The sequence below is a fragment of the Paracoccus homiensis genome, assembly GCF_900111675.1.
Classification (GTDB): Bacteria; Pseudomonadota; Alphaproteobacteria; order Rhodobacterales; family Rhodobacteraceae; genus Paracoccus; species Paracoccus homiensis.
The window spans coordinates 1-56060 of the sequence record NZ_FOHO01000004.1 but is presented as its reverse complement, the minus strand read 5'-3'; the positions used below and the strand labels follow the sequence as shown (position 1 = coordinate 56060).

Below are 56060 nucleotides of genomic sequence, written 5' to 3'. Positions count from 1 at the left end.
GAAGTGCATGCGGGCATCGGTGGCGGATCCTCGACCATGCCGCAGAAATCGAACCCCGTCGCGGCCGAGGCTCTGGTCAGTCTCGCGCGGCTGAATGCGGGTGCGGTCGGCACCATCCATCAGGCGATGATCCATGCGCAGGAACGCGACGGCACCGCGCTTGCGCTGGAATGGCAGACCCTGCCCCAGATGCTGATCCGGACCGGTGCGGCGCTGCGGCTTGCGCAGGATCTGACGCACAACCTGACACCGAACCCGCAGGCTATTGCCGACAGTTTTGCCCGTGATCGCGGCGCGATGCTGGCCGAGGCCGCGGGATTTTACCTGACCCGCCACATCCCGCGCGACAAAGCTCTGCGCATCGTGGCGCAGGCCTTGGCGCGGGTTGCCGCAGAGGGCGACACAACCCTTGCGCAGGCACTGCACGATCTGCAGCCGGGGCATGACTGGGCGCAGATCCTGAGCCCCGCGGCGAATACGGGCGATGCGACCACGCAGGCCCGAAACCAATCATCATGGGAGGAACGCAGATGATGAAGTCACTGATGCTGGCCACGGTCGCGACCGCCGCCATCGCCACCACCGCCACCGCGCAAGAGGTCACCCTGCGCGTCCACCACTTCCTGTCCGCCGAGGCGCCGATCCAGAAAGGGGTGCTGGAGCCGTGGGAAAAGGCTGTCGAGGAACAGTCCGAGGGCCGGATCGACGTGCAGATCTATCCCTCGATGCAGCTGGGCGGCAAACCGCCGCAACTGTTCGATCAGGCCCGTGACGGGGTCGTCGATATCAGCTGGACCCTGTTCGGCTATACGCCCGGCCGCTTTCCCGTGTCCGAGGCGTTCGAACTGCCCTTCATGGCGGGGTCGGCCACGGAAACCACGATGGCGCTGCAGGACTATCAGGCGCAATACATGCAGGACGAACTGACCAGCGTGCACCCCCTGCTGATCCACGCCCCTGCCGCCTACAAGATCCACACCAAGGGCAGGCCCATCGCCGCGATGGCCGATCTGGACGGGCTGAAGATCCGCGCACCCTCGCGCACGATGACCGACGGTCTGAACGCACTTGGCGCGACCGCCGTCGGCATGCCCGTCCCCGAGGTGCCGCAGGCGCTGACCACCGGCGTCATCGACGGCGCCGTCATCCCGTGGGAGGTGTTCGGCAGCTTGCGCATCGAAAGCGTGACCCGCGATCATACCGAGTTCGGGACCGAGAATGGCGGGTTGTCGACCTCCGTCATGGCGCTGGTGATGAACCAGGCGAAATATGACGCACTGCCCGAAGATCTGCGTCAGGTGATCGATGCCAATTCCGGCGCGGCGCTGGCCGAAATCGCGGGCGCGGCCTTTGACGCGGCCGAGCAAGAGGAACGCCAGAAGGCCCTGGACGCCGGAAACAGCATCACCCTTGTCCCCGAAGGCGATCTGACCCCGTGGCGCGACGCCAGCCAGCCGGTGATCGACGCTTGGGTGCAGTCGATGACGGAGGCGGGTCATGACGGTCAGGCGATGCTGGATGACGCACGCGCCATGCTGGACAAGGCCAAGGGCCAATAACACCGAAAGAAGGGGGCACGGCATGTCCGAAGACCTGACCGAACACGCGCATCCCGTGCTCCTGCCCGGCTGGCTGGCGGCGCTGTGCCGGGGCTTTGCCGGAATCGGCGGGCTGGTCCTGTTGGCGATGATGCTGATGACGGTGATCAGTGTGACACGGCGCACCCTGCTGGGCGCACCGATCCCGGGCGATTTCGAACTGGTCGAGATCGGCAGCGCCATCGCCATCTTCTGCTTTCTGCCGTGGTGCCAATCGACCGGCGGCAACGTCCTTGTCGACTTCTTCACCCAAAGGGCCGCGCCGCGCACGAACCACCTGCTAGAGGCCGTGGGCGACCTGCTTTACCTGCTGATCGCCGCGCTTCTGATGTGGCGGATGGTCCATGGCGGGATGGAGATGCGCGAATATGGCGAACAGTCGATGGTGCTGCGAATCCCCGTCTGGTGGAGCTTTCTGATCATCATTCCGGCGATGGCGCTGCTGGTTGCGACCTGCGCAGCCACCATGATCGGCCATCTGAGAAAGGCACGCGCATGAGCGGGGTCGCCGCCGGGCTGACGGGTTTCGCGGTGCTTCTGGCGCTGATGGCCATTCGCATTCCCATCGGAGTCGCAATGCTGGGCGTGGGGATCGGTGGCTATGCGATGTGGACGGGCGCCACGCCGCTATTGGCCTTTCTGAAAACCTCGACCTATTACCAGTTTTCGACCTATTCGCTGTCGGTGATCCCGCTTTTCGTGCTGATGGGCGAATTTGCGACACAGGCGGGTATGAGCCGCGCGCTGTATCGCACGGCCGCCGCCTTTCTGGGACATCGCAAGGGCGGGCTGGCCATGGCCTCGATCGGGGGCTGCGCGGCATTCGGGGCGATCTGCGGATCATCGCTGGCGACCGCGGCCACGATGGGACAGGTCGCCCTGCCCGAAATGCGGCGCTACAATTACAGCGGCGCGCTGGCGACCGGATCGCTGGCCGCCGGGGGAACCCTTGGCATCCTGATCCCGCCGTCGGTCATTCTGGTGCTGTATGCGCTGATGGCCGAGCAAAGCATCGCCAAGATGTTCGTCGCGGCCATGGTGCCGGGGGTTCTGGCGGCGCTTGGCTATATGCTGGCGGTGGCGATCTTCGTGCGACGCAATCCCGATGACGGCCCCGCCGGTCCCCGTGCCACCTGGCCCCAGCGGCTGGCCGCCCTGCGCGAAACATGGACCCTGATCCTGATCTTCGCGCTGGTGATCGTGGGGATGTATCGCGGCTGGTTCACCCCGACCGAGGCCGCGGCTGTCGGCGCCTTTGGCACCGGGGTGCTGGCCGTCCTGCATGGCGGGATGCGACTGGCCGGGATCGCGCGATGCCTGCGCGGCACCGCCACGACCAGCGCGATGATCTTCCTGATCCTGCTGGGGGCCGAGACGTTCAACGCCTTTCTGGCACAGACGCAGACGCCGATGCTGCTGGCCAATGCGATCCAGAATTCGGGCCTGTCACCGATGCTGGTGCTGCTGGCGATGCTGGCGCTTTACCTGGTTCTGGGCTGCGTGATGGATTCGATGTCCATGCTGTTGCTGACGATCCCGATCTTCTATCCGATCATCGCGGGGCTGGATTTCGGCATGCCGCGCGAGGATACGCTGATCTGGTTCGGTATCCTTGCCGTGGTCGTGGTCGAGGTCGGGTTGATCACTCCGCCTGTCGGCATGAATGTCTTTGTCATCAACGGCATGGCGAAGGATGTTCCCATGTTGGAAAGCTTTCGCGGGGTGTTGCCCTTCCTGATCAGCGACATCATCCGCATCGCGGCGCTGATCGCCTTTCCGGTGGTCACGCTGGGGCTGGTCAGGTTGCTGGGCTGATGTGGCTGCCGGGGTCAGGCGGGCACGGGCCATAGCCGGTGAAAGTGATGCACCGGCCCCTGGCCCGCGCCGACCGTCAACTGATCGGCCCCGGCAATCGCATCGCTGATATAATCCTTGGCCCGCGCGACCGCCTGCGACAGCGGCAGACCGCGCCCCAGCCAGGTCGCCAGCGCCGACGACAGGGTGCATCCCGTGCCATGCGTATTCGCGGTCGCGATGCGCGGGGCAAGGATCCAGTGTTCCCCCGCGCCGTCCAGCAACAGATCCGGGCTGTCCTGCCCCCCCAGATGCCCCCCCTTCAGCAGCACGGCCCCCGGCCCCATCGCCAGCAGGGCCCGCGCCTGCGCAACCATCTGATCGCGACTCTTCGCTTCGGGCAGGCCCAGCAGATCGGCGGCCTCGGGCAGGTTCGGGGTGATCACCGTCGCGCGGGGCAGCAGATCGTCGCGCAAGCTGCGCACCGCCGCGTGATGCAGCAACCGGTCACCGCCCTTGGCCACCATCACCGGATCCAGAACGATCGGCGCGCTCATCCCGCGCAGCCCTTGCAGCACGGCCGCCACGATCTGGGCCGAGCCCAGCATCCCGATCTTGACCGCATCGACCCGGCAATCGTCACGCACGGCGGAAATCTGGGCACGCACCATATCTGGTGTCACCTCCTGGACCGCATGCACCCCGCGGGTGTTCTGCGCGGTCAGCGCGGTAATCGCCGTCATCGCATAACCGCCATTGGCGGAAATCGCCTTGATATCGGCCTGAATGCCCGCGCCTCCGGAACTGTCCGAGCCTGCGATCGAAAGAATATTGGCAATCTGCGTCATCTTGTCCTTTGCTGCCATTGCAAGGAAACGGGGGATGACAAACCCGAAAGGGGCTGATACCCGACGCGCCTCCCTCCGCCAGCATGATCTGGTTCAGGTTCCAAGGGTGCTTCTCAGACCGCCGATGCGGACGCCCCCGTCGCTGTGGCATGGATGGCACAGCAGCACGGCCAAGGTCAACGCGCGTTGCGTCAAGTGGGGGCGTAACGAAAAATTAGCTTTGACGATCACACCGCATGTTGACGAAGGCAGACAGGTGATGTCTAAATCTAGGGGTCATGATGCCCCTGACTCGCGTCCGGGGTGAAAAGGGAAACCGGTGGAATTCCATCGCGCCCCGCAACTGCAAGTGGTTTGAACGGCTGACTGCGCCGCCGGGGCGTTCCGGGACGGCATCGGCGTTTTCGACTGCATGTCGTGGGAACCTTTCATGACGGAGCGACGACACTGGGCATCGGGTCCGGCGGCGTGGTTCCGGGTCCGTCCGGCCCGGCCCTGTCGCAATCCGGCGCCCGCGAAAAAACAGACAGGATCATAGGGCCATGAGCATCACCGTCTATTCGAAACCCGCCTGCGTTCAGTGCACCGCCACCACCCGCGCGCTGGACGCCCGCGGTCTGGATTACAGCGTCATCGACCTGACCCAGGACGCGGACGCGATGGAGCGTGTGACCGCGCTTGGCTATCGTCAGGCCCCGGTGGTCATCGCCGGTGAAAGCCACTGGGCCGGGTTTCGTCCGGACATGATCGGTCAGCTGGCCTAAGCCGACTGCGATGACAGGGCTGGTCTATTATTCCTCGGGGTCGGGAAATACCGCGCGCTTCATCGAGGCGCTGGGTCTGCCCGCACAGCGCATCCCGGTGCGCATGGGCGAGCCGATGCCCGAACCCGACCAGCCCTATGTGATGATCTGCCCGACCTATGCCGATGGCGAGGGGCGGGGCGCCGTGCCAAAGCAGGTCATCCGCTTTCTGAACGATGAATCACGCCGCGCCGGCCTGCGGGGCGTGATCGGTGCGGGCAATCGCAATTTCGGCCAGACCTTCGGCTTGGCTGCCCGCGTCATTGCCGATAAATGCCGCGTTCCCGTGCTGTATCGATTCGAACTGGCGGGAACCCCAACCGATGTCGCCCGTGTCCGTGACGGGCTGAAAAAGCTGCAGGAACTGGAATGCTTGACAGTGTGAAGCCCGATCTCGACTATCACGCGCTGAACGCGATGCTGAACCTTTACGACGACAAGGGGCAGATCCGTTTCGACGCCGACCGTATGGCCGCGCGGCAGTATTTCCTGCAGCATGTGAACCAGAACACGGTGTTCTTCCACAGCCTCGACGAGAAGCTGGATTACCTTGTCGACGAAGGCTATTACGAACCGCAGGTTCTGGACGCCTATCCGCGCGACTTCCTGCACCGGATCTGGGCCGCGGCCTTCGCCAAGAAGTTCCGCTTTCCGACCTTTCTGGGCGCGTTCAAATATTACACCAGCTATACGCTGAAAACCCGCGACGGGCAGCGTTTCCTGGAACGTTACGAGGATCGGGTGGTCATGGTCGCGCTGGCGCTGGCGCGCGGCGATCAGGATCTTGCCATGAGCTTCATGGATGAAATCCTGTCGGGCCGGTTCCAGCCGGCGACGCCGACCTTCCTGAACGCGGGCAAGAAATCGCGCGGCGAGCTGATTTCCTGTTTCCTGCTGCGCCTTGAAGACAACATGGAATCGATCGGTCGGGCGATCAATTCGTCGCTGCAACTGTCCAAACGCGGTGGCGGCGTCGCCCTGATGTTGACCAATATCCGCGAATCCGGCGCGCCGATCAAAGGCATCGAGAACCAATCCTCGGGCGTCATTCCGATCATGAAACTGCTGGAGGACAGCTTCAGCTATGCCAACCAGCTGGGCGCACGGCAGGGCGCGGGCGCGGTCTATCTGAACGCGCATCATCCCGACATCCTGCGTTTTCTGGATACCAAGCGCGAAAACGCGGATGAGAAGATCCGCATCAAGACGCTGTCGCTTGGCGTGGTGATCCCCGATATCACCTTCGATCTGGCCAAGCGGAACGAGGATATGTACCTGTTCTCGCCCCATGACATCGAACGTGTCTATGGGGTGCCCTTCTCGGAAATCTCGGTGACCGAGAAATATGCCGAGATGGTCGATGACAAGCGCATCCGCAAGAAAAAGATCAATGCCCGCGCCTTCTTCCAGACGCTGGCCGAGATCCAGTTCGAAAGCGGCTATCCCTATATCATGTTCGAAGACACGGTGAACCGCGCCAACCCGATCGACGGGCGCATCACCATGTCGAACCTGTGTTCGGAAATCCTGCAGGTGAACGAGGCGTCGACCTTCAACGATGACCTTGGCTATGCCCATATGGGCACGGATATTTCCTGCAATCTGGGGTCGCTGAACATCGCCAAGACCATGGACGGCCCCGATTTCGGCGCCACGGTCGAGGCCGCGATCCGCGCATTGACCGCCGTGTCGGAAATGTCGGCGATCGATTCCGTGCCCTCGATCCGCAAGGGCAATGACGAGGCGCATGCCGTCGGTCTGGGTCAGATGAACCTGCACGGGTTCTTGGCGCGCGAGCATATCCATTATGGCAGCCCGGAAGGCGTCGAATTCACCAGCGTCTATTTCGCTGCGATCGCCTATCACGCGATCCGCGCATCCATGCTGCTGGCCCGTGAAAAGGGCACGACCTTCAAGGGGTTCGAGAAATCGACCTATGCCGATGGCAGCTTCTTTGACAAATATACCGAACGCGACTGGCTGCCAGCGCTGCCCGATGTCGCGCGCGTCTTTGACGGCATCACCCTGCCGACGCGCGACGACTGGACCGCGCTGAAGGCGCAGGTGATGGAACACGGGCTGTATAACCGCAATCTGCAGGCCGTGCCGCCGACCGGATCGATCAGCTATATCAACAACTCGACCAGCTCGATCCACCCGATCGTCAGCAAGATCGAGATCCGAAAGGAAGGCAAGATCGGTCGCGTCTATTATCCGGCGGCGTTCATGACGAACGAGAACCTGCATTATTATCGCGACGCCTATGAGATCGGCCCCGAGGCGATCATCGACACCTATGCCGCGGCGACCGAGCATGTCGACCAGGGCCTGTCGCTGACATTGTTCTTCCCCGCCGAGGCCACGACCCGCGACATCAACCGCGCCCAGATCTATGCGTGGAAGAAGGGGATCAAGACGATCTACTACATCCGGCTGCGTCAGGCCGCGCTGGAAGGGACCGAGGTCGAGGGCTGCGTGTCCTGCACCTTGTAAGCAAGGCCGGGGGGCTGTCGGCCCCCCGGACCCCCCGAGGATATTTTTTGCACAGAAGATGAGAGGGGTTCTTCGGCCATGAAGGATCAGGTGATGCGGCAGGTGCAGCGGGCGGTGAACTGGAACCGGCTGCAGGATGAGAAGGACCTTGAGGTCTGGAACCGGCTGACGGTGAATTTCTGGCTGCCCGAAAAGGTGCCGCTGTCCAATGACGTTCAAAGCTGGGCAACGCTGCGCCCGGAAGAACGCGAATTGACCATCCGGGTGTTCACCGGGCTGACGCTGCTGGACACGATTCAGAACACCGTGGGCGCGCCGCGCCTGATGGGCGATGCGCAGACGCCGCATGAAGAGGCGGTTCTGTCGAACATCGCCTTCATGGAAGCCGTACACGCACGGTCCTATTCCTCGATCTTCTCGACCCTGTGTCTGACGAAGGAGGTCGACGAGGCCTTCCGCTGGTCCGAGGAAAACCCGCATCTGCAGGAAAAGGCGCGCCTGATCCTGGACGAATACGATGCCGGCGCCGATCCGATGAAGCGCAAGATCGCCAGTGTGTTCCTTGAAAGCTTCCTGTTCTATTCGGGCTTCTACCTGCCGATGTACTGGTCCAGCCGGGCCAAGCTGACCAATACCGCCGACCTGATCCGCCTGATCATTCGCGACGAGGCCGTTCACGGCTATTACATCGGTTACAAATATCAGCGCGCGCTGGAAAAGCTGGATGAGGCGAAGAAGGCCGAGTTGAAGGACTTCGCCTTCGCGCTGATCTTCGATCTGTATGACATCGAGTCGAAATACACAGCCGAGCTGTATGACGGGATCGGTCTGACCGAGGATGTGAAGGCGTTTCTGCATTATAACGCCAACAAGGCGCTGCAGAATCTTGGCTATGAGGCGCTGTTCCCGCCCGCCGCTTGCGAGGTCAATCCCGCGATCATGGCTGCGCTGTCGCCCGATAGCGAGAACCATGACTTCTTCTCGGGTTCGGGGTCGTCCTATGTGATCGGCAAGGCCGTCGCGACCGAGGACGAAGACTGGGATTTCTAAGGCCCCGCAAACACCGCGTTCGCGATAGCCGAACGTGAAAACGCTGGTCAGCAAGGGGTTTCGGCGTAGATAATCGGGGCAGTCCACACAGGAGGCCGCGATGAGCTGGAACCCCGCACTGACGCCCGGATGTCCCGACGATATCGGCATCGATGCAATCGAGACGCTGATCATTCCCCGTGCCCGTGACCTTGGCGGGTTCGAGGTGAAACGCGCCCTGCCCGCCCCGAAACGGCAGATGGTGGGGCCGTTCATTTTCTTCGACCAGGCCGGGCCGGCCGAATTCCTGACCGGTCAGGGGATCGATGTCCGGCCACATCCGCATATCGGTCTTGGCACGGTCACCTATCTGTATCAGGGCGATTTCCATCATCGCGACAGCATCGGGACCGATCAGGTGATCCGTCCCGGTGCGGTCAACTGGATGGTCGCAGGCAAGGGCGTCACCCATTCCGAGCGCACGTCGGACGTGACGCGCCGGGGGCCCAGTTCGCTGTTCGGGATCCAGACATGGATGGCGCTTCCCGAGGACCGCGAAGAGATCGACCCCAGTTTCGAACATCACGGCAAGGACACCCTGCCCCGGATCGAGGCCGAGGGCGTGGATGCCCGGCTGATCCTTGGCACCGCCTATGGCGAAGCCGCCCCCGCGACGATGTTTTCCGACACCTTCTATCTGGATGTGGTCATGCAGGCGGGCGCACGGTTTCCGCTGCCCGACGATCACGAGGATCGGGGACTGTATGTCACGCAGGGTTCGGTCACCATTGCCGGGCAGGATTTCGGCGCGGGTCAGATGATGGTGTTCCGGCCGGGCGATGCGATCACCGTCGCCGCCGGCCCGACGGGCGCGCGGGTGATGGCGCTTGGCGGGGCGACGCTGAACGGCCCGCGCCACGTCTGGTGGAATTTCGTGTCGTCCAGCCGTGACCGGATCGAGGCGGCGAAAGAGGAATGGCGGGCCGCCCGCTGGGGCGATGGCATGTTAGATCTGCCCAACGGCGACCGCGATGAATTCATTCCCCTGCCCGCAAGGTGATCAGTCCAGAAAGCAATACTGCGTGACCTCTTGATAGGTCTGGCCGGGGCGCAGGATCGCGTCGGGAAACCCCGGCCGGTTCGGTGCATCGGGCCAATGCTGCGTCTCTAACGCCAGTCCTGCATGGGCGCGATAGATCCGCCCATCCAGCCCCGGCAGATCCTGAAAATGCGCCCCATCATAGATCTGCAGGCCGCAGGCAGTGGTTTGCACCTGCATGCGCAGGCCGTTCTGCCCCTCAAGCGTCGCCACCAATCGCAAGGGTCGGGGGGCGGTTGACAGGCAGAAATTGTGATCCAGCCGGGTGTCGCCCAGCAGCCGTGCCTTGCGAAAGTCGAAATCGGTGCCATCGACCGCTGAGACCTGCCCCGTGGGGATCTGATCGCTGTCCAGCGGCAGCATCCTGTCCGCGTCGATCTGCAGGCTGTGGCCACGGATATCACCGCGCCCATCAAGGTCGAAATAGCCATGATGGGTCAGGCTGCAGGGCGTCGCGGCGTCGCTGGTGGCGGACAGGTCGATCTGCAACGCCTTGTCCAGCACCGAAATCCGCGCGGTGATCGACAGTTTTCCGGGAAAGCCCATATGCCCATCGGGCAGATCCAGCGCCAGGGACAGGCTGTGCCGCGACACGTCAAGCGGGGTCCACAGCATCAGGTCGGGGCCATCGTCGCCGCCATGCAGGGTGTGGCGGCCCAGGAAATTCGGATCGGTGTGATGGGTTTGGCCGTTGATCGTGAACCGGGCATTGGCGATGCGGTTGGCGAAGCGCCCGACGATCGCGCCAAGATAGCGATGGCTGGTCAGATATCGTGTCGGATCGGTAGCGCCCAGAACCAGCGGATGATCGTAACCCTGCATTCGCAGATCCTGCACGATGGCGCCAAGTGTCAGCACCCGCGCCCGCAGCCTGCCCGCGCCTAGCCAGACCGCCTGCACCTGCCGTCCATCCGGCAATGTTCCGGCGTCCTCGATCTGTGGGTCGTTCATTCAAAGCCCCCTTCTGTTGCGCCTGTTCTGCCCAAGCGCCGCGACGGGGGAAAGGGTAAAAGGGGCCGGTTCAGGGCCCCCTTCACATGATCAGACCGCCAGCAGAACCGCCATCAGGCCGAAGCCCGCGATGAACAGCCAGGACAGCGCGCCCAGGATTAGGGGCCGCATCCCCTTCAGGCGCAGTCGGCGCAGGTCGGTTTCAAGCCCCATCGCAGCCAGCGCCATGGTCATCAGAAAGCTGGTCAGCGTCACGACCGCATGTTGCGCGGGTTGCGGCAGGCTGACGACCGAGTTCAGCAGCATGACGCCCACGAAACCAAAGGCGAACCACGGAACCGGCACTTTCGTCTCTGACCCGCTGGCGCCGCGCCGCGCCATCGCGCCAAGCATCAGGATCACCGGGGCCAGCATCATCACGCGACCCAGTTTCGCGACGGTCCCGGCATGGCCCGCCTGATCGCCAAGCGCAAAGGCCGCCCCGATCACCTGCGCCACTTCGTGGATGCTGGTACCGACCCACAGGCCGTAGACATCGGGGGTCAGGCCGATCAAGCCCGCCACGACCGGCGACAGCAGCATCGCGGCAGTACCGAACAGCGTCACGCAGGCCATGGCATAGGCCACATCCTCGTCACTGCCGCGCGTGACCGTGTTGCAGGCGATGATGGCCGACGCGCCGCAGATTGCACTGCCTGCGCCGATCAGTTCGGCCAGTTTGGCATCGACACCCATCCAGCGCCCGACGGTCTTGGCAAAGACCAGCGTTGCGACCAGCGTCGCGACGACGGCAAGGCTGACCGACCAGCCAAGCCCGGCCACCTCGGTCAGGGTGATCTGAAAGCCCAGCATGACAATGGCGCTGCGCAGGATCGGCCGCAGGGTGAAGGCGATCCCCTCATGGGTGCCGGCGGGTTTGCCGATGACGGTGCGGAACAGGATCCCCAACAGCATCGCCAGCACCAGTGGGCTTAGCGCGGCGATACCACTGGCGCGTTGCAGGCCAAAGGCGACGGCGGCGACGACAAGGCTCAGGCCCACACCCGGTGCGCGGCGGCGAAAGCTGTCGGGCAGCAAACCGTGGTGCTGCGTCATTCCCTGATCGGCCATATCGAACCCTCCTGTCATGTTGGAACAAGGGTTTGACGCAGGGCCGTCTATCTTTATACCTAATAATTCTGTACGAACCGTTCGTAGAAATCGATCAATTATCATGACCCTGGATCAGCTTCGCATCTTTCTGGCCGTCGCCCGGAACTGCCACGTGACCCGCGCGGCACGGGAATTGCGCATGACCCAATCGGCGGTGTCCGCCGCCATTCGCGCCCTGGAGGATCAGCATCAGGTGCAGCTGTTCGACCGGATCGGCCGCGGCATCGCACTGACCGAAGAGGGCCAGACCTTCATCGCCGCCGCGCGACAGGTGCTGGGCGCCGCCGAAAGCGCCGAAGGTTTGCTGGACGATCTGAACGCGACGCCGCGCGGTCGGCTGCGGGTGCAGGCAAGTCAGACGATCGGGACCTATCTTCTGCCCCCATTGCTGGTGGCGCTGCGGTCCGAATGGCCATCGTTGCAGATCACGCTGGATGCCGGAAACACCGCCAGCGTCGCCCGCGAAGTGGCCGAGGGTCATGCCGATCTGGGCTTTGTCGAAGGCGAGGTGCGCCACGATGAACTGCGGCAGCAGGTTTTCATGCGCGATGAGCTGGTCCTGCTGATGGGCGCGGATCATCCGCTGCGCGACAAGGCCCAATGGGATCGCGACGATTATCTGGCCCAGACATGGGTGCTGCGCGAGGAAGGGTCGGGCACCCGCTCCGAGGTCGAACTGCATCTGCGTGACATGGGCCTGACCGTGGCGGATCTGCAGGTGGCGCTGACCCTGCCCTCGAACGAGGCGGTGCTGTCATCGCTGGCCGGCGGGCATTCGGTGACCATGCTGTCCGCGCGGGTGGCCGACCTGACCGGCGCCGGGGTCCATCGCCGGCATGTGACCTGGACCCGCAAGCCCGAACGCGCCTTTTCCGTGCTGACCCATCCCGAACGACACCGCAGCCGCGCGGCGCGGGCGTTGATGACCAAGCTGGGCCTTTAGATGCTGCATCGGCCCGGCATACCCTGCTAGACTGTCGTAAAGACAGGACCGGACCACCGATGGATCTACCGATTTCCCACGCTGCGCTGTCGCCTGCGGACGAAGCCGCGCTGACGGAACTGTATCGCCGGGGCACGCCCGCGAACACGCTGCGTGCGTGGGAACGCGATCTGGTCTACCTGACCGCGTGGAAACAGGCCGCCTTCGGCGCGCCGCTGACCTGGCCCGAGGATCAGCGCGTCGCCCTGCGTTTTGTTCTGGATCACGCAAGCGATCTGACCGACGCGACCGGTCCCGCGCGAACCGTGGCCGAGACGCTGGTTGCGGCGGGTATCCGGCGCGGGTTTTCCTGTCCCGCGCCCGCGACGGTGGATCGCCGGATCGCCAGCTGGCGGGCCTTTCATCGGATGAAGAACCTGCCCTCGCCCTTCGAGTCGCCATTGATCCGACAGGCCCGCGCCCGCGCCCGCCGCGCCGCCGCACGGCCCCGCCATCCGAAATCCGAAAACCCGATCACGCGCGAGATCCTCGAGACGCTGCTGGCAACCTGTGATCACAGCCATCGCGGCATGCGCGACCGGGCGGCGCTGATGTTGGGCTGGGCTTCGGGCGGGCGGCGGCGGTCCGAGATCGTCGGCCTGAACCGAGACGACATCGACGACAGCCAGTTTCAGGATAAGGGGCTGTTGCGGATCAGGCTGCTGGTCACGAAAACCACCGGTATTGATCAGGCCCCGCGCCTGCCGCTGAAGGGTCGGGCGGCCCGCGCGGTGATGAACTGGATCGCGTTGGCGCGGATCACCGAAGGCCCGCTGTTCCGGCCCATCAGCCTGGCCGACCGCCCGCTGGCCCGCAGGCTAAGCGGCGACGGCTTTCGCAACATTCTGCGGCACCGGCTTGAACTGGCAGGGTTTTCGCCAGGATTTGCCAGCCCGCACGGGATACGGTCCGGTTTTCTGACGCAGGCCGCGCTGGACGGCGCGCCCCTTCCTGCCGCCATGCAGCTAAGCCTGCATCGCAGCGCCGTACAGGCGCAGCAATACTATACCGACGTCGAGATCACGGACAATCCGGCCACAAATCTTCTGGAAGATGATCCGTGATTACCTAGTTAAACAGTCGGGATTGTATATGCCTCTAAGCTGACCTATCACGAGGGGATCGGCAAAGGGGGCGACAATGGCGCATCTGCGTGGTTACAAAAGCTTTGGCACGATCCCAAGCGCATCTGGCGCCGCGATCGCCGCGCTGAAGGCACGCGCCGCCGCCTGGGATGTGCCGCTGATCGAAACCGCCGATCACCTGATCCTTTCGGTCTGGGGCTGCGAACTTCGCCTGACGGCGCATAGCGATTCCATGAGTGTCGACCTGTCCGCGCCGGAACAACGCCTGATCGGCAATCTGCGCGACAGCGCGACCGAGCTGTTCGCCGAAATCGGCCTTGCGGTCGCCTGGGATCATGTCGATGCCGGGGCGCTGGCGCCGGGTCTGTCGCTGATGCAGTTGCGCGATCTTTGCCAGGTCAGCCCCAATTTCACCCGCGTCCGCCTGGCCGGACCCGATGCGGCGCGCTTTGCCGAGGGTGGCTATCACTTTCGGCTGTTGCTGCCGCCGCAGGGACGCACGGCCATCTGGCCCCGCGTGCAGGACAACGGGCGGGTCGGCTGGCCCGAGGGAAAGGACGCGTTGCATCGCGCGGTCTATACAGTCGCGGCGCAGTCCCAAGACTGGCTGGATTTCGACATCTTTCGACACGCGGACAGCCCGACTTGCGACTGGACCGCGCAACAGATGCTGGGCCAGACGGTCGGCATCATCGGCCCCGGCGGCGGCGGATGTCCGAATGCCGACCGGATCCACCTGTTCGGCGATGAAACCGCCCTGCCCGCCATTCGCCGCATCCTGACCGAAAGCCCCGCCAGGGTCACGGCCCATCTTCGCTGTCACCCCGACGATCTTGGTGCATTGCGCCACGACCCACGGGTCAGCCTCTCGCATGACCTGCGTGGTAATCTGGCGGATAGTTCGGTCAAGGACGGCGATTTCATCTGGTTTGCCGCCAGCGCCGATGAGTCCCGCCTTGCCCGCAAGGACCTTCTTGCACGCGGGATCGCCAGGCGCGACATGCTGGTCGCGGCCTACTGGTCCTGACACGCGGCACTGCGGGGGCTTGAACAGCCGCACCGATTTGGCGATAACTCAACGCGTTCAGATCGAAGGTATCGTCATGCGAGTTCGCATCTATCAGCCTGCCCGAAACGCGATGACCTCGGGGACCGCGCGCACCAAAGGATGGGTTCTGGAATTTCCCGCCGCCGACGCGCGCGAGATCGATCCCCTGATGGGATGGACCAGCAGCGATGACACCCAGTCACAGGTGCGCCTGCGCTTTGAAAGCCGCAAACAGGCCGAGGATTACGCCCGCGAGCGTGGCCTGGACTATGTCGTGCAAGAGCCGCAGAAACGCGCCGCGAATGTGCGGCCCCGCGGCTATGGCGAAAACTTCGCGACCGACCGCCGCGCCCCCTGGACGCACTGAACGCACCCGCCCCTGGCCTGGACCGCGTAAAGGCGGGGAATTGCGCGTGATCTTCACAGACCGCCTTCGGGGCGGTCTTGTCATTTTCAGGAAGTCAGATGACCATCGACTATCTCGTCACCCATTCCGGCGGTTTCCATGCGGATGAGCTGCTGTCCTCGGTCATACTGACCCGGCTGTATCCATCCGCGCGGATCGTGCGCAGCCGCGAGGCGGCGTGGATCACCCCGTCCGAGGATCGCATCATCTATGATGTGGGCCGCGATTATCAGCCCCAGCTTGGGATTTTCGATCATCACCAGAAGACTCCGCCCCTGCGCGACGACGGTCAGCCCTATAGTTCGTTCGGACTGATCTGGCGGCACTACGGGCACGAATATCTGCAGTCGATGGGCATTCCCGACACCGATATCACCGCGATCCATTCGGGATTCGATGCGGATTTCGTGCTGCCCGTCGATCAGGTCGACAACGGCACGCTGTCGCCTTCAGGACCGCTGGCGGATCTGTCGCTGCCCCTGCTGCTGGAAAGCCTGAAACCGGTGTTCGACGACCGCGATCCGGATGCCGAGGATCGCGCCTTTGGGCAGGCGCTTGTCATCGCGCGCGCATTTGTCGAGGCCGCGATCGGACGGAAATCCGCGAAGCTGCGCGCCGAGGCCGTGGTCATGGCCGCGATCAGGGACGCGGGCGAAAGCCCCATTCTGGAACTGCCGATGGGGATGCCTTTCCGTTCGGCCATTGAAAAGGCCGGGGCCGACCACCTGCTGTTCGTGATCCACCCACGCGACAGCGACTGGACCCTGACCGGCATTCGCCGCGACCCGGAAAATTTCGCCTTGCGCGCGGATCTGCCCGCCGCCTGGGCCGGGTTGACGGATGCCGATCTGGAAAGGGCGTCAGGCGTGAAGGGCGCGAAGTTCTGTCACAATGCACGCTTCATCGCGGTCGCCTCTGACCGCGAGGCCGTGCGAAAACTGGCCGAACTGGCCGCAGAGGAAGCACGACAGGGCTAGGTCATCTTGGCTGGCTCGCGACATGATCGCGCGACGGCCCGGACGAGATATGCGACAGCGGCAAACCGACGCGTTCGGCAATTGCAACGGCAAGCCCTGCCTTCGGGATATCGGCGGCCTTGCCATCATCCATCACGACACCCGTGGCACCGATCTGATCCATGCAGGTCACCGCCAGCCCGGCCCGCACGTGCAGCCCCCCGGCCTGAGCCAGATCCTGCCGGATCAGCGCCCCCATCGCCGCCGGCTGCAACGGTGCGAACCGCAGGCGGCCCTGCCATTCATTGGGCGCGTTGGTCGAGTCGGTGACCGTGGCCCAGCCATCGATCTGCGCCTCGTACGGCAGCGGTCCCGCACCATGCCGCGTCGCATAGGCGCGGGTCACGTAATGCGCCTGCAACGCATCTATTCCCATATCCGCGCAGAGAAGGGCGATATTGCGCAACCCGGTATGCGAGCGGGTGACAAAGGGAAAGGCACCGAACGCCATATCCAGTTGCAATCCTTGCGCAGCCTCGAAGATGAAGGTGGCGCCACGCGGCAGACCGGCAACATCCGCGTCGGATCGCTGCCCGACTGCATCGGTGAACAGGTCGCAGTCCTGCAGGTATGCCCGCATCAGGCCCGTGCTTTGGGCGGCATCGGCAAGATCACGGTCGGGAAAATCGACGCCCAGTTGCCCCATCCGCCGCGGCATCCAGACATCGCGGATATATTCCAACCGCGACCGCAGATCGCCTTGCCGCAGATGCCGCGCCAACAGGCGAACGCCGTTTTCCTCGCGCTCGATCGTTTCGCCAAAGCCCAGCCCACAGCTGCCATGCCGCCCCTGATTACGGGCCATTTCCAGAATCTGGTTGATCATCGTATCCCAAGGGGTGGTGACCGGCGCATCGGGGTCGATCGTCAGCGTCGGGGCGCCGGCTGCCGCCAGATCGACGCGCTGGCCCCGCAACGCATCGATTTCAGACCGCAGCAGCATCGGATGCGCCACGAAGAACCGCGACAGATGGGTGTCGGCGCCCGCAAAGCTGCCCGATCCGATATGGTGAAAGACATGGCGCCGACCATCGGGGGTGACGACGGTATGACCCGCCTGCGCACCGCCATTGCTGCGTATCACCGTCACCGAGGCGCCGGTTCGCCCTGCGGCATGGCAAAGATGGTCGGTCATCAGACCCTTGCCCTCGTCCCCCCAACCGGCACCGATCACGGCCTGTGCTGTCCTGATCATCGTTTTCCCCTTTCCAAAGACCGGGCGGGGTCTAGGCCCCGCCCGCAGGATCACCCGAAAAGACGGCGCAGGCCGCGACGGGCCGGGACCGGGGCCATGCCCCTGATCGCCTCGGCGACGACCAGCGCGGTCGATCCCGACCAGCTTGCGGTCACGTCTTGGGGGTGTGCGCCCTCATTGATCTGGATCGCCGAGACCACGGTTTCCGCAAGCCGGTCCACATCGCCCAACTGAATCGTGCGTTCCGGCAAAAGCGCCTTCCACGACCGCAGCACCGCATCCGGTCGCGCCCTGGCATAGCCTTCGTTGGAAAGGATGATGTGGAACACCTCCCAGTTGCGCTGCGCCATGGTCAGGATCTCGTGCGAAGACAGGTCGCGCGGGGTCTCGAACCCCATGACCCGCGCGGCCTGTTCGCGGGTCAGGCCATCCAGCACCGGTTCATCGCCGATGGTGAACAGATAGCCTTTGCGACCGCGTTTTTCGAACGCGTCGGCGGCGGTCTTCGTTGCCGCGAACAGATGCGCCGACATATAGGTTTCGCCACCATTGCCGCCGCCCCCGCCTTCCAGCCACAGGTTGCGGACCTGATCGGCAAGACGGATGTCGGCCTCGAACTGGGTGACCTGCAACGGGGCCTGATCGCAGCAGGCATCGCCGACGGCCATGGCCATCACATGCGGATCGGTGACCGGCTTGCGCGCATAGATTTCGGTGGCCAGCGTGTTCAGGCCATCCTGCATCAGCTTGTGGGCCACCATCCCCATCGAGCCGGTAACATCCGCCGCCAGGATGATCGGCGTCGATTGCGGATTGTCCGCGCTGTCGCGGCTTTCACGCATGGCAATCCTTGCGGGGTTCACCGCGTCGTCAAGGCTGCGCCGGGTGAACAGCTCTGTGCGGCTTTTGCCGCTGACATTGCGTGCGGCATAGTTCTGCCAGTCGGTCGAGCTCCAACGTCCGTTGCCCATCTTCCTTCTCCTTCCTGAAATGCGCCCAGATCGGGCAGGTCATGCAACACGGTCGCCAAGGACATCGGCGGCCGTGAATGGCATCGGGTGAAACCGTGGGCGACCCCATGCCTGCTCCAGCGCGCTGCGCCACAGGGCATAGTCCTGAAACGCATCAGCGGCCGGGGGAAACACAAGCCATTCGGCAATCGGCATGGGCACGACGCGCCCCGCCAACAGATCGCCATCGGCGGGCTTTCCCAGCAACTGCCGCAGCAGATCGCGGATCAGCAGAGGGTCGATCGTTCCATCGGCGGGGACGCCGTCCGCGCCCAGTTTTGGTGCCAGCCAAAGCGTGCGTTCCGGCAAGGCCCGTGGTCGCGCTCCGAAAGGCGTCGCGTATTCCCATCCCCCCAAAAGCATCACGTCATGCGTTTCCGGATTGATCGCGACGGAAGCCGCGTCGATCGATCCGTGCATCAGACCGGACCACGCCAACCACGCGGCAAGGTTCATCAGGCCCGATCCGATCCAGGCGACGCCCTTTGCGTCGATCCTGCGCCCGCTGCGCGCAAGATAGGTGTCGACCATGAAAAGCGGCAGCGCCCCCGCGTCGCGCGGCGTGATATACAGACTGCCGCCGTCGATCAGCGTCAGCCGTTGCCCGACCTTGGGCAGAAACCGCTGCATTTCGCACTGCATTGCGGGATCCGCATAACTGAAGCTGGCGATGGTATCGGCCATGTCCTGTGCCAGATCCGCCGTCGCAGCATCGAACCGCTGCGCAAGACCATCAGCCAGGACCAGCGTTTCGCCGCTGTCGGTCGGGGTCGTTTCCAGCACGACCACCGGCTTGCGGTGCCCGTCGGCAAGCGTGAACAGCAAGGTATCGGCCCGCTGCGACCCAAGGCTTTGCAGACGGTCACGCAGAGTCACCAGATGCGAAAACACCTCGGCCGATTGGGGATCGGCGCAGAAATCGGGATGCCAACGCGCCGCAAGCTTGCGAAAATTCCGCTTTCCCGCCGTACCCTGCCCCAGAAACGCGCCGGCCTGACGCGGCTTTACGGCAAGGATCGTCGCCGCATCCAGCGCAAGAATATCCAGATCCTTCGTCATGGCGATGTCCTTTCTTGTTTCTTGCAATCTACAAATATATAGCGATCAAGCGCAGGTCAACAATTTTCTTGCACCTTGCAAGGAAATAAGCATTCGATTAATCCAAGGGCCATCCCAGTTGCGAGGCAGGATGCAGGACCAGTCTTTTCCCACACCGATCGTCACCACAGATGCCGTCGTCCTGACGCTGGAAGATGGCGTTCTGCAATTGCTGACCCTGCGCCGGGCACAGCCGCCCTTTGCGGGGGTGGCTGCCCTGCCCGGCGGCTATATCCATACGCAAGAAGATCACGACGCGGCAGGCGCGATCACGCGGATCCTGCGCGAAAAGACCGGGCTGGGCGGGTTTCACCTTGAACAACTTGCCAGTTTTTCCGGGCCGGATCGCGATCCGCGCGGCTGGTCTGTCTCGTTGGCCTATATGGCGCTGGTCCGGCGGAAGGATCTGGGCGAACTGGCCGAAGGGGTTGCCCTGACCCCGGCATATGAGGCCCGCGACCTTGCCTTCGACCATGACGACATTCTGGCCACGGCGCTGCGGCGGCTGCGCGACAAGGGCGCGTGGTCCAATCTGCCCGCCTTGCTGCTGCCAAGCGAATTCACCCTGCCCGAGATCCAGAACATCTACGAAACCGTCCGCGGAACCAAGCTGGATCAAAGCAGTTTTCGGCGCAAATTGAATGAGCTGAGGCTGGTCGAGGAAACCGGGAAAACCCGACAGGAAAGCGCGGGCCGCCCTGCAAAACTGTATCGCCTTGCCAGCGGCGCGGCCTATGCCAGCCGATTATTCGACCGCATGATCTAAGCCGTCAGGCGATCCGGCTGGGTTGGAACGATGGGATGCGGTCGGCACGGATGAAATCCATCGCCGCGACGCTTTCGCGCGGGACCGGTGATTGCTATCTGTCGCACAGCACGGGCGCAGATCGAAAGGACGGATCATGGCGGAGGTGACAATCCTGGACGGCGGGCTCAGCCGCGAACTGGTCCGCTTTGGCGCGGAACTGAAACAGCCGGAATGGTCCGCAGGTGCGCTGATGACCCATCCTCGGGCGGTGAAGGACGCGCATCAGGCGTTTTTCGACGCCGGTGCGGCGATCGCGACGACCGCGAACTATGCCGTGGTGCCATTTCACCTGGGCGCCGAGGTTTTCAAGCAGCGCGGCCTCGAACTGACCCAGCTGTCGGGAAAACTGGCGCGCGAGGCGGCGGATGCCGCCATTGCCAGGGGGCAGAATGCGCGCGTCGCGGGATGTCTGCCCCCGGCCTGCGGGTCCTACATCCCGCATGCGTTCGACCCGCAAGCCGCCAGCCAGATCTTGCAGGTGTTGGTTCAGGGGCTGTTGCCGCATGTCGATCTGTGGCTGGCCGAAACCATGAGCAGCCTGCAGGAGATGCGCGTGACGGCGCAGGCGGCGGATGGAACGGGCAAGCCGCTTTGGATCGCGTGCAGCCTGCGCGACGACAGGACCGACCTTCCACCGCAGCTTCGATCGGGCGAGGACGTGCGCGACGCCGCGAAGCTGGCCGCCGATCTGGGCGCAGGGGCCCTGCTGTTCAACTGTTCCCTGCCCGAAGTGATGGAAGATGCGCTGCACGTCGCCCGCGACACGCTTGCCGCGAAGGGTCATTCCATGCCGCTTGGCGTCTATGCCAATGGCTTCGCGCCGGAACCACGCGCCGGCGCGGCGAATGAAAGCCTGTCGGCGCTGCGCGGCGATCTTGACCCGCCAGCCTATCTGCGTTGGGCCGAAACATGGGTCGCGGCGGGGGCAAGCCTGATCGGTGGATGCTGTGGGATCGGCTCGGCGCATATCGCCCAGCTGCGGGCCCATCTTGGTGCCCCGGACTAGATCTGCGGCGATGGGCAACCACTGATCCCTCGACCGCACGCCCGTTTCGTGGTCAACTTTCAATGACATGCGCCGCAGAACGCGCAAGCCGCAAAACAAGACACGAACGAGGATCGAATATGAGCAAAGCCAAACTCGCGCCCCTTCTGGGCTTTCTTCTTGTCGCAGCCTGCGGCGTCGCGCCGGACGGACGGGTGATGGTCAAGGGCGCGGGGCCGGACGACCTGTTGAAGCTGCGCACAGGCCCTGGTCTGGACCATGAGGTGATCATGGGCCTTCCCGATGGCACGCGTCTGGTCCGCCAGACCTGTGCCCCGGTCGAGGGCAGAACATGGTGCCGGGTCTATCTGGCCGACACGCCGCGGGTGTCGGGCTATGTCTCGGCCGAGTATTTGGCGGTCATCTGATCATCGCGGCGCGGAAACAGGCCGTTGACCGCCTCAACCATGCAGGGGCGTGGGCAGGTCGGTGCCGATCACTCGGCAAACGATGCCAGCCTGTTCCGGGCGGTGACCGCCCGCCCCGTCCCCGTGGCTGCATTCGGATAATCCGCCCCCCAGATCGCTTTCCTGTCACGGTCCAGCATCCGGCGCTCTGCCTGATCCAGACCGGCGGTCATGGCCGCGACATCGCCGCCGGTCTCGCGATGCAACCGCGACCATAGCCGCAGGACCGAACTTGCGCTCCACGGCAGGGCGGCGGTCGTGATCCAGCGGCGCAGTTCCGGCGGCAGGCGGTCATACCGGTCCATCGGACGGATATTGTTGCGGCATTTCAGGGATGTGGCAAGATTTCGGGCGGCCAAGACGTCCCTCGTAAAATCTGTTTCGGATAGCCGACCGATCAGGAAACGGCAGGATTGATCGGTCGGCAAGACGCGCCGGATCTATGCGACGTTGCGATGGCCCCACTGGGGGAACGGGTCAGGCAACTGCGCCCAGACCTGCGGGGTGAAGTCCAACGCATCGACCAATGCCGCGTCCAGCGCGGCCGTGATCGCAGCCGGGTCCATTCCGGCGCCGATGAAGACCAACTCCTGACGGCGGTCCCCCCAGGGTTCGACCCAGTTCTTTTCCAGTTCCTCCATCGCCTGCGGATGATCCGGCCAGCGATCCTGCGGGACCGAAGCCCACCATCCGCCAAGCGGCTTCACGGTCGAAATCGCCCCGGCAAGGCTGAATTCGACCGCCCAGTTCGGGCGGCTGGCGATCCACAAGTGGCCCTTGGCGCGGATGACGCCGGGAAGATCACCGTTCAGAACCGCATGGATCTTTTGCGGATGGAAAGGTTTGCGCGCCCGGTAGACGAAGGACGAGATGCCGTATTCTTCGGTTTCAGGGATATGTTCCTGAAAGCCGTAAAGCTCTTTGGCCCACATCGGGTGCATATGCGCCTTGTCGAAATCGAACAGGCCGGTGTCGAAGATCGCATCGCCCGACACACGGCTGAAATCGGTCTCGATCAGCCGGGCATCGGGGTTCAGCGCGCGGACGATCTTGCGGGCCTGATCCAGCCGTACGGCCCCGGCCTCGGTCGCCTTGTTCAGCACAATCACATCGGCGAATTCCATCTGATCGGTCAGCAGGTCGACCAATGTGCGCTCGTCTTCCTCGCCAAGCGACTCGCCGCGATCGGCAATGAAGTCGTGGCTGGAAAAATCCTGCGTCAGGTTCACGGCATCGACCACGGTGACCATCGTGTCCAACCGCGCGACATCGGACAGGCTGTCGCCGTTCTCGTCGCGGAAATCGAATGTGGCGGCGACCGGCAATGGTTCGGCGATACCGGTCGATTCGATCAGCAGATAGTCAAAACGCCCTTCGCGGGCCAGGCGACCGACCTCGACCAGCAGGTCGTCGCGCAGGGTGCAGCAGATGCAGCCATTGGTCATCTCGACGAGCTTTTCGTCGGAACGCGACAGTTCGGTCCCCTCGCGAACCAGATCGGCGTCGATATTCACCTCGGACATATCATTGACGATGACCGCGACGCGGCGACCGTCGCGGTTGTTCAGCACATGGTTCAGCAGCGTCGTCTTGCCCGCGCCCAGAAAGCCGGACAGGACAGTCACGGGAAGGCGCTGGTCGCCAGCGGGGCGTGTATCTGGCATGGCATCCTCTAAATGTTATATCGTTACACTAATTACGCCCGCCGCCAACCTGTCGCAAGAGGGGGGTCGCAAAAAATGTTACACTATTACTAGCCCTGTCCCACCGACGGGCGCGGGTTCAGTGGACTTGGGCCAGCGGAAAGGTCAGGCGCATGCAGGTTCCCTGCCCGGTCGGCACCATGCGGACCATGCCGCCATGTTTCCGTGCGACCTGTTCGACGATGGCGAGGCCCAGCCCCGAGCCTTCACCATTGCGCAGCTGGGAAAAACGTCGGAACGCGGTTTCCACCAGCTCGGGGGGAATGCCGATGCCGTCATCCTGCACCTCTATGACTGCGGCATCGTCCTGCACGGATGCACGGACCGATATGGCGGTCATGTCGGACCCGCCATGACGCAGCGCATTTTCGACAAGATTGGTGATCGCCTCGCCGATCAGCACGGCATCCCCCGTCACGATCAGCGGTTGATCGACCGTGGACATGGAAAAATCCAGATCACGCGCAAGCGCGACAGGGCCGATCCTGCGGCAGATCTGTTCGATCCGCGGGTTCAGGTCGAACCGTTCGGGCGGCTTGTTCCTGTCATAGCGCAGCCGTTCCAGCGACAGCAGCTGTTCCGCCAGACGGGCCGAGGCACGGGCCGCCTGGATCAACTCTGCTTCGTGCCGCCTGCGTTGATCGGGGTCACTGACATCGGGCAAGGTTTCGGCCAGGGCCAGCAGCGCCGAGGCCGGGTTGCGCAATTGATGCGCGGCATCCGAAATGAACGCCTGATGCGCGGCGATGCTGTCCCTGACCTGCCCCAGAAGCCGGTTCAGCGTGAAGACCACCCCGCGCACCTCTTTGGGGACCGGGCGGCGAATGCTGGCCAGATCATCGGGCGAGCGTTGGCGGATGGCCTGTTGCAGATCGTTCAGCGGCCTCAGACCAAGATTGACCCCGAACCAGATCACCAGTGCCAGCGCGATCATCAGCCCGCCGATCAGCGCCGCCGCCCGCAAGGCCAGATCGCGCGCAAACGCCTGCCTGTCGCTGACGCGCTGCCAGATGGTCACGACCGTCTCGCCGGTCAGGTTGTCGATGGTGCGGGTTTCGAACATCCGCAGCACGCGCATTGGCTCGCCCCGGTAATCGGCCATGTAGTAATTGGGAATGTCGCGCGGCAACCGACGATCCGGGCGCGGCGGATAGGCGTATCCCGTGACATAGATGCCCCCCGGCCCGGTGACGTGATAGAACACCTCGCCCCCTCCGGCGTCAGAGATGAACCGCCGCGTGCTGGGCGACAACGCATCACCTTCCGAAATCGCCACATCGCGGGCAATCGCCAGCCCGGCCGCCAGCAGGCTGCGGTCGAACAGTTCCTCGGTAGTTCGCTGCGCCACGTCGATCCGCCAGATGCCCAGCAGCACCGACACGACCAGAAGCGGCGGCAGGATCACAAGGATAAGCCGCAGACGCAGCGACATCGCCTTCATGCGCCATCGACCTCGAGCATGTAGCCAAGGCCACGCGCCGTCTTGATGCGGATCCCATAGGGTTCCAGCCGTTTGCGCAGCCGCGAGACATGCGGCTCGATCGCGCTGTCCTCGGCATCCGACCCGGTTCCGTAGACATGGGTGATCAGCTGCGTCTTGGACACGATCCGCCCGCGCCGTTCCAGCAGGCATTCCAGCGTCGCGATTTCCTTGCGCGGAATGTCCAGCGGCTGTTCCTGGTTCAGCAACTGCCGGCTGGTGCGGTCGAAGATCAGCGCGCCCAGGCTGTCGCGCGCAGCAAATTCAAGGTTCTTGCGACGGGCCATGGCCCGCAGCCTTGCCTCCAACTCATCCATTTCGAACGGCTTGGTCAGATAGTCGTCCGCGCCGGCATCCAGCCCTGTCACCCGCTCGGCGGTTTCGGAACGTGCGGTCAGCAGTATCACCGGCGTGCTGTCCCCGCGACGGCGCAGCGCCCGCAACACGCCCAGCCCGTCCATCCCCGGCAGGTTGATATCCAGAACGACGATATCGGCACCCTCTTGTGACAGGAACGCATCGGCATCCGCCCCGTCATGCAACAGATCCACCGCATGGCCGCGATCCCTGAGCCGGGAGGCAATGCCATGGGCCAGGGCCTCGTTATCTTCGATGACGGCGATGCGCATGATTACTTCTTTGTCATGTTGCGCAAGTTTCGCGCAAGGTTCGGACGGCATGCTGCCGATGTTGGAGGAGGGAATCACTTCCCTTGCAAGAAAAAACATGGCGACCGGACATACCGGACGCGAACAGGTCTACGGGAGGATACCAATGACCATCAAGCAACTCGCAGCCTCGGTTGCGGCAGCCACCCTGATCGCAGCCCCGGCCATGGCAGAGGTCGACCTGTCCGGCAAGACGATCGAATGGGTCATCCCCTTCTCGGAAACCGGCGGTTCGGCGAAATGGGCCAACTTCTTTGCCCCGCTTCTGTCCGAGGAACTGCCCGGCAATCCGACCGTCGTGGTCAAATTCATGCCCGGCGCCGGTTCGACCAAGGGGGCCAACTGGTTCCAAGAACAGGAACACGAGGAAGGCACGCTGCTTTTCGGCACCTCGGGTTCGACCCAGTTCCCCTATCTGCTGGGCGATCCGCGGGTGCGCTATGAATACAGCGACTGGGTGCCGGTCATGGCATCGGGCACCGGCGGCGTGGCATATCTGAACCCCACCGATGGCGAGAAATTCGACGGTTCGGCCAACGGGCTGAAGGGTACCAATTTCATCTACGGATCGCAGGGGGCGACGCGGCTTGACCTGGTGCCGCTGCTGGCCTGGGAAATGCTGGGCATGAATGTCGAACCGGTCTTCGGGATCAAGGGACGCGGCGATGGCCGCCTGATGTTCGAACGCGGCGAGGCCACGATCGACTACCAGACCTCATCTGCCTATCTGGGCGCCTCGGCCGATCTGGTCGCACAGGGCAAGGCCGTGCCGATGATGACCTGGGGCGCGCTGGACGAGGACGGCAATATCGTTCGCGACCCGACCTTCCCCGACATTCCGACCTTCAAGGAGGTCTGCCAGGCCACCGATGGTTGCGAAACCGAAGGCGAGGCATGGGATGCGTGGAAAGCCTTCTTCATCGCAGGCTTCCCGGTCCAGAAGATCGCCTTCCTGCCCGCAGGCACGCCCGATGACGTGGCCCAGACCTATTCGGACGCTTTCGATGCCATCCGCAACCGCCCCGATTTCGCGGAACGCGCGACCCAGCAGGTCGGCGAATATCCGGTCTTTGTCGGCGCGGGTGCGGAACGTGCCACCAAGGAAGGCACGACCGTATCGGACGAGGCCAAGGCTTATGTCCAGAACTGGCTGCAGGAAGCCTATGGCGTCTCGCTGAAATAAGCGACGCCACCTGACGGCCCCGGCATCGGACCGGGGCCTCATTTTACCTTTTCCGAAAAATCCAAGGTGGGTGCGATGGAACTCTTCGCAACCGCCCTGCCCGCCCTTGGCGAGGCATGGGCGCTTATTCTGCAACCCGTTGTTCTGGGCTATCTGGTGCTTGGGGTTGTCATGGGCCTGGCCGTCGGCGTCTTTCCGGGGCTGGGCGGGATCGCGGGCCTGTCGCTGCTGTTGCCCTTCATGTTCGGCTTGGACCCGGTTCTGGGGCTGGCGCTGATGGTGGGGATGGTCGCGGTCGTGCCGACCTCGGATACCTTCGCGTCGGTGCTGATGGGCATTCCGGGGTCTTCGGCCTCGCAGGCGACGGTGCTGGACGGCTTTCCGCTGGCCAAGCGTGGTCAGGCGGCGCGGGCGCTGTCGGCGGCCTTTACCTCGTCGCTGTTCGGCGGGCTGGTCGGGGCGCTGTTCCTGACGCTGTTCATCGTGGTGGCACGACCGCTGGTTCTGGCATTCGGGTTGCCCGAGATGCTGATGATCTCGGTTCTTGGGCTGTCGATGGTCGCGGTTCTGGCGGGGCGCGTGGCGTTGAAGGGGCTGGCGGCGGCCGGGCTGGGCATGCTGATCGGCACCATTGGCGAGGCGGATGCCGGCGGCAGCCTGCGCATGGCCACCTATGACATTCCCTATCTGACCGACGGGCTGCAACTGGTGATCGTGGGTCTGGGCATCTTTGCAGTGCCGGAAATCGTGTCGCTGCTGCGGCAGGACCGGTCCATCGCCAAGGATGCCAAGCTGGGCGCGGGCTGGGGCGAAGGCGTGCGTGACTGGGTTGCGAACAAATGGCTGTCGATCCGCTGTTCGCTGATCGGGGTGCTTGTCGGCGTGATCCCCGGTCTGGGTGGATCGGTCGTGGACTGGATCGCCTATGGCCATGCCGTCCAGACCACCAAGGACAAGTCGAATTTCGGCAAGGGCGAGATTCGCGGCGTAATCGGGCCTGAAAGCTCGAACAACGCCAAGGAGGGCGGCGGGCTGGTCCCCACGCTGCTGTTCGGCATTCCCGGTTCGGGATCGATGGCGATCTTCATCGGGGCCATCGCCCTGCTGGGATCAGGCGATATCGAGGTCGGCCCCTCGATGCTGCGCGACAATCTGGACATCACCTATTCCATCGTCTGGCTGTTGGCTCTGGCCAATGTCGTCGGCACGCTTCTGTGCATCGCGGCCTCGGGCGGGATCGCGCGGCTGACGACGATCCGCTTCACCTATCTGGCACCGTTCCTGTTCATGCTGATCAGCTTTGCGGCGTTCCAGTCGGGCCAGAATTTCGAGGATATCCTGGCGCTGTTCGCCATCGGTCTGATCGGCATCTTCCTGCGCCGGTTCGACTGGTCGCGCCCGGCGTTCCTGATCGGTTTCGTGCTGTCGAACCCGGTCGAGAAATTCTCGAACCAGGCGTTCCAGATCGCGTCCTTCCGGTTTCGCGACTCCTTCGACGCGGGGATCAGCTATCTGTTCTCGCCCATCGTGATCGTGTTGCTGATCGTGACCGTGGTGTCGGTCGTGCTGGGCCTGCGTCAGGCCAAGTCGATCATGGCCGAGGGAGAGGTGCAATCGGGGTCAAAACGTGCGCCGATCGTCTTTCTGATGGTGATCATGGCCTATGTCGTCACGGCTCTGATCAACGCCAACATGATCCCCGACTATAACCTGACCGACAAGATCGTGCCGTTGGTCATTGGCGCGATCACCCTGATCGCGCTGCTGATCCTGCTGGTGCAGATGATCCTGCGACCGGAAACCGATGCCGTCTTTGCCGACAAGGAACTGGCGGGCGAGGATGCCGACGCGCCCTATGGGCTGTGGGGCACGCTGGCCTGGTTCGGAGCGCTGATCGCGGCGACCTATGTGGTTGGCTTCATCCTTGCGCTGTTCGGTTTCCTCATCGCCTTCCTGCGGGTCCGCGCCCAGGCGGGCTGGCCCAAGACCGCGATCCTGACGGCCTGCGGCATCGCGCTGATGTGCGTGATGGCCGGTGCGCTGAACCGCGATTTCCCGCCGGGGCTGCTGCAGGACGCCGTGGATCTGCCCTGGCCGTTGAAATGACCCGCCACACGTCACCAAGAAAGGCTTTGACATGACACAGACAGGCATTCCCTTCGTCTTCATGCGTGGCGGCACATCGCGCGGGCCCTATTTCAACCGCGCCGACCTGCCGCAGGATCAAGAGATGCTGGCGCAGGTGCTGCTGGCCGCGCTTGGCTCGGGGCATCCGCTCAATATCGACGGGATCGGCGGTGGTGTCGCCGTGACCACCAAGGTGGCGATGCTGTCGCCGTCAGAGGATGACTGGGCAGATGTGGATTATTTCTTCGCCCAGGTCTCGGTCCAGGATCGGCTGGTCGATTTCAAGCCGACCTGCGGCAACATCCTGTCGGGCGTCGGTCCCGCCGCGATCGAGATGGGGCTGGTCGCGCCGACCGGCACGGAAACCGAAGTCCGGATCCGTGCCGTCAACACCGGTGCACGGGTGCTGGCCCGCGTCCAGACGCCCGACGGGGCGACGCGCTATGACGGCGCGGTCGCGATTGCGGGGGTGCCGGGCACGGCCGCGCCGATCGCGCTGAACTTCATGGGGGTCGTCGGATCCTCGACCGGGGCGTTTCTGCCGACGGGACATCTGCGCGACCGTTTCGACGGGATCGAGGTCACCTGCATGGATGTGGCCATGCCCATGGTCATCGCGCGGGCCGAGGATTTCGGCCTGACCGGCCATGAAACCGTTGCCGAACTGGACGCCAATGCCGATTTCTTCGCCCGTATGGAATCGATCCGTATCAGCGCCGGACGGGCGATGGGCATGGGGGACGTGTCGAAATCGGTCACGCCAAAATTCGGCCTTCTGGCCCCGGCGCGGAACGGCGGCACCATCGCGACCCGCTATTTCATGCCCTGGACCACGCATCCTTCGATGGCGGTGACCGGGTCGCAATGCCTTGCCTCTTGCGCGCTCACCCCCGGAACCGTGGCCGACGGTCTTTTGCAGCGCCCGACGGAAAGCCCGGCCAATGTGGTTCTGGAACACGCCTCGGGCACGATCGAGGTTCTGCTGGATTTCCAGATGAACAACCATTTCACGCTGAATTCGGCAGGTCTTTTGCGGACCGCGCGCAAGCTGGCGGATGGCAAGGTCTATGTCCCGTCCGACGTCTGGAAGGGTCACTGACATGCCGATGATGAACCTGCTTGTGGCGTTCAACGGGTCCGACGGGTCGCGGGCCGCGCTGCGCTATGCCGCCTCGATGGCGCGGCGGCACGGCGCGCATGTCACGGCCATTCTGGCCCATAGCGGACACGAGGTCATCGACCGCCGATCCCGCTGGATCCCGAATGATGTGCGCAAACTTCTGACAAGCGCCAACAACAGCGTCGTCGAGGCGATCAAGGCGGCTTTCGCCCAGGAACGCGCGGCGCTGGACCTGGATCAGGATGTGCCACTGACCGAAATCACCGGCCGTGTGGACAAGGTCCTGTCCGAGGCCGCGCGCCATTACGACATGCTGATCGTGGGCACCCATTCCGACGAGGATGACGAACATGTCACGGTCCATCCCGACCGGATCGCGCTGATGTCCGGTCGCCCGGTGATCGTCGTGCCTGCCGGCCATGACGCTGCCGCCCGGCACAACCACGCCGCACTGGCCTGGGATGGGGGTCGCGCCGCGGCACGCGCCTTGTCGGACAGTCTGCGCCTGCTGGAAGAGGACGGTCAGGTCAGTGTTCTGACCGTCGGCCCGCGCAACGCCTGGCCGATCGACGACCTGATGACCCATCTGGCCCGCCACGGTGTCGAGGCCAGCCACCAGGAATGGCCCAGCAGCCACCCCGTCGCGGAAACGCTGCTGACTTGGTGCGAACGGCATGACCCGTCGCTTCTGGTGCTGGGCGCGTTCGAACATTCCAAATTCCGCGAGGATTTTCTGGGCGGCGTGACCTCCGAGGTTCTGTCCAGAACCCGTATCCCCGTCCTGCTGTCGCATTGATGGCACCAACATGAGCGATTACGAGAAACTGAAACGGGCCTGCCGCGAACTGGAAGAGGTTCGCAATGACCTGTCGCAGCGCATCGCAGACAACGACCCCGACAAACGTGCCCTGGTCGAGCTTCATGACCGCGTCAGCCGCGCGATCAAGGCGCTGTCCGGGCAGGGATAGGCGCGATGCGGGTCCATATCCTTGACGACTGGTTCGACACGTTGCGCAGGCTGCCCTGCTTTGACCTGCTGCATCGGCATCAGGTGACTGTCTGGACCGATCACGCCCCGGATATGGCGACACTTGTGCAAAGGCTGTCGGATGCCGAGTGCCTTGTCCTGTTTCGCGAACGCACGAAGGTGACGCGCGATCTGTTGCGGCACCTGCCCGCCCTGCGGCTGGTGTCCCAGCGCGGGGCCTTTCCGCATGTCGATGTGGCGGCCTGCAGCGATCACGGTGTGTTGCTGTGTTCGCACAGCGGCGGCGACGGCGCCAATCATGCCGCGGCAGAACTGACGCTGACCTTGATGCTGGCGGCGATGCGCCAGCTGCCCCAACAGATTGCCAGCGCCAAGTCCGGGAACTGGCAGATGGGTGTCGGCCGTTCGCTGCGCGGACGAAAGCTGGGGCTTTACGGCTATGGCCGGATCGGGCGGGTGGTGGCGGGCCATGCCCGCGCCCTTGGGATGCGCGTGATCTGGTGGGCATCCGAGGCAGGCCGCGCCCGTGCCCTTGCCGATGGCGAAACCGTTGCTGTCAGCCGCCGGGCCTTTTTTGCCGAATGCGATATCGTCTCGTTGCATAAACGGTTGACTGCGCAAACCCGCGCAACGATCAGCGCCGATGATCTGGCCCAGATGTCGCCGCGCTCGCTGCTGGTGAACACCGCCCGCGCGGAATTGATCGCGCCGGGGGCATTGCTGGCCGCGCTGAATGCGGGCCGTCCCGGCATGGCGGCGGTCGATGTCTTTGATCACGAACCGCTGACCGATGCGTCCGACCCGCTGTTATCGCACCCAGGCCTGCTGGCCACGCCACATATCGGCTTTGTCACCGAGGACGAGCTGGACAGGCAGTTCACCGACATCTTCCAGCAGGTGAACGCCTATGCGGACGGGGTGCCGATCAATATGGTCAACCCGCAGGTCTACGCGCCATAAGCCCCGCGATCAGCGGCGCCCCCACGATCACCAGCACGATCCGCGTCAGGTGATGGGTGATGACGAAACCCAGATCGGCCCCGGTGACGATGGCCAGCACGGTCATCTCGGCCTGACCGCCGGGTGCGAAGGCCAGGAATGCCGGCACCGGATCGCCCAGCCCCAGCGCGGTCACAAGCGCGGTGAACCCCGCCGCCAGCACCGCCAGCACCAGCACATAGGCCACGCCCGCCGCAACGACGCGGGTCAGTTCCCGCCATGTCACGCCCAGGAAATGAACCCCGATGCCGCAGCCGATGAAGAATTGCGCGGCCAGGATCGCCTCGGCCGGGGGGCGCGAATGGATCACATCGGCCAGCGACAGGGCCGCCGTCACGATCATCGGTCCCAGGATCGAGGCGCCGAACAGCCCCACCCGCTCGCCCCCTTTCCAGCCGATCCAGGCGGCCAGAACCATGATCGCGACCTCGTGCAGGGGCAGATCGGTGACCGGTGCGCCAATCGGGTTGGTCAGTGCCGCGCCATAGAAATGCCCAAGAATGAACGGGGCCAGCGTGACGATGATCAGAACCCGCGTGGCATGGATCAGCGACAGGGCACGCGGGTCGCCGCCGGCCTCGGTCCCGAAGATCACCATGTCCTGCAGACCGCCGGGCATCGCCGCGTAATAGGCCGTCGGCCCGTCGAAATGCCACAGCTTGCGAAAGAACGGCACGCCGACCAGCGCGATCAGCCCGATGAATACCGGAACCAGCGCCACCGACAGCGCCATGCGCGGCAACTGGCCCACCACCTCGGGCGTGATCGAGGCCCCGACGGCGACGCCAAGGATGGTCCGCGCGGCGACGGAAATCTGACCGAACCCTTTCAGCGGCAGATGCGCCAACGCACCGGCCAGGCAAAAGGCCATCGGCCCGAACAGGAAAGGCAGCGGCAGATCAAGCAGCCAGAACAGCGCCGTCCCAGCCCCCGCCAGCGCAAGGGTCAGGCCGCGCCGCGCCAGTGGTGAAGCGGTGTGAATCATGCCCATGCCAGTCCCCTCGCGATTCTTGACGCCTACTGTGTGCCATTGTATCCATTTGGATGCAACAAGGACCAAGGACGCCATGACCCGCGACGATGACAGTACCCCGCAGGGCAATGCCACCTATCAGCGGCTGTTGATGGACCTGCGCGAAGGACGGCTGGGACCCGGTGACAGACTGCGCGAAACCGAACTGGCGGAACGGCTGGGCGTATCGCGCACCCCCATCCGCGAAGCGATCCGCCTTTTGGAAGCAGACGGTATCGTCACCCATCTTCCCCGTCAGGGTGCCACGATCCGCGGCCTCGACTATGCCGAGGTGATGGAGCTGTACGAGATGCGCGCCGTTCTGGAAGGCACCGCGGCGCGGCTGGCCTCTCGTGCGGCCTCGGACATCGAGATCGAGGAGCTGTATGACATGAACCAGCAGATGGCGGCCCTTGGAAATTCGGCCGAGGCGTTCACCCTGAACCGGCAATTTCACGCCGCACTGGTCGATGCGGCGAAGAACCGGTTTCTGACACGATCCATTCAGGCGCTGCACAAGGCGCTGATGATCCTTGGACGCACAACGCTGATCCAATCCGACCGCGCGGACATGGCGGTCAAGGAACATCTGGCGGTGCTGGACGCGATCAAGGCCCGCGACGCCCTGCGCGCCGAGGCTGCCATGCGCGCCCATATCGAGGCCGCGCAGCGCGTCCGCGTGCGCGCCCTGCGTGCCAGCAGTTTTCATGGCACGAACCAGGGCAACGACCTGATCTGACGGCGGCCCTGCCCGCCCTAGCCATCGCGCAACTGCCGTCCCGCGGCGTGCAGCAACTCGATCAGATCGGCCAAGGCGCCGGTCGGCCGTTGCGCGGTGCGGGACAGAAGGCCGATCGGGCGCAGGATCTGGGGCTGACCGATCCGTCGCCAGACCACGCCACGCGCCGCGTCGTTCTGCAACGCGATACGCGGCAGCAGTCCGATGCCGATCCCGTCCTCGACCAACCGCAGCATCGTCGTCGAACGCCCGGCCTCGACAACCCAGTGCACCCGGTCGGCGGCGCGGGCCAATGCATCGTCGATCAGCAACCGGTTGCCGGTGCCGCGGGCGGGCAGGATCAATGTCTGATTGCGCAAGTCACCCCAATCCAGATGACCGCGATCCGCAAGGTCATGCCCCTGCGGTAGGGCAAGAACGATGGGATCGGCGAACAGGTTGTCGAACTGGGTCGAGGCGTCGTGAAGCGACATCGAGGTCACGCCGATCTCGGCCTCGCCACTGGCCACCGCATCAGCGACCCCGCTTGCCGACAGATCCATCAGGCGGATGCGCAGCCCGGCCCTGCGCGCCTGCAACGTCCGCATCGCCGGGATCAGCAGATGCCGCAGCACCGTGGGAATGCTGGCAATGGTCAGGATCTGCGCCCGCTGATAGGCGTGGATCTGGCTTTCGTCGCGCATCGCGCGTGTGGTTTCCGTCGCAGTTTCCAGCATCGCCTCGGCGCTGACCTGCAATCGCCGCGCCGCCAATGTGGGCCGCACCGCGCGGGTGGTCCGCTCAAACAGGGTCGAGCCAAGGCTTTCCTCCAGCCCCGCGATACGCCGCGTGACCGAGGGCTGCGACAGCGACAACCGCTGTGCCGCGCCATGAAAAGACCCGGTCTCCAGCACCGCCAGAAAGACCTGAAGGTCGATGAAATCAAAATTGATGCGCATCGCCTATCAATCACTGAAAACACGGAATTAGTCAAATCAATCTGCCCCCGCTAGAACATCCCAAACGGAGGAGGCGATGGCGACAGATCCAGATATCGTGGTGATCGGGGGCGGGAATGCCGCCCTCTGCGCGGCCATCACGGCGGCCGAGGCAGGCGCGAAGGTGGTCATTCTTGAAGCCGCGCCCAAGGCATATCGCGGCGGCAATTCGCGCCACACCCGCAATTTTCGCTGCATGCATTCGGGCCCGCTTGGACCCCTGGTCGAAAGCTATGGCGAGGACGAGTATTTCGACGATCTGATGAAGGTCACCGGCGGCAAGACGGACGAAGATCTGGCCCGGCTGGCGATCCGCAGTTCCGAAGAATGCCTGCCCTGGATGGAATCGCACGGCGTCCGGTTTCAGCCCTCGCTGTCTGGCACATTGTCATTGGCGCGAACCAACGCCTTTTTTCTTGGTGGCGGCAAAAGCCTTGTGAATGCCTATTATCGGACAGCGAAAAAGCTGGGCGTGGTCGTGCATTACGATGCCAAGGTGACGCATGTCGCGCTGGACGGTGATCGCGTGTGCCGCGTCGACTATTCCACGGGCGACACGCAGCACAGCCTGTCGCCGCAATCGGTCATCGTGGCCTCGGGCGGGTTTCAGGCCGATACTGACTGGCTGGCCAGGGCCTGGGGTCCGGCGGCCAGGAATTTCCTGATCCGTGGCACGCCCTATAACCGTGGCGTCGTGCTGGCGGACCTTCTGGATCAGGGGGTTCAGCAGGTGGGCGACCCCACCCAATGCCATGCCGTCGCCATCGACGGTCGTGCCCCGAAATTCGATGGCGGCATCGTCACACGTCTGGACTGCGTGCCCTTCTCGATCGTGGTCAACAGGGATGCCGAACGCTTCTATGACGAGGGCGAGGATGTCTGGCCCAAACGCTATGCGATCTGGGGCCGTCTGGTCGCCGCACAGCCAGATCAGGTCGGTCACGTCATCATCGACGCCAAATCGCTGAACCTGTTCATGCCTTCGGTCTTTCCGCCGATCAAGGCAGACACGCTGGAAGAACTGGCGGAAAAGATGGGCCTGCCCCCGGCACGGCTGCGCGCCACGGTCAAGGAATTCAACCGCGCCTGCGGCGATACCAGCGGCTTTCACCCGACCGAGCTGGACGGTGTCGCAACCAGCGGCCTGACCCCGCCCAAGACCAACTGGGCCCGCCCGATCACCCAGGCGCCCTTCTACGGCTATTCGCTGCGCACCGGTGTCACCTTCACCTATCTGGGCCTGAAGGTGGATCGGAACGCGCAATGCAGCATCGGCGACCGGCCGATCAGCAATCTTTGGGCCGCGGGCGAGACCATGGCCGGGTCGATATTGGGTCAGGGCTATCTGGCCGGGTTCGGCATGACCATCGGCACCGTCTTCGGACGCATCGCAGGCAAGGAGGCAGCCGCCCATGCAAATGCACATTGATTTCATCGCCGAGGCGCGCCGCCAGTCGGAAATCTGCAACGCCTGTCGTTACTGCGAAGGCTATTGCAGCGTCTTTCCGGCCCTGCATCGCGAACGCGCCTTCAGCGATGGCGATATCACGCAGCTGGCCAATCTGTGCCATAATTGCCGCGGCTGCTATTACGCCTGCCAGTATACCGCACCACATGAATTCGACCTGAACCTGCCGCAGGCTTTGGCGAATGTCCGTCAGGACAGCTGGAAGGCCCATGCCTGGCCCGCGCGCTTTGCCCATGTTTTCGACCGCAACGGCGTGGCGATGACGGGGCTTCTGGTTTTGGGCTTCGGACTGATCTTTGCGCTGGCGCAGGGGATGCGCCCCGCCTCGGGCGAGGGATTTTATGCCTATCTGTCGCATGGGTTGATGGTGGCGATTTTTTCACCCGCCTTCCTGCTGCCGCTGCTGACCATCGCGATATCATTGCGTGGCTACTGGACCACCGTCGGCGGCGGCAGGCTGCGCTGGACGGATCTGCGCGGGGCTTTTGCGCTGGCCGGCCAGATGAAAAACCTGAAGGGCGGGCATGGCGACGGCTGCAATTTCGAGGACGAGGACCGCTTCAGCCACGCCCGGCGCCATTTCCATCAGGCGGTTCTTTACGGCTTTCTGATGTGCTTTGCCGCCACCTCCAGCGGCACCGTGCTGCATTACGTCTTCGGGCTGGAAGCACCCTATTCCTTTGTCAGCATCCCGAAACTGCTGGGCGTTCCCGGCGGCATCCTGCTGTGTATCGGAACCGCGGGGCTGGCATGGCTGAAAACCAAGGCCGATCCCGAACTGGGCGCAAGCGGGGCATGGGGTGGCGAAATGGCCTTCGTGCTGCTGCTGTTTTCGGTCAGTGCGACGGGGCTTGCGCTGTATGCCGCGACCGGATCCGGGGCTGTCAGCTGGCTGCTGCCCCTGCATCTGGCGACGGTGCTGACCTTCTTTCTGCTGACACCCTATTCCAAGATGGCGCATGGGTTCTATCGCCTTGCGGCGCTGACCCGCGAGAACGCGAAACAGCGCGGCGACGCCTGAGGGACCCGGAACCCGGTCGCGCCGCACAGATCAATGCCGCCGGCGGATCTGGCACCGACGCTAGTCGCGGTCCAGATCCGCCGCGCCGATCGTGGCGATGCTGTGTTTTCCCGCAAGGCCCATGGTCGTGCGCAGCTCTTTTTCCAGGATCGTCAGCAATCGCTCGACCCCCGGCTGCCCCATGGCGCCAAGCGCATAGACCATCGCCCGCCCCAAAAGCACACCCGATGCCCCCAGGGCGCAGGCGCGGAAGATATCCATGCCGGTGCGGATTCCGGAATCCAGCATCAGTTCACAGCGGTCACCGACGGCATCCCTGATGCGTGGCAACCATGAAATCGTGCTGCCCGCCCCGTCCAGTTGCCGACCGCCGTGATTGGACACGACGATCGTTCCGATGCCCAGATCCGCGGCAATGCGGGCATCCTCGCTGTCCATGATGCCTTTCAGGATGATCGGGCCGCCCCATTCCTTGCGGATCCATTCGATATCGTGCCAATCCAGCGCGGGATCGACCATTTCGGACGCCCAGACCAGCAGGCTGGCCAGATCCTCGACGCCCTTGGCATGGCCCACGACATTGCCAAAGCTGCGATAGGGCGTGCGGGCCATGTCCCATGCCCAACGCGGTTTGGTGGCGATGTTCAGAAGGTTGCGCAGGTCGGGGCGGATCGACAGCCGGTTCCTGATGTCCTTGTGGCGCTGTCCCAGCATCGACAGATCCATCGTCACCACCAGCCCCGAACAGCCGATGGCCCTGGCGCGGTGGATCAGGTCGCGGACAAAGCCGCGATCCTTGACGACATATAGCTGAAACCAGAACGGCGTTCCCGTGGCCTCGGCGACCTGTTCCATCGAACAGACCGACATGGTGGACAGCGTGAAGGGCACCCCGAAATCGCGGGCGGCGCGCGCCACCTTGATTTCACCGGCGGCGTTCTGGATGCCCAGCATGCCGACCGGTGCGAAACCCGCAGGGATCCTGGCCGCAGCGCCGGCCATGGTGGTCGCCGTGTCGATCCGCGAGATGTCGATGCCGACGCGCTGCCGGATGCGGATCGCGGCCAGATCGCTTTCGTTCCGGCGGAACGTGGATTCGGTATAGGATCCGCTTTCGGCATAGTCGTAGAACATCCGTGGCACGCGGCGGCGATACAGACGGCGGAAATCCTCGACACAGGTGATGGTGGTCATGTCGCAGCCCCTATGCCATGCCGACCGGGGTCTGGTTCGGGCGCATGTCGTCTGGGCGTGACATCAGGATCGCGGTCAACTTGTCGCGCAGGGCGGCATGGGCCGGATCGTCGAAGATGTTGTCCAGCTCGGCAGGATCGCTGGTCAGGTCATACATCTCGCCGGCGCCGGATTTCAGGTCCATCGTCAGCTTGGCCGTGCGGCTGCGGACGGTCCGCAGGGACAGCCCCACCCCGACGCGGCCCGGCAGCAATTCCCATTCCGACAGCGCCCCGTCGCGGGTGCCATCCCCCGAAATCACGTCGCGCATGGATTTGCCATGGATCGGCATCAGGCTTTCGACGCCCGCCCAGTCCATGAAGGTCGCCCCCAGATCCAGCGTCGAAAGCGGCTGATCCTTGACCGCACCCACGGGCACATCGGGGCCCTTGACGATGGCGCGCACGTTCAACAACCCCTCGAACGGCATCGGGCCTTTCAGAACCAGCCCGTGATCGCCCAGCCAATCCCCGTGATCGGCGGTGTAGACGATATAGGTATTGTCGGCCAAACCCTGTTCTTCCAGCGCGGTCAGGATGCGACCGACGGAATGGTCGATCAGTGCGATCTGACCATAGGTATTGGCGATGACCTCGCGCAGGTGATCGTCGGACAATTCCGGCATACGCGAATATTTCTGCCGGATTTCGGCATGTTCGCTGGGAATTTCGGATTCGCAGGCCGCCTGATGCCACCAAGGCCGCTTGCTGAAATCGCGGCTGCGATGTTCGGGCAGGTCCACATCCTCGGGGCGATGCAGGCTGGCCCAGGGTTCGGGCGCATCGAAGGGGTGATGCGGATCGGGGAATGACACCCACAGGCAGAAGGGCTGATCGTGGTCGCGCTTCAGATAGTCGATGGCGCGATCCGCGATCCAGGTCGAGTTGTGCCAGGCCACCGGCAGTTTCGATGACCAGACCTGCGGCGCGCCCTTGTGATCGCGCACGCTTTCCCACAGCAGTTTGTTCTTCATCTCGCCCCGGCCATCGGAATAATACCATTCCTCATAGGCAAGGCCGCGCGGAGGCTGCTCAGGCAGCCACCAGTTATGCCCCACCAGCACCAGTTCCGCATGGTCAAAGCCCATATAGGGGCCGCGCCAGCCCGGCGGCACCTTGGCCGAACCGGGGATGCTTTCGGGGCGACCCGTCTCTTCAAAGACGTGATAGGTCGAAAAATGCGCCTTGCCGATCTTGGCCGTGTGATAGCCCGCCGCCGACAGCGATCCGGCAAAGCCCTTTTCGCCAAGTTCCGGGTCCAGATCGATGCCATTGTCATGGACCCCATGCGTGCGCGGCAAAAGCCCCGTCAGGATCGAGGCGCGGGCCGGCTGGCAGACCACGCAGGGCGTGACCACGGTTTCAAGGCTGGTGCCTTCGCTGGCCAGCAGGTCAAGATGCGGCGTCTGCACCTTTCGCCCCCGAAAGCCATAGCAGTCACCACGCTGCTGATCCGCGGTGATGAACAGGATATTGGGGCGTGTGTCGGAACGGGACATCGGAAACTCCTTCAGGAAACGGGAACCGGGCTTAGGCGGCCCGGCGACCGGCGCGCAGCCAGCCGGAAAAGACGATGATGGCCACCGCCAGCACCAGACAGGCGGGCGAGAAAAAGCCGTGGAACAGGAACCAGGGATCGGCGCCGCTGGCTTCGAACGCGTTGCGGATCGTCATCTCCAGCGGGGCGGCCAGGATATAGGCGATCACGAAAGGCAGGATCGGAACCCCGGACCAGCGCATCAGGCAGCCCGCGACACCAAAGATCAGCAGGATGATCACATCCATCATCGCGCCGCCCTCGACATAGACCGAGGTCAGCGTCAGCAGCAGGACGATCGGCAACAGGATATGGCGCGGCACGCGGATCAGACCGCCCAGCATTTCCATGAAACGGGCGCCGGTCGCCCAGTTCAGCAGGTTCGCAACCACCATCAGCGTGAACAACCCGAAAGCGATGACCAGCTCGGGATTGACCTGATCCTGGGTAAAGCGGAACACCGAGGGTCCGGGATTGAAGCCGCCGATGCTGGTCGCGGCAAGGATCAGGAACACGGCCGAGATATTGCCGGGAATTCCAAGGCTGAGCGCCGGGATCAGATTGGCACCCGACACGGCTGAATTCGCCGCCTCGCACGAGGCGATGCCTTCGGGCGTGCCTTCGCCAAACGGCACCGGCCCCTTGTGCATCTTGCGCCCGGCCGTATATCCCAGCGCCGCCGCAAGGGTCGATCCGATCCCCGGCAATGCGCCGATCAGGGTACCCAGGCTCATCGAGACACCGATGAAGGGCAGAAGGGCGCGCCGCTCGGCCCAGCTTAGCCCGGACTGGTCATCGGGGGTCGGCGCATGGGCACGCGCCTTGTGCCGGTCGCGGCGCAGCTCGGCAAGGCCCGCAAGGATCTCGCTGACGACCAGAAGCCCGATGATCACCGGGATCGTCGGCAACCCGGCAGCCAGCACATCGCTGCCAAGCGACAAACGCGGATAGGCGTCCGCCCCCGTCGCGACCGAGGCGACCAGCAGGCCAAGGCTGACGGCCAGCAACCCACGAAACGCATCGCTGCCCACGACCACCGCCACGAAGGACAGCGACAGGATCATCAGCGCGGCCTTTTCCGACAGGCCCAGAAACAACTCGATCGAGATGGCCAGAAACGGTGCGCAGACAAACAGAACAAGATCGGAAAAACTGTCCCCCGTCACCGAGGCGAACTGCGCCACCCGCAGCGCCTTGCGGCTTTGGCCCTTTTGCGCCATCGGATAGCCGTCAAGCGTGGTCATGAAGGCATCGGGTGTTCCCGGAATGTTGAACAGGATCGCAGGCACCGCGCCACCCAGCGTCGCGCCCTTCATGATCCCGACCAGAAAGCCCATGACCGGCAGCAAGGCATCGCTGCTGAATCCGAAGGCCGAAATCAGGATCGGCAGCGCCATCGCCATTGCAAACGGGCCCGACAGCCCCGGCACCGCGCCGATCAGGACCCCCGTCAGAAAGCCCGACACGACCATCAGCACCGGCCATGACAGGATCAACGGTCCCAGCGCCAGCGCAGGGTTTCCGGTCAACGCCTCGACGATGCCGGCCAGAACATAGTCCAGAACACCCATCAGAAATCTCCGTTCGGGGGCAGCAGCAGATCCTCGAAGGGAAGACCGTAGAACATCGCGATCAGCACGCTGGCCAACAGCCCGACCCCGACGGATCGCCAGCGAAGCCGCCGCATCACCAGCGCCTGAAGGGCCGCGATCAGGAATGTTCCCCCGATCAGAAAGCCGGTGTATTTCCAGGGCATGTCATCGCGCAGAATGCGGTAGGGCTGATCCGGCCCCATCACGACCCAGGCCAGCACCGGACCCGTCAGCATCATCAACGCGAGACTGACCATCAGCACCGCCCCGGCCATCAACAGCATGGGCGCATGAAGCAGTGCCCAATCCGCGCCGGGCCGGCGCAGCGCGGCATTCGCCGCGATCCCCATGCAGGACAGAAGGATGCCGATGGTCGCAAAGACCGGCAGCATGGCGTCACCGATCCGGGTCACGCGGCGCCATGTGTCGATCACCCCGGTCGAGATATCTGCCGGGATCCAGACGAACAGGATCACCCCCGCAGCCGCAATCCCGAAGATACCCAATCCCAGATCCTTCCAGCGCGTCGTCACGGTCATCGTCGCGACTCCTTATTCCGCCGTCGCGTCCAGAAGGTTCTGCGCATCCTGCCGCTCGGCATCGACGTAATCGCGCGCCGCGTCGGCCCCCATGGTCTTGGGCACGAACAGCCGCTGGATGAAGGTGCTGACCTTGCTGTCGGGGTCCTCGACCGCCCCGATGATCGCATCGCTCAGCGCGGCTTTCGCATCCGCGGGCAGATCAGCGGGCGCAAGGGCAAGAAAGGTCGTCCCGAAATGGAAATCGACGCCCAGATCGCCCAGCTTCTGCGCATCGGGCGACATCTCCAGCGGCAGATCCTCGCCATTGGCAAGGTTCACCAGATCGCCGGATTGAACACCGGCCTTCTGCGGACCCGCAACCCAGCCGATATCGACATCGCCCGCGCTGATTGCGTTCAACACATCCTGCCCGCCGGAAAAATTGCTGACGATGCTGAAATCGACGTCATTCGCCTTGCCGATGTAATAGGCGCCATCGGCAAGCCGCGGGGTCATCGCCCCGAACGAGATCGTCTTTCCGTTCCTTGCGTCCTGAATGACATCGCCAAGGTTCTGCCAGCCGCGATCTGCCTTGGCGACGACCGCGATCTGGGTTCCGGCGATGGTGGCCAGAAAGTCGAAATCATCGGCTGCATAACCGGGATCGCGCACCGCCAGAAGGCCATAGCCGAATGTGTCGGTGATGCCGACGCCGATGGTCAGACCATCTGGCCTTGCATCCTTCAGCTCGCGGGCCATGATCGCGCCACCGCTGCCATCGACATTGACGGGGATCAGGTTCCAACCTTCACGCGCCTGGATATCCTCGGCCAGCAACCGCGCCAGACTGTCCGCGCCACCCCCCGCCTTGAAGCCGATCAGCACCTTGATCGGGCCGTCCGGCGCCCATTCGGCATGGGCCGCACCCACGCTGAGAAGTGCCGCGACCGCGGCAAAACCTATATTTTTCATGCTTACCTCCCCTGCGCCCGGCCTCCTACCGGGTAGCCTGACGGTAGCGAAGATATGCTAGACCCAGAAATATTAACTTGGCATAAAAGTCATATCCAAAAGGTTATAGCGCGCCATGGGACCACGTCAGTTGTCACATTTCCTTGCCGTCTGCCGTGCGGGGTCCATCTCGGCGGCGGCGCAAAGTCTGCGGATCGCGCAGCCCGCGCTCAGCAAGCAGATCGCCCAGTTGGAACATGATCTGGGCGCCGAACTGTTTCAGCGCCATTCGCGCGGGGTGTCGCTGACGCGGGCCGGTCAGCGTCTGCGCGACGAGGCGGCCGATCTGCTGCGGCGGATGGATCAGATCCGGCAGGCCGTCACCGAAAGCGAGGACACCGTCACCGGCGAGGTGACATTGGCGGTGATCCCATCGCTGGCGGCGGCGATCGCAGGCGAGATCTACCCCCTGGCCGAACGAAAATACCCGCAGATGCGGTTGCGGATCATCGACTATCCTTCGGATCGGGCGCGTCATGCGTTGCAGCGCCACGATGCCGATCTGGCGATCATCCCCAACGCGGCCACCGACCTGCCGCAGGCCGGGTCAATCCCGCTGTTCGAAGAGGCGTTCCACTATGTGACCCGCATCGCGCCGGGCGCGCGCAACACTCCGATCTCGTTCGCCGAGGCCGTTGCCCGCCCGCTGGTCCTGCCCTTCGTGAACCGCGACCTGCGCCGCCGCATCGAGGAAACTGCCCGCGCCATCGGCGTCGTTCCGAATGTGAAATACGAAACCGGCAGTGTGAATGTGGTCAGCAAGCTGATCGACGAAGGGCTGGCCGGGACGATCGTGCCGCTGACCTTCTGGCTGGACAAAATCGCCACCGGCACGGTCAGCGTGCAACCCGTGACCCGACCCGCGATCACGCGCACACATTCGCTGTGCTGGCTGAAGGATCGTGCGCAATCCCCGGCGGCGACCGCATTGCGCGACCTGCTGCCCGGCGAGATCGACCTGATGCTGGCTGCAGGCAAGCTGTCGGGAAACAAGCCAAGCCCCTAAGGCCCGGCGGGCGCCGTTTTGACGGTATGGGTGCAGGCCGCGACGATCACTTCGCGGATCAGTCAGTTTGCCAGTGAACCAATAGGATATACAATATTCCTTGAAAAATTATAGGAATCCCCGCGGTCTTGCCGACCGCGCATAGGCGGCACTGGGCCGGACATGCCCGGAAATGCCGCCAGCCAATCGGTCTGCATATCAGCGGTCTCTGGATGCCATAAGCCAGCGCTATTTGCGCTTGCGACCGATCCGTCAGAGGCTTGCGCACAAGCATTCAGCACCATGACCGCACAGCCTGAACTGGCGGATCGTTGGACAATATGAAGGATCTGCCATGCCCATCGCCCCTGACAGCCGCGTCGATCTGGACCGCTTCTGGCAAACCATCGAAACCTCGGGTCGGATCGGCCAGGGACGGCCGGGCGGCCTCTCGCGTCTGACGCTGTCGGATGCCGACAAGGAGATGCGCGACCAGTTCGTGGCCTGGTGCCAGGATGCGGGGCTCAGCGTGGAAGTCGATGAATGCGGCTCGATCTTCGCGCGGCGGGCAGGCAGCGATGACAGCCTGCCGCCGATCCTGATCGGCAGCCACTTGGACACCCAGATCAATGGCGGTCGCTTCGATGGCATCGCGGGCGTTCTGGCAGGGCTGGAGGTCGTTCGCGCCCTGAACGAGGCGAACCATGTCACCAAGCGCCCCATCGTCATCGTGGACTGGACCAACGAGGAAGGTGCCCGGTTCTCGCCGCCAATGGTCGCGTCGGGCTGTTTCGTCGGCAAATATTCGGTGGATTGGGTCCATGACCTGATCGGCGATGACGGCACCCGGTTCGGCGACGAATTGAAGCGCATCGGCTATGACGGAAGCCGCCCCTGCAAGGCGGGCGAGATCGACGCCTATTTCGAACTGCATATCGAACAGGGTCCGATCCTGGATGCCGAGGGGCGCGATGTCGGCATCGTCACCGGCGGCTATCCGGTGCGCGGAATGCGCGCCTCGTTCGAGGGCAAGACCGCGCATACCGGCCCGACGCCGATGGATCTGCGCCGGAACGCGCTGGTCGCGGGCGCGCGCTGGCTGACGGCGGTGGACGATATCGGCTGGGATTACGCGGTCCATGACGGCAAGGCCACCGCCGCACGGCTGACCGCCTGGCCGAACAAGCCCGGCATCCTGTCCGATACCGCCGAGGCCGTCTGCGATGTGCGCCATCCCGACCCGATCACCACGCGTGTCATGGCGGAGAAGATGCGCCGCTCGGTCCACGAGGCGGCCGCCGTGGCGGGCTGCACCGCGACCATCGAGGATGAATGGGAATGGGGCGGCGACATCTTCGATGCCGGGTTGATCGACAGCATCCGCAACCAGGCGATCCGCCTGGGCGTGAACTGGCGCGATATCCAGTCGCAGGCCGGGCATGACGCCTATTTCCTGGCGACGCATTGCCCGACCGCGATGATCTTTGCCCCCTGCAAGAACGGCATCACCCATAACAACGAGGAACATTGCGAGCCGCAGGATTTCGATGCCGCGCTGAACATCCTGCTGCATGCTGTCGTGGAAAGGGCCGATCGTGACTGACATCTTCCTGACCGAACACCAGCTGGAAACCGCGCTGGACTGGCGACCGCTGGTCGAGGAACTGCGCGACTGGTTCGCCCGCAATGCCGTCGTCGCCCCGCCCCGTCAGGTGCTGCCGATCAGGCAGCCCGACGGCAGCGAGGCGTCACTGCTGATCATGCCGGCCTGGATTCCGGGCGAATCCATCGGCGTGAAGATCGTGACCTTCTTTCCCGAAAACCCGCAACGCGGGCTGGCGACGATCAACGCGGGCTATATGCTGTTCGATGGCGAAACCGGTCAAATGAAATCGGTGATGGATGGCGATGCGCTGACCGCGCGGCGAACGGCGGCGGCATCCGCGCTGGCGGCGGATTACCTTGCCCGCAAGGACGCGCGGACCCTGCTTGTCGTGGGAACGGGTCAGCTGTCGCGCGCGATGGCCGCGGCCCATTCCAGCGTTCGCAACCATGATCGCATCATGGTCTGGGGCCGCAATTGCGACAGCTCGGCCCGGATCGCGGGGGCGATGCGCGAGGACGGTCTGCCCGCCGAGGCGGTCACCGACCTGGAACAGGCCTGCCGGAGCGCCGACGTGATCACGACGGTCACGGCGGCGACCAGCCCGATCATCCATGGCGACTGGCTGCGCCCCGGCACCCATCTGGACCTGGTCGGCGCCTTCCGCGAGGATATGCGCGAGGCGGACGATACCGCACTGGGTCAGTCACGTGTCTTCGTGGACAGCGTCGACGGCGCGATGAAATCGGGCGATCTGGCCCAACCCACCCGCGCGGGCCTGTTCGACCCGATCCAGATCGAGGCGGACCTGGCCGAGCTGGCGCAGGGTCGCCATCCGGGGCGCGGATCGGACGCCGAATTCACGCTGTTCAAATCGGCGGGCGTCGCGATCGAGGATCTGGCTGCGGCCGAGCTGGCCCACCGTCAGGTCACATCCTGATACATCGGGGCCAGTTCCTCGACGGTGCGGACAAAGGCACGTTCGGCCCCGCTGAGATCCTGTTTTGGGGCATGGACCAAATACACATCCGCCCCGATGGGCCGGTCCGTAACGCGGATCGGCCATAGCACGCCTTCGTCGATATCGGCCTGCACCGGATAGGTCGGCAGCAGGCCGATCCCGATGCCCGACACAATCATGCGCTTGACCTCTTGCAGGTTCGAACTGACGCCGGTGATACGGTTGCCGATATTCGCGCTGGCCTGAAGAACCGCCATCGGCTCCAGTCCCATGCCTTCGCTTGCGCAGGTGAACGAGATGAACGGTTCCTGCCGCAACTCGCGCTCGCTGATGCTTTCGCGACCGTAAAGCGAATGCTCGGCCCCGCAGAACAGTTGAAATTCCTCGCGGAACAGGCGAACCGATTCCAGGTTCAGTACCGGCTTGTTCAACAGGCAGAAGCCCAGATTGACGTTGCCCTTACTGATATTGCGCAGGATTTCGTGGCTGTTTCTGACCTCGACATGCAGTTTCACCGAAGGGTGGCGTTGATGGAACAGGCGCAGCAATTCGTAGATCATCGGCGACGCCAGGTTCGAGATGACCTGATAGCGCACCTCGCCGCGTTCCTCTTCCAGCGCGTCCTGCGACAATTGCACGATGCGGTCCGCCCCGTGGAACATGTCACGGCATTCCTGATAGACCTTTTCACCGCGCAGGGTCAGTTCGAAATGGCGGCTGTCGCGAAAGACCAGCTGGCAACCCAGCTGCGATTCCAGCTTCTGCAGGGCGTTGCTGACCGAGGGCTGCGAGATCCCCAGCCGTTTCGACGCGGCAGTGATGCTTTGTTCCTGCGCGATCACATAGAATGTGCGAAGCAGGTTCCAGTTCAGATCATTCTGCAGCACGGCGATGCACCCCCATTGGCCCGGCGGCCCCAATAGCACAGTGATCCCGGAAATATAGCGACGAAGCATAGGGCGATGCTATGGCATCCTTATGCTGCACCCCCCGCATTGTCGAAACAGACAGCGCCTTGGCGTGAAGCCGGACCTGCAGAAGCCACCCAAGGTTGTCGCCCGTCCTTCGCGGGCCCGTATCTGCCCACCAGGCAGGCATTCTGCCCCGAAAACACCCTTGATCCGGCCGCGTCTCGGGCCGCGCGGGACCGGTCTGCCCCGGTGCTATTCTTGGAATAGCCTGCGACTATTTGCGCCGGACGCGGCATCAGAATTATCGTTCATCTGACCTCAGAACCCGAGGAAGAACACGACATGACGCGATCCCGGAAAACCACAGCCCAGGCCTGCGATCGGATCGCGGTACGGCTTGCGGGGGCGCGGCGACCGACCGGCTTGCGGTCGGCGGGCAAAGAATAAGATACAGCGACAACAGAGAGGTAGACCCATGAATCGTTTGATGATCACGGCAGCGACGGCTGCACTTGTCCTTCCCGCGGCCGCGATGGCGACCGATCTGCGGATGCTGACCAGCTACAACATGAACGCGACCTATACCAAAGAGGTCGCGATGCGCTTTATCGACATGGTCGAAGAAGCCTCGGGCGGTGAGACCAGCATCAATCTCAGCGGTCCTGACGTCATCCCGCCCTTCGAACAGCTGCAACCGGTCGGCGCGGGCGTCTTCGACATCCTGTACACCCACGGCGCCTATCACACCGACACCACCGGCGTTGGCGCGGCCATGGACGCGGTGTCCGTCGATCCCGCCAAGGTGCGCGAGGCCGGCATCTGGGATCTGGTCGACGCCCATTACGCCGATCTGGGCCTGAAGCTGATCGCGGTGCCGCCGTTGGGATCGTCGGGCTTCCAATATGTGCTGGAAGAGCCGATCGAGGGATCGCCCGGTCTGGACGGTCGCCGCATCCGGGGCAGCGCGACCTATACCAACATCACCGAGGGGCTGGGCGGCGCGCCTGTGCTGATGTCGTCGGGCGATGTCTATTCGGCGCTGGATCGCGGCGTGATCGACGGCGCCGCATGGGGCCTGAACGGCGTCAAGGATCTGGGTTGGCACGAGGTTGCGGGATATTTCTCGAAGCCGACCTTCGGGCAGACCTATACCTATATCCTGATGAACCTGTCCAAGTTCGAATCCCTCGACCAGGCTGAACAGGCGCTGCTGCTGGAACAGGGCCGCAAGCTGGAAGAAACCAATGCCGAGCTGCTGGACGGTCTGGCCGTTCAGGAATGGAAAGAACTGGAAGAGCTGGGCATGCAGCCGACCGAGTTCGCCCCCGAGGATGCCGAGCGTCTGGACGCACTGGTCAACGAGGGCATCTGGAAGCTGGGCATGGAAAAATCGCCGGACACCGTCGCCCGCATGCGTGAACTGGCGCAGGAAAACGGGCTGACGGAATGAGCCAAGGCCGGACATTCGGCGCGGGGATCTGGCGCGCGCATGATGCGCTGACCCGCGCCGGGTTCCTTCTGGGCGGCGCCGCGCTTGCGGGGATCGTCGTGACCTTCCTGATCGAGGTCGTCGCCCGTTATTTCTTCAATTCGCCGACGCTGTGGTCGGCCTCGGCGGTGGCGTATCTGCTTTGCGCCGCGGCCACGCTTGCAATGCCCGAACTGGCCCGCACGCGCGGCCATATCGGCATCACCATCCTGGAAGAAAAGCTGCCCACGGCAACGCAGGCCCGCTTTATCCGCATCATCGCGGCGCTGACGGCGATCGTCTGCAGCTTTGCCGCCTACATGATCTGGGTCGAGGCGATCCGGCAGGTGCAATCGGGCACCAGCACGTCCTTTGCGGTCAGGATCCCGAAGATCTGGCTGTCGGGGCTGATCTGCTACGGCTTTACCGGGACGGCGATCTACTATCTGCGGGCCGCGCTGGCACCCGACAGCCTGCCGTGGAACGCGGACGAAGATCCGCAGGAAGGACTTTGATCATGGATTGGCAACTTGCGCTTGGCCTTGGGGTCACGTCGTTGATGGTGCTGTTCGCCCTTGGCATCCCGATCTTCGCGGCCTTCCTGACCATCAATGTCGCGGGCACGCTGTGGCTGATGGGGCCTGCGGGTTTCGGGATGTTCACCAACAGCGTCTATAACACCGTCACCTCGGAAACGCTGTCGACCATCGCGCTGTTCGTCCTGATGGGGGAATTGCTGTTCAGGTCCGGGTCGATCGACGTGATCTTCGATTCCCTCGACACGCTGATGGGCAAGATCAGGGGCCGCCTGTATTTCTTCGTGATCGCGCTGTCGACACTGTTCGGGGCGCTGTCGGGATCGGCGCTGGCGGTGACGGCGATGCTGTCGCGGTCCGCGCTGCCGACGATGCGGGATCGCGGCTATGACGAAAAGATCTCGGTCGGGCTGATCCTTGGCGGTGCGGGTCTTGCACCGATCATTCCGCCCAGCCTGCTGGTCGTGATCATCGGCTCGCTGGTCGATGTGTCGATCGCGCGGCTGCTGATCGCGGGGATCATTCCCGGCCTGGTGCTGGCGGGACTGTTTGTCGGCTATACGCTGATCCGCATCTGGGCCGACCCGTCCAAGGCACCTGCCGGCGATGACGACCACGACCGCTCGCTGCCGGCGATCCTGGCCGCCATCGGCAAGATGCTGCCCTTCAGCATCATCATCTTCGCCGTTCTTGGCCTGATCATGCTGGGCATCGCCACGCCGTCCGAATCCGCCGCAACGGGCGTTCTGGGCGCGATCCTGGTCGCGGCGTTCTATGGCAAGTTCTCGTTGAAGATGTCGGGGCAGGCGCTGATGTCGTCCCTGCGCATCAGCGCGATGATCATCGCCATTCTGGCCTGTTCGCAGCTGTTCAGCCAGCTTCTGTCCTTTACCGGCGCGACGCGCGGTCTGGTTGAGGCCGCGACCGAGTTCGACCTCAGCCCCGCCTTGATGCTGCTGTTGCTGATGGTGATCCCGCTGATCGCCTGCATGTTCATCGACCAGATCGCCTTCATGATGGTGGTCGTGCCGATCTATGATCCGCTGGTGTCGCTGTATGGCTTTGATCCGGTCTGGTTCTGGACGCTGTTCCTGATCAACCTTGCCGTGGGCAGCCTGACACCGCCCTTCGGCTATAACCTGTTCGCCGCCAAGGGCAGCGCGCCCTGGATCCCGATGCCGTCGATCTATGCCGCCGCCATTCCGATCTGTCTCTGCTTCCTGATCGGGATCCTTCTGTTCAGTCTGTTTCCAGGGATCATCACCTGGCTGCCGGGGTTGATCTGATGACCGCCTACAATATCGCACCCATGCCGCCGCAGATGGACCCGGCGCTTCGCGACCGCCTTGGCGGCTGCGAGCCCGCTACCATCGGGCATTTCCGCCGCAATGGCTTTGTCGATCCGCAGATCACCTGCCGCCATGCCAATGGCCCGGTGGCCGGGACGGCAGTGACGATCGCGCTGCCGCCGGGTGACGGCACGCTGTTGAACCACGCGCTGCGGCTGCTGCGCCCTGGCGATTTCCTGATCGTCGATCAGGGAGGCGACCGCCGCCACGCCTGCTGGGGTGCCGTGCTGACCGATGTGGCCTGCCGCATCGGGCTGGCGGGTGTGGTGATCGACGGGCTGGCGACCGATGTGCTGGCGATCCGGCAAGCGGGGCTTCCCCTGTGGTCGCGCGGGCTTGCCGCGCTGACGACCAAGCTGGCCAATGGCGGCGGGGCGATGAACCGCCCCGTTTCGGTCGGTGGGGTCGTGGTCAATGCGGGCGATGCCGTCCTTGCGGATGAAAACGGCATCCTGATCATGCCCGCATCCGAGGCCGAGGCAGCCGCCACCCACGCAGCCGAGGTCGAGGCCGAGGAACGCCGCATCCTGGCGCGTCTGGCCAACGGCGAGGTATTGCCCGATATCAGCGGCGCGACGCGGCTGGTTCTGGGCCAGACCGGTCGCTAGGGCGAACTGCCGTCCCTGTCGGGGATCTCGGCTGCGCCGCCCTGGGTCGCCCAACGGGGGCGCCCATCGCCCTTTGTAGGCGTCTGCCCCCGGAATGTGACGAACCGGGGTTGTAACCGGGCCGCAAGACGGTAGGAACCCATCCCAAACGGGACAGGCGCAGACCCGACTTCCGGGTTTTGTTGTTGTCATGTGAGGCAAGGTTTCTGCGATGGGCTGGGCGAGGGATCCGAACGTGCTGTTGCCGCGCAAGCATCATGGGCTTGCGGTTGCGGCGCGGGGGAACCTGTTGCGGCGGCGGTTGTTCGCGCGGGGCAACGCGGTCGGCTTCATGGTGCTGGCGGTGGCGGTCGGTGCGCTGGCGGGCATGGTGGTCAGCGCAATCAGCCTGGCCTCGCAGGCGCTGCACAGCCTGCTTTACGGCGTGGCCTTCGGCGCCGGGCTCAGCGGATCGGATCTGGCGCGCGACTGGCGATTGCTGGCGACGCCGGTCGCGGGCGGGCTGCTGACCACGCTGTTTCTGCACCTGCGCCGCCGCAAGGGCAGCATCGTCGACCCGATCGAGGCGAACGCGCTTTATGGCGGGCGCATGTCGCTGACCGACAGCATCTGGGTCAGCCTGCAGAACCTGGCCTCGAACGGGTTCGGCCTGTCGGCGGGGCTGGAGGCGGCCTATACGCAGGTTTCCTCGGGGATCGCCTCGAAGCTGGGGTTGAAGCTGAAGCTGCGCCGCGAGGATATGCGCGTGCTGGTCGGCTGCGGTGCGGCGGGCGCGATCGCGGCGGCCTTCGGCGCGCCCCTGACAGGTGCCTTCTACGCCTTCGAACTGATCATCGGCACCTACAGCACCGTGTCGCTGGCCCCGGTCATCGCCGCCGCCATCGTGGCGATGCTGGTCTCGCGCGCGCTGACGGGCGAGCCCTTCACCATCGATGTCGGCCCGATCGGGACCATCACCGCGATGGATTTCCTGCCCGCGCTTGCCATGGGCGGGATCTGTGCGGCCCTAGGCATCCTGGTGATGATCGGCGTCACCCGCACCGAACGTCTGGCCACGCTGGCCCGCATTCCGGCCTGGATCCGCCCCGCGATCGGCGGGCTGCTGGTGGGCGGGCTTGCGCTGATCTCGCCGCAGATCCTGTCGGCGGGACACGGCGCCATGCATATCAACCTGGATCACGACGTCGCGCTGCACGCGCTGGTGGGGCTGTTCCTGCTGAAGGCGCTGGCGACGGCGATCACCATCGGCTCGGGCTTTCGGGGCGGGCTGTTCTTTGCCTCGTTGCTGCTGGGGGCGCTGGTCGGCAAGGCGCTGGCCGTGCCGCTGGACTGGCTGGCGCCGGGCATGATGTCATCGGCGGCGCTGGCCGTCATCGGGATGAGCGCATTCGGCGTCGCGGTGATCGGCGGACCGCTGGCGATGACCTTCCTGACCCTCGAGGTCACGGGCGAGTTTCCGATCGCAGTGCTGGTTCTGGCGGCTTCGATCACCTCGTCGCTGGTGGTGCGGCAGACCTTCGGCTATTCCTTCAGCACCTGGCGCTTTCACCTGCGCGGTGAATCGATCCGCAGCGCCCATGATGTCGGCTGGATCCGCAACCTGACCGTGGACCGGCTGATGCGCCGCGATGTGGTGACCGCCCGCGACGACATGACCGCCGAGGAATTCCGCCAGGCCTTTCCCCTGGGCTCGACCCAGCGCGTGATCGTCACCGATACCGACAATGCCTATGCCGCGGTGGTGCTGGTGCCCGAAATCCACGCCGATGCGGATGCGGCCGAACCGCGCAGCGATCTGGCCAGCTTCTTTCATCAGCAGACCGACATCCTGCTGCCGGGGATGAACGCGCGACAGGCCGCGGCCCTGTTCGAAAACAGCCGAAGCGAGGCGCTGGCCGTCGTCAGCGACCGCGTCGAGCGTCGCGTTCTGGGCATCCTGACCGAGTCCCACACCCTGCGCCGCTATAGCGAGGAACTGGACAAGCAGCGCCGCGACATCATCGGCGCGGCGGAATAGGAAAAAAGGGGGGCAGGATCATGCAGGACCAGGGCAAGGCGTGCTGCGGCGCGGGCCGCGGCGATCGCGATACGGCACCCGAGGGTCGCGACGCGATGTTCCTGGCCGCGGCGCGGGCCGTGCCGCGGGCCCCGGACCGGGAACGGGGCGCCCTGCGCGCCCGGCTGGTCGCCATTCCCGGCGGCATCTTCGAAATGGGCGCCCGCAAGTCGCGCTCTGCCGCCGATCTGGACGCGCCCCGGCGCAAGGTCAAGCTGTCGCCCTTCCTGATCTCGGCCACGTCGGTGACGAATGCCGAATATGCCCGGTTCACCGAGGCGACCGGCTATCGCACGGTCGCCGAGCGTGAAGGCTGGAGCTTTGTGTTCCACCTGCTTCTGCAGGATGCCGCGGCATGGCCGGTCAGCCCGCCCGGCCTGCCATGGTGGCGGCGCGTCGATGGCGCCTGCTGGTCCTCGCCCGAGGGGCCGGGATCGGACATCGGCGGGCGCGAGGATCACCCCGCCGTGCATATTGCCTGGTATGACGCGCTGGCCTATTGCCAGTGGTCGGGGCTGCAATTGCCAAGCGAGGCGCAATGGGAACGCGCCGCCCGCGGCGGGCGGGCGCGGCGGAAATTCCCCTGGGGCGATGAGATGATGCCCGGCGATGCCCATGCGATGAACATCTTTCAGGGCCATTTCCCGACCCGCAACACCGCCGAGGATGGCTGGCCGGGCACCGCGCCGGTGCGGGCCTTCGCGCCCAATGATTACGGGCTTTACAACATGACGGGCAATGTCTGGGAATGGACCGCCGACCGCTTTGGCCCCCTGCCCCAGGGCAACCGCCTGCCGCCGCTGGACCCGGTGAATGACGACGACAGCCCGGGCGCCGCACGCGCACAGCGCGGCGGATCCTATCTGTGCCACGACAGCTATTGCGACCGCTATCACGTCCATTCCCGCACCAGAAACGACCCCGACAGCTCAACAGGAAACTGCGGATTCCGGGTCGCCGCAAAACACTGAAAAAGACCAGGCAGGACAACGACCAAACGTTCAAGTTAGGGTCAGGGAGCATTGCTACTCGGACAACGACTGACGCGGATGTCCGTGAAGATGCAGTGTAACGGACGGCTGAGCCCCACATTGCTTGGTTGACGCGCTGCTGCGAAGTCTTTTTCATCGACCAGTGAGAGTGCGTTTCGCAATGTGTGCCAAGAATTCGTTTCTCACACCTCCGGGCGTGGAGATCTATGCGTCGGGCCATCGCGGGTGGCCGACCCAGGTGAAAGCTTTGATGGTCGCCCATACGCTTGAGCCTGTCGCCACGGTGAATGCCGTTGCAGATCGGTATGGTGTGCAGCCGCACCAGTTATCGGCGTGGCGGCGGCTGGCCAAGCAAGGCAAGCTGGTGCTGCGTTCCGGGACGGGGCCATGACCCTGAGCCGAATGCCGTTCGAGACGCTTTTTTCCGGTCTCGACTGGCGTCGGGTCCGGCCTCTGGAAGCCCCGAATCCAGCCGTTGCGGAATGACCTGAATGCAACAAAAGGCGTTCAACTACAGATGGATCAGGATATGATGACAGCACGTCCGCCGCTCCCTCCATCGACCTTTCCGCCATCCCCGAAAGCCAACACGCCGCTGTTCTTGCCGTGCTGCGTGAACGGGACGCGCTGCAGGAAACCAACCGGCGGCTGGAGCATCTGATCGCCGAGCTAAACCAGATCTTGCATGGCAAACGCTCCGAGAAGCTGAACGACGACAAGCGTCAGGTGGCTTTCGAGGATCTCGGCACTGCCGTGGCCGAGGCCAAGACCCGGCAGGATGCGGAGGCTACGCCCCGCACGCCCCCGCGCCGGGCCGCCCGCCGCAATCGCGGGCATCTTCCGGAAAGCCTGCCCCGCGTTGAGCGGGTGATTGAGCCGGGCACCTTCCCTTATACCGCCAGAGCCAGATCTTTACGCGCGCAGGCATCGAGCTTCACCGCAGCACGCTGGCCAATTGGGTCGGCACCGCCGCCTTCCACCTCGGCCCGGTGGTCGATCGGCTGACCGAACACCTGATGACGTCGAACGGTAATCCCCCCGTTTTTGCGGGGGCTTGGTCGTAAAATTTATGCGGCCATCTTCAGTTTCTGTGCAGGTGTCATCCCGCCGTTGCCCATGTTCGGGCGTTCATGGTTGTAGGACCAGAGCCACTCGGTGGCAATCTTCTGGACCTCTTCGATGCTTTCGAAAATGTATAAGTCCAGCCATTCGTGCCGGACCGTCCGGTTGTAGCGCTCGACATAGGCGTTCTGCTGAGGCTTTCCGGGCTGGATGTATGCCAAGGCAATGCCCCGGTTGTCGGCCCATTCCATGAGGGTGCCACTGACGTATTCCGGGCCGTTGTC

Annotated in this window: 55 protein-coding genes, 1 pseudogene and 2 riboswitches (1 of these 58 running past the window's edge); of the genes and pseudogenes, 37 read left to right on the top strand and 19 right to left on the bottom strand. The window is 64.1% G+C overall.

Features of this window, described 5'->3' with window-relative positions:
• The 4 genes in view from BMX67_RS07040 to BMX67_RS07025 are tightly spaced (at most 22 nt apart) and all read left to right on the top strand, a layout consistent with a single transcriptional unit that may run on beyond the window.
• A protein-coding gene (locus BMX67_RS07040; RefSeq protein ID WP_217645801.1) for a lyase family protein crosses the window boundary here: on the top strand, nt 1-534 show its 3' end. It extends 762 nt beyond the left edge of the window; only the last 534 of its 1296 coding nucleotides appear in the window; its start codon lies off the left edge, out of view; the stop codon is at nt 532-534.
• A complete protein-coding gene (locus tag BMX67_RS07035; RefSeq protein ID WP_245739280.1) occupies nt 531-1559 on the top strand; it encodes a TRAP transporter substrate-binding protein in 1029 nt (342 codons plus the stop codon). The genes BMX67_RS07040 and BMX67_RS07035 overlap by 4 nt, the downstream gene beginning before the upstream one ends.
• Nucleotides 1560-1581: 22 nt before the next feature.
• Entirely contained in the window at nt 1582-2097 is a 516-nt protein-coding gene (locus BMX67_RS07030; protein ID WP_090733640.1) for a TRAP transporter small permease, read from the top strand.
• The gene (locus BMX67_RS07025) at nt 2094-3413 is read left to right on the top strand and encodes a TRAP transporter large permease (RefSeq protein ID WP_090733638.1); all 1320 of its coding nucleotides are present in this window, start codon (nt 2094-2096) and stop codon (nt 3411-3413) included. Before BMX67_RS07030 ends, BMX67_RS07025 begins: the two co-directional genes overlap by 4 nt.
• A 14-nt stretch (nt 3414-3427) precedes the next feature.
• Here BMX67_RS07025 and thiD read toward each other — a convergent pair whose 3' ends face one another.
• On the bottom strand, nt 3428-4240 hold the full coding sequence (thiD, locus tag BMX67_RS07020) for a bifunctional hydroxymethylpyrimidine kinase/phosphomethylpyrimidine kinase (protein WP_090733636.1): 813 nt from the start codon (nt 4238-4240) through the stop codon (nt 3428-3430).
• Nucleotides 4241-4293: 53 nt separating this feature from the next.
• Nucleotides 4294-4388: riboswitch (TPP riboswitch) on the bottom strand.
• A 114-nt stretch (nt 4389-4502) separates the two neighbouring features.
• A riboswitch (cobalamin riboswitch) is annotated at nt 4503-4687 on the top strand.
• A gap of 95 nt (nt 4688-4782) precedes the next feature.
• Between thiD and nrdH the strand changes: the two genes are divergently transcribed.
• From nrdH to BMX67_RS06995, 5 genes are all read left to right on the top strand, one after another.
• Nucleotides 4783-5004 carry a glutaredoxin-like protein NrdH gene (nrdH, locus tag BMX67_RS07015; RefSeq protein WP_090733634.1) on the top strand — a complete coding sequence of 74 codons (222 nt, stop codon included), beginning with the start codon at nt 4783-4785 and terminating at the stop codon, nt 5002-5004.
• Nucleotides 5005-5014: 10 nt separating this feature from the next.
• The gene (gene nrdI / locus BMX67_RS07010; protein ID WP_090733633.1) at nt 5015-5428 is read left to right on the top strand and encodes a class Ib ribonucleoside-diphosphate reductase assembly flavoprotein NrdI; all 414 of its coding nucleotides are present in this window, start codon (nt 5015-5017) and stop codon (nt 5426-5428) included.
• Entirely contained in the window at nt 5413-7536 is a 2124-nt protein-coding gene (nrdE, locus tag BMX67_RS07005) for a class 1b ribonucleoside-diphosphate reductase subunit alpha (protein WP_090733631.1), read from the top strand. Before nrdI ends, nrdE begins: the two co-directional genes overlap by 16 nt.
• 78 nt (nt 7537-7614) lie before the next feature.
• Nucleotides 7615-8586, top strand: a complete 972-nt coding sequence (nrdF, locus tag BMX67_RS07000; protein ID WP_090733630.1) for a class 1b ribonucleoside-diphosphate reductase subunit beta — start codon at nt 7615-7617, stop codon at nt 8584-8586.
• Between the two features lie 100 nt (nt 8587-8686).
• Complete coding sequence (locus tag BMX67_RS06995) at nt 8687-9625, top strand: pirin family protein (RefSeq protein ID WP_090733628.1); 939 nt, start codon at nt 8687-8689, stop codon at nt 9623-9625.
• Here the strand turns inward: BMX67_RS06995 and BMX67_RS06990 are convergent, their stop codons facing one another.
• Nucleotides 9626-10615 (bottom strand): aldose epimerase family protein, encoded by a 990-nt coding sequence (locus tag BMX67_RS06990; protein ID WP_217645800.1) that lies wholly within the window; start codon nt 10613-10615, stop codon nt 9626-9628. It abuts the gene before it with no gap.
• A 90-nt stretch (nt 10616-10705) separates the two neighbouring features.
• Nucleotides 10706-11725, bottom strand: coding sequence for a YeiH family protein (locus tag BMX67_RS06985; RefSeq protein ID WP_245739278.1), 1020 nt, complete (start codon nt 11723-11725; stop codon nt 10706-10708).
• A gap of 103 nt (nt 11726-11828) precedes the next feature.
• Here BMX67_RS06985 and BMX67_RS06980 point away from each other — a divergent pair, with 103 nt between their 5' ends.
• The 5 genes from BMX67_RS06980 to BMX67_RS06960 all read left to right on the top strand — a co-directional run bounded on the left by BMX67_RS06980 (nt 11829) and on the right by BMX67_RS06960 (nt 16265).
• Nucleotides 11829-12710 (top strand): LysR substrate-binding domain-containing protein, encoded by an 882-nt coding sequence (locus BMX67_RS06980; protein ID WP_090733627.1) that lies wholly within the window; start codon nt 11829-11831, stop codon nt 12708-12710.
• A 59-nt stretch (nt 12711-12769) separates the two neighbouring features.
• Complete coding sequence (locus BMX67_RS06975; protein ID WP_090733625.1) at nt 12770-13813, top strand: tyrosine-type recombinase/integrase; 1044 nt, start codon at nt 12770-12772, stop codon at nt 13811-13813.
• Nucleotides 13814-13889: 76 nt separating this feature from the next.
• Entirely contained in the window at nt 13890-14861 is a 972-nt protein-coding gene (locus tag BMX67_RS06970; RefSeq protein WP_090733624.1) for a siderophore-interacting protein, read from the top strand.
• 76 nt (nt 14862-14937) lie between these two features.
• Nucleotides 14938-15249 carry an ETC complex I subunit gene (locus BMX67_RS06965; protein ID WP_090733622.1) on the top strand — a complete coding sequence of 104 codons (312 nt, stop codon included), beginning with the start codon at nt 14938-14940 and terminating at the stop codon, nt 15247-15249.
• Between the two features lie 98 nt (nt 15250-15347).
• Nucleotides 15348-16265 carry an MYG1 family protein gene (locus BMX67_RS06960; protein ID WP_090733620.1) on the top strand — a complete coding sequence of 306 codons (918 nt, stop codon included), beginning with the start codon at nt 15348-15350 and terminating at the stop codon, nt 16263-16265.
• A 1-nt stretch (nt 16266) separates the two neighbouring features.
• Here BMX67_RS06960 and BMX67_RS06955 read toward each other — a convergent pair whose 3' ends face one another.
• The 3 genes from BMX67_RS06955 to BMX67_RS06945 are packed head-to-tail and all read right to left on the bottom strand — an operon-like array spanning nt 16267 to nt 19568.
• Nucleotides 16267-17499 carry an adenylosuccinate synthetase gene (locus BMX67_RS06955; RefSeq protein ID WP_090733619.1) on the bottom strand — a complete coding sequence of 411 codons (1233 nt, stop codon included), beginning with the start codon at nt 17497-17499 and terminating at the stop codon, nt 16267-16269.
• A gap of 50 nt (nt 17500-17549) precedes the next feature.
• A complete protein-coding gene (locus BMX67_RS06950; RefSeq protein WP_090733617.1) occupies nt 17550-18470 on the bottom strand; it encodes a hypothetical protein in 921 nt (306 codons plus the stop codon).
• 39 nt (nt 18471-18509) lie between these two features.
• The gene (locus BMX67_RS06945) at nt 18510-19568 is read right to left on the bottom strand and encodes a J domain-containing protein (protein WP_090733616.1); all 1059 of its coding nucleotides are present in this window, start codon (nt 19566-19568) and stop codon (nt 18510-18512) included.
• Between the two features lie 130 nt (nt 19569-19698).
• On the opposite strand from BMX67_RS06945, the gene BMX67_RS06940 reads away from it, so the two are divergent.
• The 3 genes from BMX67_RS06940 to BMX67_RS06930 all read left to right on the top strand — a co-directional run bounded on the left by BMX67_RS06940 (nt 19699) and on the right by BMX67_RS06930 (nt 21828).
• The gene (locus tag BMX67_RS06940; protein ID WP_090733615.1) at nt 19699-20373 is read left to right on the top strand and encodes an NUDIX hydrolase; all 675 of its coding nucleotides are present in this window, start codon (nt 19699-19701) and stop codon (nt 20371-20373) included.
• Between the two features lie 136 nt (nt 20374-20509).
• On the top strand, nt 20510-21421 hold the full coding sequence (locus BMX67_RS06935; RefSeq protein WP_090733613.1) for a homocysteine S-methyltransferase family protein: 912 nt from the start codon (nt 20510-20512) through the stop codon (nt 21419-21421).
• Between the two features lie 119 nt (nt 21422-21540).
• On the top strand, nt 21541-21828 hold the full coding sequence (locus BMX67_RS06930; RefSeq protein ID WP_090733612.1) for an SH3 domain-containing protein: 288 nt from the start codon (nt 21541-21543) through the stop codon (nt 21826-21828).
• Between the two features lie 68 nt (nt 21829-21896).
• On the opposite strand, the gene BMX67_RS06925 is transcribed toward BMX67_RS06930, so the two are convergent.
• The 4 genes from BMX67_RS06925 to BMX67_RS06910 form a co-directional block, all read right to left on the bottom strand.
• Complete coding sequence (locus tag BMX67_RS06925) at nt 21897-22226, bottom strand: DUF6525 family protein (protein WP_281249161.1); 330 nt, start codon at nt 22224-22226, stop codon at nt 21897-21899.
• A gap of 81 nt (nt 22227-22307) precedes the next feature.
• Nucleotides 22308-23531, bottom strand: coding sequence for a zinc metallochaperone GTPase ZigA (zigA, locus tag BMX67_RS06920; RefSeq protein ID WP_090733610.1), 1224 nt, complete (start codon nt 23529-23531; stop codon nt 22308-22310).
• A gap of 118 nt (nt 23532-23649) precedes the next feature.
• Nucleotides 23650-25011 (bottom strand): sensor histidine kinase, encoded by a 1362-nt coding sequence (locus tag BMX67_RS06915; protein WP_090733609.1) that lies wholly within the window; start codon nt 25009-25011, stop codon nt 23650-23652.
• A complete protein-coding gene (locus tag BMX67_RS06910; RefSeq protein WP_090733607.1) occupies nt 25008-25679 on the bottom strand; it encodes a response regulator transcription factor in 672 nt (223 codons plus the stop codon). Before BMX67_RS06910 ends, BMX67_RS06915 begins: the two co-directional genes overlap by 4 nt.
• A 145-nt stretch (nt 25680-25824) precedes the next feature.
• Between BMX67_RS06910 and BMX67_RS06905 the strand changes: the two genes are divergently transcribed.
• From BMX67_RS06905 to BMX67_RS06885, 6 genes are all read left to right on the top strand, one after another.
• The gene (locus BMX67_RS06905; protein WP_090733605.1) at nt 25825-26901 is read left to right on the top strand and encodes a type 2 periplasmic-binding domain-containing protein; all 1077 of its coding nucleotides are present in this window, start codon (nt 25825-25827) and stop codon (nt 26899-26901) included.
• 75 nt (nt 26902-26976) lie between these two features.
• Entirely contained in the window at nt 26977-29007 is a 2031-nt protein-coding gene (locus BMX67_RS06900) for a tripartite tricarboxylate transporter permease (RefSeq protein ID WP_090733603.1), read from the top strand.
• A 31-nt stretch (nt 29008-29038) separates the two neighbouring features.
• Nucleotides 29039-30127, top strand: a complete 1089-nt coding sequence (locus BMX67_RS06895; RefSeq protein WP_090733602.1) for a 4-oxalomesaconate tautomerase — start codon at nt 29039-29041, stop codon at nt 30125-30127.
• A gap of 1 nt (nt 30128) precedes the next feature.
• The gene (locus BMX67_RS06890; RefSeq protein WP_090733600.1) at nt 30129-30944 is read left to right on the top strand and encodes a universal stress protein; all 816 of its coding nucleotides are present in this window, start codon (nt 30129-30131) and stop codon (nt 30942-30944) included.
• Between the two features lie 10 nt (nt 30945-30954).
• Nucleotides 30955-31116 (top strand): hypothetical protein, encoded by a 162-nt coding sequence (locus BMX67_RS19540; protein ID WP_175479837.1) that lies wholly within the window; start codon nt 30955-30957, stop codon nt 31114-31116.
• A gap of 5 nt (nt 31117-31121) precedes the next feature.
• Nucleotides 31122-32096, top strand: coding sequence for a D-2-hydroxyacid dehydrogenase family protein (locus tag BMX67_RS06885; RefSeq protein WP_090733599.1), 975 nt, complete (start codon nt 31122-31124; stop codon nt 32094-32096).
• Here BMX67_RS06885 and BMX67_RS06880 read toward each other — a convergent pair.
• Nucleotides 32071-33120: an AbrB family transcriptional regulator gene (locus BMX67_RS06880; protein WP_090734019.1), complete on the bottom strand. Its 1050-nt coding sequence runs from the start codon at nt 33118-33120 to the stop codon at nt 32071-32073. The two genes, BMX67_RS06885 and BMX67_RS06880, sit on opposite strands and share 26 nt — an antisense overlap.
• An 82-nt stretch (nt 33121-33202) precedes the next feature.
• Here BMX67_RS06880 and BMX67_RS06875 point away from each other — a divergent pair, with 82 nt between their 5' ends.
• Nucleotides 33203-33886 (top strand): GntR family transcriptional regulator, encoded by a 684-nt coding sequence (locus BMX67_RS06875; RefSeq protein WP_090733597.1) that lies wholly within the window; start codon nt 33203-33205, stop codon nt 33884-33886.
• Between the two features lie 17 nt (nt 33887-33903).
• On the opposite strand, the gene BMX67_RS06870 is transcribed toward BMX67_RS06875, so the two are convergent.
• Nucleotides 33904-34824, bottom strand: coding sequence for a LysR family transcriptional regulator (locus tag BMX67_RS06870; RefSeq protein WP_090733595.1), 921 nt, complete (start codon nt 34822-34824; stop codon nt 33904-33906).
• A gap of 76 nt (nt 34825-34900) precedes the next feature.
• Between BMX67_RS06870 and tcuA the strand changes: the two genes are divergently transcribed.
• Both tcuA and tcuB read left to right on the top strand, forming a co-directional pair.
• Nucleotides 34901-36292 carry an FAD-dependent tricarballylate dehydrogenase TcuA gene (tcuA, locus tag BMX67_RS06865; RefSeq protein ID WP_090733594.1) on the top strand — a complete coding sequence of 464 codons (1392 nt, stop codon included), beginning with the start codon at nt 34901-34903 and terminating at the stop codon, nt 36290-36292.
• Nucleotides 36276-37352 carry a tricarballylate utilization 4Fe-4S protein TcuB gene (gene tcuB / locus BMX67_RS06860; protein WP_342707907.1) on the top strand — a complete coding sequence of 359 codons (1077 nt, stop codon included), beginning with the start codon at nt 36276-36278 and terminating at the stop codon, nt 37350-37352. The genes tcuA and tcuB overlap by 17 nt, the downstream gene beginning before the upstream one ends.
• A 60-nt stretch (nt 37353-37412) precedes the next feature.
• Here the strand turns inward: tcuB and BMX67_RS06855 are convergent, their stop codons facing one another.
• Genes BMX67_RS06855 through BMX67_RS06835 form a run of 5 tightly spaced genes read right to left on the bottom strand, consistent with a single transcriptional unit; the run spans nt 37413 to nt 43206 of the window.
• Nucleotides 37413-38546: an alpha-hydroxy acid oxidase gene (locus BMX67_RS06855; RefSeq protein WP_090733591.1), complete on the bottom strand. Its 1134-nt coding sequence runs from the start codon at nt 38544-38546 to the stop codon at nt 37413-37415.
• Nucleotides 38547-38556: 10 nt separating this feature from the next.
• Nucleotides 38557-40083 carry a sulfatase-like hydrolase/transferase gene (locus BMX67_RS06850; RefSeq protein ID WP_090733589.1) on the bottom strand — a complete coding sequence of 509 codons (1527 nt, stop codon included), beginning with the start codon at nt 40081-40083 and terminating at the stop codon, nt 38557-38559.
• 31 nt (nt 40084-40114) lie between these two features.
• The gene (locus tag BMX67_RS06845) at nt 40115-41692 is read right to left on the bottom strand and encodes a tripartite tricarboxylate transporter permease (RefSeq protein WP_245739276.1); all 1578 of its coding nucleotides are present in this window, start codon (nt 41690-41692) and stop codon (nt 40115-40117) included.
• The gene (locus tag BMX67_RS06840; RefSeq protein ID WP_090733587.1) at nt 41692-42252 is read right to left on the bottom strand and encodes a hypothetical protein; all 561 of its coding nucleotides are present in this window, start codon (nt 42250-42252) and stop codon (nt 41692-41694) included. Before BMX67_RS06840 ends, BMX67_RS06845 begins: the two co-directional genes overlap by 1 nt.
• A 12-nt stretch (nt 42253-42264) precedes the next feature.
• Nucleotides 42265-43206, bottom strand: a complete 942-nt coding sequence (locus BMX67_RS06835) for a tripartite tricarboxylate transporter substrate-binding protein (RefSeq protein ID WP_090733585.1) — start codon at nt 43204-43206, stop codon at nt 42265-42267.
• Between the two features lie 115 nt (nt 43207-43321).
• On the opposite strand from BMX67_RS06835, the gene BMX67_RS06830 reads away from it, so the two are divergent.
• The 3 genes from BMX67_RS06830 (at nt 43322) to lhpI (ending at nt 46773) form a co-directional block, all read left to right on the top strand.
• Nucleotides 43322-44251 carry a LysR family transcriptional regulator gene (locus tag BMX67_RS06830; protein WP_090733584.1) on the top strand — a complete coding sequence of 310 codons (930 nt, stop codon included), beginning with the start codon at nt 43322-43324 and terminating at the stop codon, nt 44249-44251.
• Nucleotides 44252-44585: 334 nt separating this feature from the next.
• Nucleotides 44586-45833, top strand: a complete 1248-nt coding sequence (locus BMX67_RS06825; RefSeq protein ID WP_090733582.1) for a Zn-dependent hydrolase — start codon at nt 44586-44588, stop codon at nt 45831-45833.
• Nucleotides 45826-46773 carry a bifunctional Delta(1)-pyrroline-2-carboxylate/Delta(1)-piperideine-2-carboxylate reductase gene (lhpI, locus tag BMX67_RS06820; protein ID WP_245739274.1) on the top strand — a complete coding sequence of 316 codons (948 nt, stop codon included), beginning with the start codon at nt 45826-45828 and terminating at the stop codon, nt 46771-46773. Before BMX67_RS06825 ends, lhpI begins: the two co-directional genes overlap by 8 nt.
• Here the strand turns inward: lhpI and BMX67_RS06815 are convergent.
• Nucleotides 46758-47681: a LysR family transcriptional regulator gene (locus tag BMX67_RS06815; RefSeq protein ID WP_245739272.1), complete on the bottom strand. Its 924-nt coding sequence runs from the start codon at nt 47679-47681 to the stop codon at nt 46758-46760. The genes lhpI and BMX67_RS06815 overlap by 16 nt on opposite strands.
• A 499-nt stretch (nt 47682-48180) precedes the next feature.
• Between BMX67_RS06815 and dctP the strand changes: the two genes are divergently transcribed.
• The 8 genes and pseudogenes from dctP to BMX67_RS06775 form a co-directional block, all read left to right on the top strand.
• Nucleotides 48181-49155, top strand: coding sequence for a TRAP transporter substrate-binding protein DctP (gene dctP / locus BMX67_RS06810; RefSeq protein WP_090733577.1), 975 nt, complete (start codon nt 48181-48183; stop codon nt 49153-49155).
• Nucleotides 49152-49688 (top strand): TRAP transporter small permease, encoded by a 537-nt coding sequence (locus tag BMX67_RS06805; protein WP_090733576.1) that lies wholly within the window; start codon nt 49152-49154, stop codon nt 49686-49688. Before dctP ends, BMX67_RS06805 begins: the two co-directional genes overlap by 4 nt.
• A gap of 2 nt (nt 49689-49690) precedes the next feature.
• Nucleotides 49691-50995: a TRAP transporter large permease gene (locus tag BMX67_RS06800; protein WP_090733575.1), complete on the top strand. Its 1305-nt coding sequence runs from the start codon at nt 49691-49693 to the stop codon at nt 50993-50995.
• The gene (locus BMX67_RS06795) at nt 50995-51666 is read left to right on the top strand and encodes an RraA family protein (protein ID WP_245739270.1); all 672 of its coding nucleotides are present in this window, start codon (nt 50995-50997) and stop codon (nt 51664-51666) included. Before BMX67_RS06800 ends, BMX67_RS06795 begins: the two co-directional genes overlap by 1 nt.
• Nucleotides 51667-51877: 211 nt before the next feature.
• The gene (locus tag BMX67_RS06790) at nt 51878-53683 is read left to right on the top strand and encodes a chloride channel protein (RefSeq protein WP_090733573.1); all 1806 of its coding nucleotides are present in this window, start codon (nt 51878-51880) and stop codon (nt 53681-53683) included.
• Between the two features lie 20 nt (nt 53684-53703).
• The gene (locus BMX67_RS06785; RefSeq protein WP_090733570.1) at nt 53704-54693 is read left to right on the top strand and encodes a formylglycine-generating enzyme family protein; all 990 of its coding nucleotides are present in this window, start codon (nt 53704-53706) and stop codon (nt 54691-54693) included.
• Between the two features lie 181 nt (nt 54694-54874).
• Nucleotides 54875-55105 carry a transposase gene (locus BMX67_RS19975; protein WP_090733568.1) on the top strand — a complete coding sequence of 77 codons (231 nt, stop codon included), beginning with the start codon at nt 54875-54877 and terminating at the stop codon, nt 55103-55105.
• A gap of 167 nt (nt 55106-55272) precedes the next feature.
• A pseudogene (locus tag BMX67_RS06775) lies at nt 55273-55742 on the top strand (transposase domain-containing protein); the annotation flags it as partial.
• A gap of 39 nt (nt 55743-55781) precedes the next feature.
• Here BMX67_RS06775 and BMX67_RS06770 read toward each other — a convergent pair.
• On the bottom strand, nt 55782-56060 hold a 279-nt coding region (locus BMX67_RS06770; protein ID WP_139206465.1), incomplete at its 5' end, for an integrase core domain-containing protein.

Excerpts from the sequence above, each read along its gene's own strand:
- tcuA (WP_090733594.1), top strand. The coding sequence starts at position 34,901 with ATGGCGACAGATCCAGATATCGTGGTGATCGGGGGCGGGAATGCCGCC.
- BMX67_RS19540 (WP_175479837.1), top strand. The coding sequence starts at position 30,955 with ATGAGCGATTACGAGAAACTGAAACGGGCCTGCCGCGAACTGGAAGAG.
- BMX67_RS06935 (WP_090733613.1), top strand. The coding sequence starts at position 20,510 with ATGGCGGAGGTGACAATCCTGGACGGCGGGCTCAGCCGCGAACTGGTC.
- BMX67_RS06895 (WP_090733602.1), top strand. The coding sequence starts at position 29,039 with ATGACACAGACAGGCATTCCCTTCGTCTTCATGCGTGGCGGCACATCG.
- BMX67_RS06955 (WP_090733619.1), bottom strand. The coding sequence starts at position 17,499 with ATGATCAGGACAGCACAGGCCGTGATCGGTGCCGGTTGGGGGGACGAG.
- BMX67_RS06915 (WP_090733609.1), bottom strand. The coding sequence starts at position 25,011 with ATGAAGGCGATGTCGCTGCGTCTGCGGCTTATCCTTGTGATCCTGCCG.
- BMX67_RS06905 (WP_090733605.1), top strand. The coding sequence starts at position 25,825 with ATGACCATCAAGCAACTCGCAGCCTCGGTTGCGGCAGCCACCCTGATC.
- BMX67_RS06850 (WP_090733589.1), bottom strand. The coding sequence starts at position 40,083 with ATGTCCCGTTCCGACACACGCCCCAATATCCTGTTCATCACCGCGGAT.
- BMX67_RS06885 (WP_090733599.1), top strand. The coding sequence starts at position 31,122 with ATGCGGGTCCATATCCTTGACGACTGGTTCGACACGTTGCGCAGGCTG.
- thiD (WP_090733636.1), bottom strand. The coding sequence starts at position 4,240 with ATGACGCAGATTGCCAATATTCTTTCGATCGCAGGCTCGGACAGTTCC.
- BMX67_RS06830 (WP_090733584.1), top strand. The coding sequence starts at position 43,322 with ATGGGACCACGTCAGTTGTCACATTTCCTTGCCGTCTGCCGTGCGGGG.
- BMX67_RS07035 (WP_245739280.1), top strand. The coding sequence starts at position 531 with ATGATGAAGTCACTGATGCTGGCCACGGTCGCGACCGCCGCCATCGCC.
- BMX67_RS06995 (WP_090733628.1), top strand. The coding sequence starts at position 8,687 with ATGAGCTGGAACCCCGCACTGACGCCCGGATGTCCCGACGATATCGGC.
- nrdH (WP_090733634.1), top strand. The coding sequence starts at position 4,783 with ATGAGCATCACCGTCTATTCGAAACCCGCCTGCGTTCAGTGCACCGCC.
- BMX67_RS06890 (WP_090733600.1), top strand. The coding sequence starts at position 30,129 with ATGCCGATGATGAACCTGCTTGTGGCGTTCAACGGGTCCGACGGGTCG.
- BMX67_RS07030 (WP_090733640.1), top strand. The coding sequence starts at position 1,582 with ATGTCCGAAGACCTGACCGAACACGCGCATCCCGTGCTCCTGCCCGGC.
- BMX67_RS06965 (WP_090733622.1), top strand. The coding sequence starts at position 14,938 with ATGCGAGTTCGCATCTATCAGCCTGCCCGAAACGCGATGACCTCGGGG.
- BMX67_RS06795 (WP_245739270.1), top strand. The coding sequence starts at position 50,995 with ATGACCGCCTACAATATCGCACCCATGCCGCCGCAGATGGACCCGGCG.
- BMX67_RS06805 (WP_090733576.1), top strand. The coding sequence starts at position 49,152 with ATGAGCCAAGGCCGGACATTCGGCGCGGGGATCTGGCGCGCGCATGAT.
- BMX67_RS06945 (WP_090733616.1), bottom strand. The coding sequence starts at position 19,568 with ATGACGAAGGATCTGGATATTCTTGCGCTGGATGCGGCGACGATCCTT.
- BMX67_RS07025 (WP_090733638.1), top strand. The coding sequence starts at position 2,094 with ATGAGCGGGGTCGCCGCCGGGCTGACGGGTTTCGCGGTGCTTCTGGCG.
- BMX67_RS06990 (WP_217645800.1), bottom strand. The coding sequence starts at position 10,615 with ATGAACGACCCACAGATCGAGGACGCCGGAACATTGCCGGATGGACGG.
- BMX67_RS06790 (WP_090733573.1), top strand. The coding sequence starts at position 51,878 with ATGGGCTGGGCGAGGGATCCGAACGTGCTGTTGCCGCGCAAGCATCAT.
- BMX67_RS06975 (WP_090733625.1), top strand. The coding sequence starts at position 12,770 with ATGGATCTACCGATTTCCCACGCTGCGCTGTCGCCTGCGGACGAAGCC.
- BMX67_RS06980 (WP_090733627.1), top strand. The coding sequence starts at position 11,829 with ATGACCCTGGATCAGCTTCGCATCTTTCTGGCCGTCGCCCGGAACTGC.
- nrdE (WP_090733631.1), top strand. The coding sequence starts at position 5,413 with ATGCTTGACAGTGTGAAGCCCGATCTCGACTATCACGCGCTGAACGCG.
- BMX67_RS06940 (WP_090733615.1), top strand. The coding sequence starts at position 19,699 with ATGCAGGACCAGTCTTTTCCCACACCGATCGTCACCACAGATGCCGTC.
- BMX67_RS06930 (WP_090733612.1), top strand. The coding sequence starts at position 21,541 with ATGAGCAAAGCCAAACTCGCGCCCCTTCTGGGCTTTCTTCTTGTCGCA.
- BMX67_RS06880 (WP_090734019.1), bottom strand. The coding sequence starts at position 33,120 with ATGATTCACACCGCTTCACCACTGGCGCGGCGCGGCCTGACCCTTGCG.
- BMX67_RS06950 (WP_090733617.1), bottom strand. The coding sequence starts at position 18,470 with ATGGGCAACGGACGTTGGAGCTCGACCGACTGGCAGAACTATGCCGCA.
- BMX67_RS06960 (WP_090733620.1), top strand. The coding sequence starts at position 15,348 with ATGACCATCGACTATCTCGTCACCCATTCCGGCGGTTTCCATGCGGAT.
- BMX67_RS06845 (WP_245739276.1), bottom strand. The coding sequence starts at position 41,692 with ATGGGTGTTCTGGACTATGTTCTGGCCGGCATCGTCGAGGCGTTGACC.
- BMX67_RS06900 (WP_090733603.1), top strand. The coding sequence starts at position 26,977 with ATGGAACTCTTCGCAACCGCCCTGCCCGCCCTTGGCGAGGCATGGGCG.
- BMX67_RS19975 (WP_090733568.1), top strand. The coding sequence starts at position 54,875 with ATGTGTGCCAAGAATTCGTTTCTCACACCTCCGGGCGTGGAGATCTAT.
- BMX67_RS06970 (WP_090733624.1), top strand. The coding sequence starts at position 13,890 with ATGGCGCATCTGCGTGGTTACAAAAGCTTTGGCACGATCCCAAGCGCA.
- BMX67_RS06875 (WP_090733597.1), top strand. The coding sequence starts at position 33,203 with ATGACCCGCGACGATGACAGTACCCCGCAGGGCAATGCCACCTATCAG.
- BMX67_RS06840 (WP_090733587.1), bottom strand. The coding sequence starts at position 42,252 with ATGACCGTGACGACGCGCTGGAAGGATCTGGGATTGGGTATCTTCGGG.
- dctP (WP_090733577.1), top strand. The coding sequence starts at position 48,181 with ATGAATCGTTTGATGATCACGGCAGCGACGGCTGCACTTGTCCTTCCC.
- BMX67_RS06835 (WP_090733585.1), bottom strand. The coding sequence starts at position 43,206 with ATGAAAAATATAGGTTTTGCCGCGGTCGCGGCACTTCTCAGCGTGGGT.
- BMX67_RS06910 (WP_090733607.1), bottom strand. The coding sequence starts at position 25,679 with ATGCGCATCGCCGTCATCGAAGATAACGAGGCCCTGGCCCATGGCATT.
- nrdF (WP_090733630.1), top strand. The coding sequence starts at position 7,615 with ATGAAGGATCAGGTGATGCGGCAGGTGCAGCGGGCGGTGAACTGGAAC.
- BMX67_RS06825 (WP_090733582.1), top strand. The coding sequence starts at position 44,586 with ATGCCCATCGCCCCTGACAGCCGCGTCGATCTGGACCGCTTCTGGCAA.
- BMX67_RS06800 (WP_090733575.1), top strand. The coding sequence starts at position 49,691 with ATGGATTGGCAACTTGCGCTTGGCCTTGGGGTCACGTCGTTGATGGTG.
- BMX67_RS06985 (WP_245739278.1), bottom strand. The coding sequence starts at position 11,725 with ATGGCCGATCAGGGAATGACGCAGCACCACGGTTTGCTGCCCGACAGC.
- nrdI (WP_090733633.1), top strand. The coding sequence starts at position 5,015 with ATGACAGGGCTGGTCTATTATTCCTCGGGGTCGGGAAATACCGCGCGC.
- tcuB (WP_342707907.1), top strand. The coding sequence starts at position 36,276 with ATGCAAATGCACATTGATTTCATCGCCGAGGCGCGCCGCCAGTCGGAA.
- zigA (WP_090733610.1), bottom strand. The coding sequence starts at position 23,531 with ATGCCAGATACACGCCCCGCTGGCGACCAGCGCCTTCCCGTGACTGTC.
- BMX67_RS06870 (WP_090733595.1), bottom strand. The coding sequence starts at position 34,824 with ATGCGCATCAATTTTGATTTCATCGACCTTCAGGTCTTTCTGGCGGTG.
- BMX67_RS06855 (WP_090733591.1), bottom strand. The coding sequence starts at position 38,546 with ATGACCACCATCACCTGTGTCGAGGATTTCCGCCGTCTGTATCGCCGC.
- BMX67_RS06785 (WP_090733570.1), top strand. The coding sequence starts at position 53,704 with ATGCAGGACCAGGGCAAGGCGTGCTGCGGCGCGGGCCGCGGCGATCGC.